We start from the raw sequence: 55,608 nt of genomic DNA on the forward strand, positions 1-55,608 counted from the left end.
GCGGGATTATCGCGCAGGTACGTTGGCGAGCTAACCTTTTTACGTTTTTTGCCCGATACTTGGAAAAGTGATGGTGCCCCGATACTCTAGAGAAACACCTGTTTGATCGGGGTGTTCCTGTCGGAGGGCTTTTATGGGGCGCTTTATTATCTTTGTGATCCTGGTGGTGCTTGTGGGGTTTTCGTTGAACTCCTGCGATCATGCCCTGGACGTTAAAAAGTCGTTATGGGATCAGGAAGAGCGCTAACGGGCAGAGGGGAAAGGAATGCTCGATATTAACCAGTATCTTAAGCTGATGGTCGAAAAGCAGGCGTCGGATCTGTTTTTCAGCACGGATGCGCCGGTGCAGATAAAGATCGACGGGCTGATGCGCCCGGTGGGAGAGAAAACTCTGCCGCCCGGCTTGACCCATGAGCTGGCTTATTCGCTGATGAATGAGCACCAGACTCAAGTGTTTGAGTCGGACATGGAGATGAATTTCTCCCACAACGTGAAGGAGCTGGGGCGATTTCGAATCAATGTCTACCGTCAGCGCGGTGACGTGGCTCTGGTTATTCGATTCATTCGCAACCGTATCCCCAGCATTCAGGATCTGAACCTGCCTGATTACCTGCAGGAGCTGGTGATGTTGCGCAGTGGCCTGGTGTTGATCGTGGGCTCCACTGGATCCGGTAAGTCTACCAGCCTCGCCTCGATGATCGAGTATCGAAACCAGCGGGCCACGGGGCACATTCTGACGGTGGAAGATCCCATCGAGTATATCCACACCAACAAACGCTCTCTGGTTAACCAGCGTGAGGTTGGGATCGATACGCTCTCCTACGAAAATGCCCTGATGAACGGTCTGCGAGAAGCGCCTGATGTAATTCTGATTGGTGAAATTCGTGATCGACACACCATGGAGCAGGCGATTCGCTACTCCGAAACCGGCCATCTCTGCCTGTCGACGCTGCACTCCAATAATACAACGCAGGCGGTGGAGCATATCGCCAACTTTTTCCTGGATACCGAGATAAAAAAGATCAGCCAGGATCTTTCCATGAACCTGCGGGCGATCGTATCACAGCGTCTGGTCCGCGATATTAATGGCAAATATCTGCCCGCCACAGAAGTTCTGGTTAACACGCCCTACGTAGCAGAGCTGATAGCGCGAGGCGACTTCAAGCGTATCCGGGAAACCATGGAACAAAGCAGCGACCCGGGGACGCATACCTTCGATGCCAATTTGCTGGAGCTCTACAGTGCTGGACGCATATCGGAAGAAACCGTGTTGCAGAATGCGGATTCACGCAATAACGTCACGCTGAAGATGAAGCTGCTGGGAGCGGGGCGCTAGCGGTAGCGTTCGCGCTGCTCTCGTTCCCGCTCAGCCTGGTCGCGTGCTTTCTGCTCCGCTTCCTGCTGCTGGCGGATCTCCTCGGCGATCTTCTCACACTGCTCGATCTTGCGGGTCAGTGCAAAGATCTGAGCGTCAATCTGATACGCATTGTTGAATCCCTGAAGTCGGGTCAGTGCGCTTTTGTAGGAGTGCAACGCCACCTGAGGGCCGGCGACCTCCTCGGTTTGCTGGGCATCCATCAATTCCAGCTCGATGGTTAAGCGGGTGTAGCTCTGCTTCAAATGCCGGATCATCTCCTGGGCGGTATTTTTGTTGACCTGATTCTGTTTCTGCAGATCGGTAATAAACTGCGCAAGCTCCCGTATCAGGGCGCGATTTCTCCGCGCGTTGTCCCGAGTGTCGGAGTGCGTCAGTGAGCCCTGCGGGTACTGTCCCGGGTCAAAGGGCTGAGCCGCGATGCCGTTGAGCCGTTCCAGTTCGCGCCCATGGACCGGGTTGGCGTCAAGCTCCATAACCAGCCGCCAGCGTTTTTCCATATAGCGAATCAGCAGGTTGCGCATATCCGGAGTGACATAGAATGAGGGCAGGCTGGCAAGCAGATGGTCCGCGCGGCGGATCTGGTCCTTTAACGCAAGGAGTCTCATGCGTCGCGCCCGGCGCTGGCTTTCAATCGATTGCACGATATAAGCGGTAATCGCCAGTACGGCAACGCCGCCTAAGATCAGCATGCCGGTTTCTGTTGGTGTCATGAACGTTCCTCTGAACAGCGCTGCTCTGATTACCCCTGGAGCGGATGGGATCGTTTAGGCTTCTGATTCTATAGCAAATTCATGAAAAAAAATGCTTGACCCGTTATCAGGCTGTCATTAATATTTTCGCCGCTCCCAAACGTGAAGGGGGCGGCGAAATGTGTCCCATTCGTCTAGTGGCCTAGGACACCGCCCTTTCACGGCGGTAACAGGGGTTCGAACCCCCTATGGGACGCCATTCTCTTCTAGAGATGTTGCGGGAATAGCTCAGTTGGTAGAGCACAACCTTGCCAAGGTTGGGGTCGCGAGTTCGAGTCTCGTTTCCCGCTCCAAATCTTTTTTCGATTAGTTTTAGCTCTCTTCGTTCGTAGCCAGGTTAACCCCGCTTTTTATTGGTTGGGGTCACGACCGGAACGCCGGCCGGTTCTGGTCTCGTTTCCCGCTCCAAATCTCACTCCTTTGTAATCCAGGTTTTAGTACTTCGTAGAAAAGCGACCCTGCTTTTCACTCGTTGTGGCGCCCCCCAGTCAAGTTCTATTCTCACTTGGATAGTCGTGCCAGGCACTCAAAAAGTTGTCCAATCCCTGTTTTCCTCGCCGTAGAGCGGGCGCGATGGGATGGATCTGTGTATTTTTTAAACGCTTCCATATCAACGGCTTATCGAGCGGGATCGGAAAGCAAAAAAAATGGGTCAGGGTGTTGACGAGGGAGGGGTCGCTACGTATTATTTGCGCCTCCTCGATGAGGAACGCGAAAGCGTATCGGCTACGTCCCATTCGTCTAGTGGCCTAGGACACCGCCCTTTCACGGCGGTAACAGGGGTTCGAACCCCCTATGGGACGCCATTCTCTTCTAGAGATGTTGCGGGAATAGCTCAGTTGGTAGAGCACAACCTTGCCAAGGTTGGGGTCGCGAGTTCGAGTCTCGTTTCCCGCTCCAAATCTATTTTCTCCTTTGCATGAATTTTTGTTCGTTCGTAGCTAGGGCGACCCCGCTTTTTATTGGTTGGGGTCACGACCGGTTCGCCGGCCGGTTCGAGTCTCGTTTCCCGCTCCAAATCTCGTTTCTTTGTAACCTAAACTTCAGCTACTTCGTATAAAAGCGACCCTGCTTTTCATCCGTTGGGGTCACGACCGGGTGCCGGCCAGTGAGTCTCGTTTCCCGCTCCAAATCTCACTTCTTGATCTACTCAGAGTTTTATTCATTCGCTGGTGATGCGCGTTAGATGTGCGGTGCGGTTTGTTGCCCGACGTCATCGCCGGGCATGGGTTATCACGTGTTGAAAAGCCGGGTGCGTTCGGCGAGGTAATCAAACGGGCGGTTTTCCCGTTCGGCTTCTGCACGTGCCTCGTCAAGCTGGGCAAACAGTTCAAGCTCTTCATCGGCCATATGATGCAGGCAATCGCCGCCAAACAGCCAGAACAGGTCGCGCGCGACCAGGTGGACCAGCTGAGGGTAGGCGCGAACCAGTCGGGTCATCACCGCCTGGCCCTCTTCGAACGCCCATCCCTGATGTTGCTCAAACCCTTCCGCCAGTTCCGCAAACTGCTCCATGAACTCCCGGTCGATCGGATTGGGTGCCGGGTTACTGAATGGTTCCTGCTTGATCAGGTTGTTATAGGCAAGTTTCAACAGGTTGACGTGGTAGGTGTGGAAATCGGTCACGGTATCCTCAAACAGCATGTTCAAAACAGGAATTGTGGGGATGGCCGGCGGCAATCACAAGTCCGAGGTTGAAATGAAACCGTTGAGTCCCCATAACGTACTATCCTGTCGCTCCGTCTGGAGCCTTCTCGAACTTACCGCTTCCGGTGGCCTGTGGCTGTAAAGTTAGGTGCAGCGGTACTTTGTTCCAACAGACAATAGGATTTTTATGACTGCGGCGCTGAGTATAAAGGATCTGCGCAAGACGTACGGCAATGGTTTTGAGGCCCTGAAAGGGATCTCACTGGAGGTGCAGGAGGGCGATTTCTTTGCTCTGCTGGGTCCGAATGGGGCGGGTAAGTCCACCACGCTTGGGATCGTTTCTTCGCTGGTCAACAAAAGTGGTGGGGCTGTTTCTGTATTCGGCCATGACATCGACCGCGATCTGACACGGGCCAAGCTATGTCTCGGCGTTGTGCCCCAGGAGTTTAACTTCAACCCGTTCGAGCGTGTGATCGATATCGTCATTACCCAGGCCGGCTACTACGGCATCGGCGCAAAACACGCGCGGGAACGTGCCGAGTTCTACCTGCGTAAGCTGGGGTTGTGGGATAAGCGTGACGAGCGGGCTCGTATGCTTTCGGGCGGGATGAAACGCCGCCTGATGATTGCGCGGGCTCTGGTTCACGACCCGAAAATGCTGATTCTCGATGAACCAACAGCGGGTGTTGATATTGAGCTGCGCCGCTCCATGTGGGATTTTCTTAGCGAAATCAATGCCGCTGGCACCACCATTATCCTGACCACCCACTACCTGGAAGAGGCTGAGAGCTTGTGTCGCAATATTGCGATCATCGATCACGGTCAGATTATCCAGAACAGCAGCATGAAGTCCCTGCTGGCCAAACTTAACGTAGAAACCTTTGTACTGGATTTGGATCGTGATATCTCGGCCGCGCCGGAGCTGGAGGGTTATCAGGTGCGTCTGCGCGATGCCCACACGCTGGAGGTGGAGGTGGAGAAGTCACGGGGGCTGAATCCACTGTTTTCCCAGCTGTCATCCCTGGACTGTTCGGTGGTCAGTATGCGGAACAAGGCGAACCGTCTGGAAGAGCTGTTTGTTTCGCTCGTGGATAAAAACCTATAAGGAGTCGCTTCATGCATAGCCAGTTGCTGTGGACAGCTTTCTGGACCATCGTCGTTAAGGAAGTACGCCGTTTCACCCGAATCTGGGCGCAGACGTTGTTGCCCCCGGCAATCACGATGACGCTTTATTTTATTATCTTCGGTAACCTGATCGGCTCGCGCATCGGTGAAATGGGTGGCTTCAGCTACATGGAGTATATCGTGCCCGGGTTGATCATGATGTCTGTGATTACAAACTCCTACGGTAACGTGGTCTCCTCGTTTTTTGGTACCAAGTTTCAGCATAATATTGAGGAGCTGCTGGTGGCACCGGTGCCAAACTGGGTGATCCTGGCCGGCTACGTGATCGGTGGTATGGCGCGGGGCCTGATGGTGGGCTTTATCGTCACGTTGCTATCACTGTTTTTCACGGACCTGCAGATTCATCATTTTGTCGTGACGGTGACGATCGTATTACTGACCTCAGTCGTGTTTGCTCTCGGCGGATTTATTAATGCGGTTTATGCCACCACGTTTGACGATATTGCCATTGTGCCCACATTTATTCTGACGCCGTTAACCTATCTGGGCGGTGTATTTTATAGTATCGAGCTGTTGCCCGGGTTCTGGCAGGGCGTTTCTCAGCTCAATCCAATTCTGTATATGGTAAACACCTTCCGATATGGCATTCTTGGGGTCAGTGATATCAACGTGGGTTTCGCATTTGCGATGATTATCGGTTTTATCGCTGTGCTGGCCACGTTCTCGCTTCACCTACTTAAGATTGGTAAGGGCATCCGCAGCTGATGAGCGAACATGAATCGATCAAGCAGTCTCCTTTGGGTCAGGGGACGCGATACGTTAATCGGTACGACCCGACTTTGCTCTACCCCATAGCCCGGGATGTTAACTGGCAGGCGCGTGGAGTGGATCGTACGACGCTACCCTTTCGCGGTGTGGATATCTGGAACGCCTATGAGCTTTCCTGGCTCGACAGCCGGGGTAAGCCGGTGGTTCGTCTGGCGGAGTTCAGGATTCCGGCATCATCCAGCCATATCATCGAGTCGAAGTCGTTTAAGCTCTACCTGAACTCCTACAACCTGACCCGTTTTGGTTCTGAGTCGGAGGTGCAGTCGCACCTGCGTCAGGATCTGAGCCAGGCCGCCGGTGCCGATGTCAGCGTGAAGCTTTTCAGGCCGGATCTGCCTGTTCAGGGCGGGCAACTGGAGGGACGCTGTATCGATGATCTGGAGATCGATGTCGAGCACTATACGCCAGAGCCTAACCTGCTTATTGCTGGCAACGAGGTAGTTGGCGAAACCCTGGTCAGTCATCTGCTTAAGTCAAACTGCCCGGTGACCGGTCAGCCGGACTGGGGCAGCCTGCAGATCCGGTACAAAGGGGGCAAAATCGACCGCAAGGGGCTACTGGCTTATATCGTATCCTACCGTGAGCATGGTGATTTTCACGAGCAGTGCGTGGAGAACATCTTTATGGATATCTGGCAGCGCTGCCGGCCGCAAAAACTGAGTGTTTATGCGCGCTACGTGCGCCGCGGCGGCCTGGATATCAATCCTTATCGAACGAGTATCAGCGACGAACCCGGAAATCCGCGCCTGGCGCGTCAATAAGGAGAGTGAAATGGAAGCCTTGGATCTGCTGCTTAATCGTACTTCCAGCCCGTTGCTGAAGGCGCCGGCTCCGTCGGCTGAGCAGCTTGAAACTCTGATGCGGGCGGCCGCTCGCGCACCGGATCATGGCTCTCTGCAGCCCTATCGCTTCCTGCGTATTGAGGGAAAGGGTCTCGAAGCGCTGGGTGAACTGTTCGTGGAAGCCAGCCGAGCCGAGCAGGGCGAGCTGGATGAGGCTCAACTCAAAAAGCTGCGCAGTATGCCGGGGCGTGCGCCGTTGATATTGGCTGCGATCGCGGTTACCCAGGAGCATCCCAAAGTGCCGGTCAGTGAGCAGGTGATTACAGCCGGGTGCGCCGCTCACGCTGTGGTTCAAGCAGCCAGTGCTCTGGGACTGGGTGCCATGTGGCGCTCCGGTGCTCTGGCGTTTAATCCGCTGGTTGCCAAGGGCTTGGGATTGCGCACCCATGAGCAACTGATTGGCTTTATCTACCTGGGGAACGTCATCAAGGAGAAACCGACGCCTGATGCTGATCCTCATGCACTGATCAGCGATTGGCCGAGCCATGACTGACCTGACGACTGATCCGGTTCAGTTTTTAAGCTGGCTGCATAAAAATATCCCGCTAACGAAAGCGATGCAGCTTGAGCGTCTGGACTATGACGGTGAATCACTCACGTTGACTGTGCCGCTGGGTCCCAACGTCAATGACAAGGGAACCGGTTTTGGCGGTTCTATCGCCGCGTTGGCGACGCTGGCGGGCTGGTGTCTGACAACGCTGCAGCTGCGTGAACAAGGGCTCGATTGCGATGTGGTTATCGCCCGCAGCGAGCAGCTTTTTGAGGCGCCGGTAACCGGTGCTTTTACGGCCCGTGTAGCGCGTCCGGATTCGGCCAGTTGTCAGGCTTTTATCGAGCGTGTGGCTACACGGGGGCGCGGGCGTCTGGAATTATCGGTGGATGTTGAGTGTGCCGGAGAGCGGGCGTTCACGATGACCGGCCAGTACGCGGCGATCCGGCGCCAGCCGGACACAACCCAGTAGGACGCGGCTTCGAATCATTGCCCTTGCGTCGGCTCTACACGTGTGGCTTTCTCGATCACCACCGGAACCACCGGGACGTCGCGAAAGGGTGGCCGTGTCGTTGTTTCGACCTGAGCGATCCGGTCTACCACATCCATCCCTTCAGTCACTCTGGCGAATACCGCATATCCGGGTTGCCCCGGCTTACTGTCCAGGCGGTCGTTATGTTGCAGGTTGATAAAGAACTGACTGGTCGCGCTGTCAGGCTCCCGGGTGCGGGCCATCGATAGCGTTCCCCGCTCGTTACTGAGGCCGTTGTCGGATTCGTTGATGATCGGTGCGTTGGTTGCCCGGGTTTTGAAGTCGCCGGTCATACCGCCTGCCTGAATGACAAATCCCGGAATAACCCGGTGAAAAACCAAACCGTCGTAAAAACCTTCGCTCACATAACGTAAGAAGTTATCCACGGTTTTGGGTGCCTGCTCGGGGTACAGCTCAATCTCAATATCACCAAGCGAGGTTTCCAGTCTCACCAGTTCGTTCGCATACACGGGGGATAGTGCTAAAAAAGTAAATAAAACAGCTGTTTTGGTTATTTTTTCTAACATAAAACTTTCCTTTTAGGCGAATATGCAGTGGTTTTTGGCAGGTGTGGCGGTTTTTTTAGCCTCTGCTAATGTATAATAGCCCTTTCTAAAAAACGTATTTATTATACCGCAGCATATGAGTCTGCTGGGGCAAAGGATGCCCGTTCCTTGATTTTCACCCCGGCCTGCCGGGGTATATCCGGAGGGGGGCCGGAACCTATGGGAAAGCTTAAACTTAAAGGCAAACTGACACTCTTCTCTATCCTGCCGATGCTGCTGGTCACTGCAGTGGTCATGGTCGTGGTTTACTTCCAGATGTCACGTGTGGGTAATGAGGAAGTGATTGCCATGCGCGAATCGATGATGGAGAGCAAGCGCCAGGAGCTGCGTAACTACATCGAGCTCTCTCTTTCGGCAATCGAACCTCTTCGTGAGCAAGGACGCAAAGAAGATGCGCGTGATGCGCTCAGGTCGATGAATTACGGCGATGATGGATATGTTTTTGTCTATGAGTTCGACGGAACTGTGGTTGCCAACAGGCCTGATCCCAGCGCAGAGGGCACTAACCGCTGGAAGCTTGCGGACCCCAACGGAGTCGTTATCGTTCAGGAGCTGATCGCAGCGGCCAAGAACAACGGAGACTTTGTCCGGTACGACTGGAACAAGCCCAGTGTCAACGCAGTTAAGCCCAAGCTCAGCTACGCCGATCAGATCTCCGAATGGGGGTGGATGATCGGTACCGGATTTTATATTGATGACATCGATGAGGCGGTCGCTGCGCGTCGCGCCGAGGTGAGCGCCAGTATAGAGGCCACAATGATCACCATTGCCGGCATCGCGTTTGGCCTGCTGGTGGTGGTTGCCGGACTCTCTTCTGTGGTCGCGGGAATGATGATCAAACCGCTGCGCAACACAGCGCAGGCCTTGAACGATATCAGTAAAGGTGAAGGCGATCTGACGCAGCGTCTGGCGGTTGATACGCAGGATGAAGTTGGCGATGTAGCGACGGGCTTCAACGGCTTCACCGGCAATATCCAGAATGTGGTGCGTGAAGTGAAGAGCGCCGTAGGGTCGCTGACACAATCTACCCGGCAGATGGATGCGGTGGTGGGGCGCACCCATGACGATGCCAATATCCAGAAGCAGGAAACCGACCAGGTCGCAGCTGCGATTCACGAGATGGCAGCTGCGGTGCAGCAGGTGGCCGGCAGTGCAGCCCAAGCGGCGGAAGCCGCCCATGAAGCGGATCAGGAAGCAGGTGACGGGCAGCGGATCGTGCAGGACACTATCAGCTCCATCAATCGTTTGGCTGATGATGTCAATCGAGCCGCGGAAGTGATCACTCGCCTGGGCGAGGATACGCAGGCTATCGGTTCCGTTGTTAACGTGATTCAGGGTGTGGCCGAGCAGACCAACCTGCTGGCCTTGAATGCGGCGATCGAGGCGGCCCGCGCAGGTGAGCAGGGGCGCGGCTTTGCGGTGGTTGCGGATGAAGTTCGCACGCTGGCAACCCGGACTCAGCAGAGCACCGAAGAGATCCATCGCATGATAGAACGGCTTCAGTCCGGAGCGCGTCAGGCTGTGGAGGTGATGGAAGCGAGTCAGGCCCAGAGCCATTCGACCATGGAAACCGCGGGCCATGCCAACGAGTCACTGGGCCGGATCACGCGCTCTGTAGGTTTGATTACGGAAATGAACACCCAGATTGCCAGTGCTGCCGAAGAGCAAACGGCGGTCGCAGACGAAATCAGCCAGAGTGTGCAGCAGATTGCCGATATTGCTGAGCGCTCCTCCAAAAACGCGGGCGAAATGTCCAGCATGTCGGGAACCATGGCCGAGATCGAGAAGCGTTTGAGTGAACTGGTTAACCGCTTCAAGGTTTAACTGAACCGCACCGCGCCGGTCAGCGTATGCGTCCCTAAAAGGGGGTGAATATGTTGACTGGCTCGTCCCAGCTAATCTGGATTACCGGTGCCGGCAGTGGTATCGGTCGCGCTACGGCACTCGAACTGGCCCGCCTTGGCCACTCTGTTGTTGTCAGCGGTCGCCGTTTGGAGCCGTTGCAGGATCTTGTGAAGGATGCCCAGCACTTCCCCGGACAGATTTCGCCGTTGACACTCGATGTGACCGAGCCACAGAGCGTGCACGATGCTTTCAGTACGCTCTGTGCCCGATGGGGTGTACCCGATGCCGCAATACTTTGTGCCGGTAATCATCAGCCCATGCCTGTTGATCAGTTTTCTCTGGAACGCTGTCAGGCGCTGATTGACGTGAACTACCTGGGCATGATGCGGCTGGTCGAACGGTTGCTGCCCGCCTTTCGCAGCCGCGGCTGTGGCACGATGGTGTTGGTCGCGTCGGTGGCCGGATATCGCGGTTTGCCCACGGCCGCAGCTTACGGAGGCAGCAAGGCGGCCGTGATCAACGCGGCCGAGGCTTTGCGTTGCGAGCTGGAGGGCAGTGATATCGATATAAAACTGGTCAATCCCGGTTTTGTACGGACCCCGCTGACCGATCGAAATGAGTTCAAAATGCCATTTTTGATTGAGCCGGAAGAGGCGGCCCGGTCAATCGTAAAAGGGATGCAACGGCCCGGGTTTGAGATTGCCTTTCCATGGCGGTTTGCATTAATTATGAAAATGCTCCGCTTGCTTCCTTATGGCTTATACTTCCGGCTTATCAAACGGAAAACCGGCTTATGACACGTCAGCAGATATTTGACCGTTATTGCACTTTGTTTGAAAACCTGTCTCCGGAAACCGTTCTTGATTTGCGTAAACTGGTCAGTGCCGACATCCACTTTCGCGATCCATTCAATGATACCCGGGGCTGGGAAGGGATGAGCCGGGTACTGCACGATATGTTTGAGCGCTGTACTAACCCTCGCTTTCATGTTTTGGACAAGCACCTTACGGATGGCTGCGGCTTTATCCGATGGCGTTTTGAAACCCGCGTTCCGGTGATGGGCTGGTTCAGTATCGAGGGGATGAGTCGCTTACAGTTCGACGAGCAGGATCGCATTATTGAACACCTGGACTTCTGGGACAGCAGCCCCTTCTATTTGCGGCTCCCTGTGATTGGGCGTCTGTTGCGTCGTGCCAAGGCGAAAATGTCAGCGGGCTGAGCGGGCTCGCTATTGATGTTCGATGCAGTACAATCCCACATCGATGGTGCCTTCACGAAAACCGCCCTCGCAGTAACCCAGATAGTAGCTCCACATGCGGCGGAATCGCTCATCAAAACCCAATGATTGAATCTCCGGCCAGTGAGCGGTGAAGCTACGATGCCAGATAGCCAAAGTGCGCGCGTAATCTTCACCGAACAGAAGCGAATCGGTCAGTCGCAAGTCGCCTTGGTTGATCGCCTGTGCAAGTACCCTTGGGGAGGGCAGCATCCCGCCCGGGAAAATATAGCGTTGGATGAAGTCGGCACCCCGGCGGTAGTTTTCGAAGCGCTCATCGGCAATGCTGATGATCTGTAAGACCGCTTTTCCGTCCGGGCGCAGGCAGCGCTTCAGCGTCTCAAAGTACTCTGGCCAATGTGACTCACCCACGGCTTCAAACATCTCGATCGAAACGATGTGATCATACTGCCGGTCAAGGTCGCGATAATCGGTCAGGCTGAACTGGCAAAGCGCATCAAGGCCGCGCTCATGGGCGCGTCGGCGGGCGAATGCCAGCTGTTCGCTGGAGAGCGTGACGCCATCGACGCAGGCGCCAAATTCTGCCGCTGCCACTTCAGCGAAGCCGCCCCAGCCGCAGCCGATCTCCAGAACATGCTGGCCAGGTTGCAGATTCAGCATTTTGCAGATTCGGCGGTATTTATTGAGTTGGGCCGCTTCCAGTGAGCTTTCAGTATCAAACAGGGCGGCTGAATAGGTCATCGTGCGGTCGAGCCAGAGTCGGTAGAAGGCGTTGCCCAGGTCGTAGTGATACTCAATATTGCGTCGACTGCCGCTGCGGCTGTTGTTCCGGCGCAGGTGCAAAAGACGGTTGAACAGCTGCAGGAGCGGGTGACCTTTCATGAAATCGCGCATGGCGGTTTCATTTTCCAGCGCCCAACGTACAAGCCCACAAAGATCGGGTGAATCCCATTCGCCGTCCATGTAACTTTCAGCCCAACCGATCAACCCCCCACGTAGCAGCCGTCGAACGGAACGGTAGCGGTGCAGGCGCACTTCCGCGTGAGGCTGGTCTTCATGAAACTCACCGAACCGGAGATGGCGACCGTCCGGTAGATAGAGGTCGAGCACGCCACAATCAAAATGCGGTAAACGCTTTAGAATCGCCTGCAGGCAGCGCCGGTTGAGCCAGCTGCTGTCCACTGGTGCGGCCGGGGAGCGGCCCGGGGCATATTCAGTCGGTTTCATAACTCACCTCCCTCTGGGGACGGATCAACGTAACAGTCGTTTGCGGTGGGCTGGGGCGCGGTTGAATCGGAACGCGCTTACGCCAGAGCTTGAACGCTTCCCAGTGGATACCGACGATCACTTTTAATGTCATCAACGGATAACTGAAAAATGTCTTGATCAGCTGAGCATCGGTCAACGTGAGCCGTTTACCCGTGAACGTGGCGTGCAGAAGGCTGCCCTGGTCGTCACATTGGCGAATGCAGACCGCGATCTGTTTTCCCGGTGGCCGCAGTCGAAATTGATAATCGGCCACCATCGGCATAAACGGGGAAACGTAGAACTGTTTTTTGCTGCTCTGCCGAATCAGGTCGCCGGTCTCTGTGTCTGATGTTTCGATCAGGTAGCTGTGGCGCTGGTTAAAGGTATTGCTTACCTCGTAAAGCACCGCGCGCAATACGCCCTGTTCGTCATGGCAGTAGTAAACGCTCAGGGGGTTAAACACATAACCCAGAATGCGCGGATAGCAGAGCAGCTGAATGTTGCCCTGGCCAATCTCGATGTTGTTTTCGCGCAGTAATTGGCGAACCCGTCCAGACAGGCTTTGGCCACCGGTGTCACCGTGGTCCTGCTCATGAAACGAAAACAGGTTGAACCGGTTGAGTGAAAACCAGCGCAGTTTTCGATCGAGCTGCTCCAGTTCATCCAGGTCGATAAGCCAGGAAACCACGCGATAGATAAAACGGTGGCGGTGCGGGCGAAACCGGTGGTGCATGACATGCCCGGCATAAAGTACAGAGTTCACGCCACGGCCTCTGGTGTCTGGGCACCACTGGGGCGTGCCCGGTCATGCACATGGATGCGGCTGTTGGGGTCAGCGAGTTGCCAGGGCCGTTTTACGCCACCCAGCGCTTCAGCCACTGCCAGCCCCGACTGCAGCCCGTCTTCGTGAAAGCCATAGCCAAACCAGGCACCACAGAACCAGGTATTTTGCTGGCCCTGCAGTGTCCACAGTTGTTGTTGGGCGCTAATAGACTCCAGTGAAAACTGGGGGTGATCGTAAAGAAAACTGCGATGAATACGCTCGGTTCGAGGCTCTTCGATCGGGTTAAGCGTGACAAAGAGGTCTCGTCGGCTGTTGATCGGCTGCAGGCGGTTCATCCAGTACGTTACCGAAAGCCGGTCGCCGGAGCCGCGTCCTGCACTCAGGTAGTTCCAGCTTGCCCAGGCACTGCGGCGCTTGGGCATCAGCCTGGGGTCGCTGTGCAAAATGGCACGGTTTCTTTGATAGGGAAAACAGCTGAGTAAGCGCTGCTCCTGTGCGGTCGGCTTAGCCAGCAATTCCAGTGCCTGATCGGCATGGCAGGCGAGAACGACATGATCAAAGTGTTCCTTCTGGCCATGCAGATGCTCGAGAATAACGCCGTTGTGCGTGCGATGAATGCGCCGGATGTGACTGTTCATGCGAAGCTGACCTTCCAGCGGTGCCAGCAGGCGTTTTACGTACTCCCGACTGCCGCCCACGACCGTGCGCCACTGGGGCCGGTCTTTGAGCTGCACGAGACCGTGGTTCTGACAAAAACGCAGAAAGGTCAGGGCGGGGTAATCCAGCATTTGATCGGCAGGCGTTGACCAGATCGCGGCGCCCATGGGGATAAGATGGTGGTTGATAAACGCCTCGGAATAGCCGCGCCGTGTCAGCATTTCGCCCAGCGTTTCCTGCTTAATCGCCGCCTCGTCTGTCAGCTCCGGCGCTTCGCGATAGAAGCGCAGGATCTCGCGCAGTAGCTGCCAGTGACGGGGACGCAGCAGATTGGCACGCTGAGCGAAGAATCCATTAAGTCCACAGCCGCTATACTCCAGGCGTGTACTGTCGCTGGAGACCGCAAACGACATATCGGTGTCCGCCGTGGGAACGTCCAGCTGGTCAAACAGTTTGATCAGGTTGGGGTAGTTGACCGGGTTATAAACGATGAATCCGGTGTCGACACACACTGTTTCGTCTTCAAACGTCAGCTCCGAAGTATTGGAGTGGCCCCCGGGACGGTCGTCTTTCTCGAACAACGTGACCCGGTGGTGCTGGTTCAGCAGCCAGGCGCAGGCCATGCCGGAGATTCCGGAGCCGATGACAGCAATATTTAAAGGGCGCATGATACTGACAGACATAATTGATTCCCTGTGAGGGTCCGACATTTGTTGGTCCATACGTTTAAGCGTTGGGCGCCGGATCACCGGTTTTTTTCTACGGCTCGTTGATCCGGCCTGGGCACCCACGCGTATTGGAGGTGAAATGCTGGAAGACGAGCCTGAGGGAAAGAAAGTGACAGCAGCAGCCGATCTGACCCAGAGTAAACAAAAAGCTGAGCGGGAAAACTGGACGCGAACGTTGGCTAGCCTGGCCGAGAGCCGGGATAAGCAGCTGTTTGCACAACTTTTTACCCATTTTGGGCCCCGCGTCAAAGCATACATTATTCGTCTGGGGATGCCTCCGGCTACGGCCGAGGAAGTGACTCAGGAGGCGATGTTATCGGTCTGGCGCAAAGCGCACTTGTTCAATGCGGCCAAAGCCAGTGCCAGTACCTGGATTTTTACGCTGGCTCGGAACCTTTGCATCGACCGTATGCGCAAAGAGAAAACACAAGAGTATGAACTGCCGGATGACGAAGTGGATCCTGATACACGGGATTACGGTGAGCAGGCGGTTCTGGAAGCACAGATGAAAACCGTGATCGATACCTTGCCTGAGGCACAGGCCCAGGTGCTCTTTCTCTCGTATTACGAGGGGAAAAGTCACTCCGAGATTGCCGAGCAGCTGGGAATCCCGCTGGGTAGTGTTAAATCCAGGCTCAGACTGGCGTTCAGCAAACTTAAGACGCACTGGGAGGGTCGGGCATGAAGATTAGCCACCATTTCGATGACGCGACCTTAATCGCTTATGCCAGCGGCAGTCTGCCCCAGGGGATGGCTGTTCTGGTGGGAAGCCACCTGCACTGGTGTAAAGCATGCCGTGACCGTGCCCGCGAGGCTGACGCGGTGGGTGGATCCCTGCTTGAAGAGATCGAACCGGTTGAGATGTCGGGCGATGCGCTGGCACAGATGCTGGATTGTCTGGATCTGCCGGAGGCACAAAGACTCCCTTCGACCGAGCCGGAGGTTCGTTCACAGAAGGCGATGGAAACAGGCCTGCCGGCTCCGCTGGCGGAGTTGCTCGGGCGTCCGCTTGACCAGCTGCAGTGGCGCCGCATTGGCTACGGTGTCCACCAGTATGATCTGGGGCTGGAGGGTCCTGGCGCAACCCGTTTGCTGCGTATTGCGCCGGGTGTGTCTGTACCTCACCACAGTCATCGCGGCAATGAGTTGACGCTGATTCTGCGCGGCTCTTACAGTGATGAGCTGGGCCGCTTCTGTGCCGGCGATGTGGCTGACGTGGATACCGATGTGGCCCATCAACCGATCGTAGATACCGGCGAAGAGTGCATCTGCCTGATCGCCACTGACGCACCATTGAAGTTCAGTGGACTGATGGGGCGTCTGGCCCAGCCGTTTATCGGTCTGTAAGGGAGAGAGTATGGCCAACAGTGCAAAGATCGAGATGGAAAGGAAGATTCCGGTCGGGATCAGCAGTTGCCTTCTGGGCGAGCAGGTGCGTTACAACGGGGGGCATAAGCGCTCGCGTTACTGTCTTGATGTGTTAGCGGAGTGCTTCGATTTCGAGCCGTTCTGCCCGGAGATGGCGATTGGCCTGGGTGTGCCCCGTGAGCCCATTCGTCTGGTGGGGGAAGCGGACCAGACTCCCCGGGCACTGGGGACCGTGGACTCCAGTATCGATGTGACCGAGCCCCTGTTGGCGGCCGGGGAGCGTATCGCCCGGGAACGTAATCACCTGCGTGGTTATATTCTGATGAAAGGGTCCCCCAGCTGCGGTATGGAGCGGGTTAAGGTTTATCATCCCAACGGCATGCCCAACACCTCCGATTCGGGGGTGTTTGTGCGGGCGTTGCGAGCTGCAAATCCGGTTTTGCCGGTCGAGGAGGAGGCGCGCCTCAATGATGCGGTGTTGCGTGATAATTTTATTGCGCGGGTGTTTGCCTACGATGACTGGAAGACCAGCGTGGAGGTTGAGCCCAGTTATCACAACCTGATCCAGTTCCACAGTCGGCAGAAATACCTGTTGATGGCGCATCACTACCAAGGCTATCGCAGCCTGGGGCGCTTTCTGGCTCAAGCCCATGAGATGCCCCTGGAACAGGCGATGGCTGAGTATATCCAGGCGTTTATGGGTCACATGACGCACCGGGCCACGCGTAAGACCCATACGAACGTGTTGATGCATATGCTGGGCTACCTGAAGAAAGCGATCGACACCGATTGCAAGCAGGAGATGCTTGAAAGTATCGACCAGTATCGTCTCGGTCAGGTACCCCTGGTTGTGCCGCTGGCGCTGCTCAAACACTACCTGAAACGGTATGGCAGCGAGTACATTTGCGAACAGACCTACCTTAACCCTTACCCGCATGAGCTTGGGCTGCGTAACTATATCTGATACGGATTTGAGATGACCCAAACCCGACTGGTCTGGCTGCGTAACGACCTGCGCATCACCGATAACCCGGCATTGCAGCACGCCTGTCGCGACAGGGCCCCGGTGGTGGCTGTCGTGACACTGGTTCCACAAAGCTGGCAGGAGCATGGTGAAGCGCCGGCCAGAATGGCCCTGTGGCGGGATCAGCTGCGAGCGGTTGCAGATACGCTTGAGCAGCGGAACATCCCCCTCAAAGTGGTCAATGCCGGGCACTTTAAGCACTGTGCCGCACGGTTGCTCGAGTTGGCTCAAGCGCTGAATGCCGATGAGATCAGTTTTAACTATGAGTACCCGCTCAACGAGCGCCTGCGCGACCAAGCCGTCTGTGAGGCTTTCGAAGGCGTGGGTCTGAGCGCCCGCGCCTTCCATGGCGAACTGGTGATTCCACCCGGTCAGGTGTTGACCGGTCAGGGCGGGCCTTACAAAGTCTATACGCCTTTCAGCCGTGCCTGGCTTAAACGGTTGTCCGATTTCGACGAACCGGTATTGCCACCGCCGGCAAAAATGGAGCCGCAGGCGCAGGCCAGTGACCCTTTACCTGATGATCTGGATTACCGTCCGTTGAGTTATCGCGATGACCTTTGGCCTGTGGGTGAGGTCGCGGTCAGTGAGCGACTGCAACGGTTTGTGTGTGAGTCGGAGCCCGACTACCACCGTCTGCGAGATTTCCCTGCCCGATCAGCCACGTCTGCTCTGTCTCCCTACCTGACCATCGGGGCGCTATCGCCGCGTCAGTGTATGGCCGCACTCAGAGCCGAAACAGGGCAGCGTGACTGGCGCGAGTCGGCCTGGCTGAACGAGTTAATCTGGCGCGAGTTTTACCGGCATCTGCTGGTGGCTTTTCCGGGCCTGTCGAAACATGAGTCGTTCCGGCCCGAGATCGAAGCCCGTATTCAGTGGCACCCTAACGACGCAGCGTTTGCAGCCTGGTGCCGGGGCGAAACCGGTTTTCCCATCGTTGATGCAGCCATGAAACAGCTGCTCGAAACCGGCTGGATGCACAATCGGCTGCGTATGGTGGTGGCGTCGTTTTTAACCAAACTGCTTAGGGTGGACTGGCGGCGCGGTGCCGATTTTTTCATGCAGCATTTGATCGATGGGGATTTTGCGTCCAACGCCGGTGGCTGGCAGTGGAGTGCATCGGTGGGCGCGGATGCCGCACCCTACTTCCGCATTTTCAACCCCCAGGCTCAGGGCGAGAAGTTTGATCCGGAGGGTGAGTTCGTCAGTCGCTGGTTGCCCGAGCTGTCACAGGTCCCGGCTGGCAAGAAACGTCAGTTGCCTGGCGCTGGAGGCCGGGCTCCGATTATCGACTACCGGCAGTCGCGCCAGGCGGCGCTGGACGACTACAACCGGTGAATTCATCGACATTTCCGGTTACCATCTAAGCCGTTTTGCAGAGATGGGAGCGGACTTTGTCAGAGTTGTACCGGGTACCCCTCGAGGTGTTCGAGCGCGAAATCGAGGTGAAGAAAAGCCGCTTTATCGCCACCGCCATGCCGGTCGCCAGTGAAAGTGAAATGCGTCGTTTTATAGAATCCCAGCGGCTGCGTTTTCCGGGTGCTAACCATCACTGCTCCGCTTACATCATCGGCAGTCCCTTTCATCCCAGAGCCGCAGGCAGTGACGATGATGGTGAGCCGTCAGGCACGGCAGGAAAGCCCATGCTGAATGTGCTCATGGGCCAGCAGATCGGTGATGTCTGCGTTGTCGTCACCCGCTTTTTCGGCGGAATCAAGCTGGGAGCAGGAGGCTTGGTGCGGGCCTATGGCGCTGCCGTAAAGGCGTTGGTGCCTGAATGGCCTCTGGCGGAGCGGGAGCCGATGGCGTCTTTGACGTTACGCTACCCTTACGACCAGCAGGGCTGGATCGACTCTCTGCTCAAGCGTTTCGAAGCGGATGTGAGCGGGAGTGATTACACGGAAGCCGTCACACAGCAGCTGACCCTGCCGCAGCGTAATCAGGAACTCTTTTGCCACGAGGTCGCCGAGCGAGCGCACCTGGGGGTCAGCTGTGAGGTTATGGACTGATGAAACAACAGATCATGCAGTGGGATCAACTGCTGACGACCAAGCGTTATGGCCATGAACAGGGCGCTGAGGAGGTGGGACGCAGTCACTTCCACAAGGACCATGATCGCATCATCTTCTCCAGCGCCTTTCGCCGTTTGGGGCGTAAGACCCAGGTACATCCCATGGCGCTCAATGATCATATCCATACCCGCCTGACCCACTCGATGGAGGTAGGGAGCCTTGGCCGCAGCCTGGGAATCCGGGTTGGGGAGTTGATTGCGGACCAGTTACCCCCCTGGGTCACCGCACATGATATCGGGATGATTGTGCAGTCCGCCTGTCTGGCCCACGATATCGGCAACCCGCCCTTTGGTCACGCGGGCGAATACGCGATTCGGGACTGGTTTCGTCGCCGCCGTGACGATGCGCGGTTTCAGTCCTTGAGTGGCGCCCAGCGCCGCGATCTGGAAACCTTTGAGGGCAATGCGCAGGGCTTTCGGGTTGTGACGCGAATCGAAAATAACCTGTTTGACGGTGGTTTACGCCTGACCTACCCGACATTGGGAACGCTGCTTAAATATCCCTGGACCGCGGAGCGTGGCGGTAAGAAAGGCAAGTTCAGCTGTTTCCTCACGGAAGTGGAAATTCTGAATGCGCTGGGTCGAGATCTGGGTCTGATCCCGCAGGGAGAAAACAGCTGGTGCCGTCATCCGCTGGCGTTCCTGATGGAGGCTGCCGATGATATCTGCTACGCCATTCTGGATCTTGAAGACGCCATCGAGCTGCACCTGCTGAGTTTTGAGGAGGTCAAACCGATTCTTCTGCAGCTGTGTGGCGATCTGGAGTTCGATGATGCCATCTTTGCCACCCAGGCCTCTTCCCGGCGCAAAATCTCGGCGTTGCGTGGCAAGGCGATGGAAAACATGGTCAACTCGGTCGTTCAGGCGTTTATGAATAATCTGCCCTTGATTATGCAGGGAGAGTATAAAGGAGAGCTGCTCGCCGATGGTGATCCCATGGTCCGAGACGGCATAGCCCGGGCCAAACAGCTGGCTCGGGAGCGGGTGTTCCCGGACACCCGGAAGGCCGAACTGGAGGTGGGAGCTTACACCACCCTGGGTGTGTTGCTGAATGCCTTTATCGAGGCGGTCTGGGAGGTTAATACACTGCCCCCGGAGGATCTCGGTTATCGCAGCCAGAAAATCATGAATTTGATGGGAATTCATGCCCCGGAACCGGATCTATCCCTATATGATTGTTACATCCGTGCCCTGGATTTTATCGGGGGGATGACCGATCACTACGCGAACTACCTGGCGCGACAGATTGGTGGCGGAATCGCTGTCTGAAATTTGCAACAAAAGAGGTATAATCGATGGCGTCTTTGCAGGATCAGTTGGGCAAACTGGTGTACTCAACCGAGAAAGGGCGCCTCTGTCCTGAGTGCGGTGAGGAGTTGTCAGCCTGCATCTGTGACGAGCTGGCTGATCAGGCCCGTTTGAAACAGCTTGATGGCATTGTGCGGATTCGCCGCGAAACAGCGGGCCGCAAGGGTAAAGGGGTCACGACTATCAGTGGCGTGCCGTTGCCCGAGAAGGAGATGAAAGCCCTGCTCAAGCGTTTGAAACAGCGCTGTGGCACTGGCGGTGCGCTAAAAGCCGATACGCTGGAGATTCAGGGGGATCATCGAGATCAGATCAAGGCGTTGCTGGAATCCGAAGGGTTCAAGGTCAAGCTGGCCGGAGGCTGACGTCAAAAAATCTGTCACACCTGATGTGTGACAAGGAGTGAACGGGGTGCGTAGCCTCATAGCATTGCTTCTTACAGTGGTTATTTTTCCCGCCTCGGCGGAAATTTTTCACTATATCGATGACAAGGGCAGGAAAGTCTTTGTTAACCGGGAAAGTCAGATTCCACACAAGTACCGCAAGCAGGTTGAGGTACGTGAGGAGTCCCGTTCGCTCAACGGCCTCGAGCCCGGGCCGGAACTCGACCCCCGAATCAACCAGATTAAACGAGAGATCCATCGGTCACTTGAAGATATCGATGCGGCGCTCGCAGAACTGGAAACGCCGGTGGAACTCACTGACAATCGGATAGTATTGCCCGTGACTGCGGTGTACGGCAACCGCAGTGTGGAAACCCGGATGCTGCTGGATACCGGTGCTTCGGGCACTGTCTTTCACCGGGACGCGTTGAAAAATCTTAATGGTGCCACCTATCGGGCCGGAGAAGCCCGCGTGGCCAGCGGCGACAAAATTCCCGTGGATGCCATCAACCTGGACCGCATGGAGGTGGGCCCGTTCAAGGTGGAGTCGACCCGTGCCATGGTAATCGACCCGGTGGGACGATCGACTCACGATGGCCTGCTGGGCATGGATTTTCTGCGCCAGGTGGAATACCGCGTCGATTACGAACGCAGCGTCATGGTCTGGGAGCCGGATCGGTATGAAGAACTTCAGGCGGAGCGAGAGAAACTGCGGGCACAAGTGGAGCTTGAGGCTGAAGCGCTGATTGAGTCGCTATCCAAGCCATAAGGTCCGGCAAGAGTGGGGCGAGATCGCCCCGCTCGTCAGATCAGACGCGCAGCAGCGCCTTTGCCAGGCGCTCGGATAGCTGCTCTTCCGTAAACTGCGGCTCATTAGGCGGATAGAGTTCATCTTCCACGAAGTCAAAGCCGTTCTCACGCGCCAGCGCAAACAGCTCCTTCATCTTGACACAGGCTTTGAGCGACTCGCCCAGGCTCGTATCAGCTTTTGCCTTATCAGCGAATGCCTTGATATCGGCGACAGACATAGCGGTCTCCTTATTGTGGCTAAGTAATGAGTTGCGCTATGCATGAGCAAAACTTGGACCAGCCACCGTTTTGCGAGAAAAACAGTCTATTTTTCTATATCTGCGCCTATTTTCTGTCTAATTTCAGAAAAATATCGCTATTCTATTTTGCGCACTCATCTGTCCGGATTCCAACATTGGATTGAATGTCAGCTTTGGAACATCGTCTCTCGTCATCGAACCCGTGGCTTTAATCAAGCTGCTGTTCCGCAAGTTTCAAATCCAGTGTGGCTTTGAGTAACCGATAGAGCCGAATCGACGCGTCGATCTCCTCTTTGCGGTTGGTCAGACTCTCGATATTCAGCCCTAACGGCAAACCCAGAGGGACACAAGCTTCCAGAATCTGCTCGAGACTGTTCTGACAAACTCGGATCGATTCGGCCAGAGAATCTTCCGCATCCAGAATACGCCAGCGGGTGGCCGCCGGGATCGAGATACCCAGCCACTGCATGAACTCCAGCGTTTTCGCACTGCCGCAGGGGGTAAAGGTCAGGACGATCCGACGGGGTGTGATCCCCTGCTCACGGCATAAACGGGCGTAGCCGGCGAGTAGATCGATGGTCGCCTGGGGGTTGTAAACGGCCTGCGAGACAAAAAAATCAACGCCCTTGTGCTGCTTGTCCATCAGGCGTTCATGTTCATTGCCTTTAAGTGCATGGCGCTCGGCAATGGTGACGCCGCCGAGATGGAAATCGCGGTGACTTTCGCCAATGGCCTGGTAAGCCTCAGGCAGCGAGAGGCGGATATCGCCGTCGGAGGAGGGACTGCCCACGAGCACCAGATTACGCAGCTCGAACTGGTTCCAGGCCTCTTCCAACCATTGTTCGAAATCGGAGCGGTCGCGCTGGGCCACGCTCTTGTAGGTAATGGTCTCCTTACCGGAGATATCCCCAATCAGGCGGGAGTACTCACGCGGGTCCCGTGTCTTTCGGAACGGGAAGGGACGTGGTGTATCGATACGGGCGCTTTCGTCCTGAATGTCGTAGACGATGACACCGTCATATTCGAGGGTCGAGAGACGTGCCAGCAGCTTTTCAGCGATCTCGCGCATCTGCTCGTCGTCGGTGGACTCCCGGGGTGGTGTCGTGCCGATGAAGTAGACCCCACGGCTGGGGTCAGCAAATTTTTCACGCAAAATCTCTGACATGGTGTGCTTCCGTCCATCACTGTTTGATAGTGGAACTAGTATAAACAAGAAAATGATTCATATCTTTTGGTTATATGATGAAATTTAATGATCTGCAGGTGAAACCGGTTCATGTAGATGAGCGAGTTTCATGACAATAGGTCAAAAGCGCACAAATGTTACCCCTTGGGTACATTTGTTTTTATGCAGGCTGGCACTCCAGCGGCGATAGTGGTATACCCGAGTAATAAACTTGGGAATAGACCCAGGGGCGGAGAGCACTATGAAGCAGACGGACCAGACACTGCTTGAACAGCTGCGTATTACCGAGTTTGAGATCGAGAACCGTCAGCATCTGTTCGCCATCGATAAGGAAGACATTGCTCTGATTGTAGAGTGCCAACCACTGGTCGAAGCGTCATTGGATCAGATTGTCGGGCAGTTTTATGATCATCAAACCAGTGTGCCCGAGATTGCTCTGCTGATCGGCGATGCCGATACGCTGGAACGCCTTAAAAATGCACAACGTCGTTATATCACTGATCTGTTCAGCGGTGTTTATGATATCGATTATGTGAACAACCGGCTTCGAATCGGGCTGGTTCACAAGCGAATCGGGGTTGATACCAAACTCTACCTGTCCGCGGTTTACACCCTGAAAAGCCTCTTGAGCGAACTGCTGAGCCAGCGCATCACGGAACCGTCCAAGCGTGAAAAGACCTTGAAGGCGCTGGAGAAGGTCTTCATGTTTGATATCACGCTGGTGTTTGAAACCTATATTCGCAGCCTCCTGTCTGAAATAGAGACCTCGCGGGAAAAGTCAGAGGTGTACGCACGCTCGCTGGAGGAAAAAGTGCGTGAGCGAACCCGTCAGCTCGAAGAGATGGCGCGCACCGATCCCTTGACCGGGTTGCTCAGTGTTCGATTCCTCAATGAGACGCTGACCCGATACCTGCGCATAGCGGAGCGCCGTCTGGAAACGCTCTGCCTGGTTTATGTCGATATCAATGACTTCAAGAACTTTAACGATACCCAGGGTCATCAGCGTGGTGATGAAGTATTACGGACGCTGGGTAGTGCTTTAAGGCAGGTCTCACGGGATGAGGACGCCTGTTTTCGCTACGGGGGCGATGAATTTTGCATCATCCTTCCCGGCTGTCGGGAGAGGGAGGCGCGGGATATCTACGTCGATCGGTTGCATGCCGCTTTGGAGGACGCGGGCGAGTCATTGCGTCTCAGTGTCGGGGTCATCGAGACCGGTCAGGACGGCTACCTGACAGCGGACGCTCTGGTCGCCCAGGCCGATAAGGCGATGTACCGCCAGAAAGCCCGACACAAGGCAGGAATCTCCAATGTGTCGCCGCTTAAACCCCGCGATTGAACAGGGACGTTTATAGAAGAAAGAGAGAGCCCAGCCCCAGAAACGCGACAAAGCCCACTACGTCAGTGACGGTGGTGAGTATCACGGAGCCGGACAGGGCGGGATCAATTTTCAGCTTCTGCAGCAGCACCGGAATCAGTACGCCCGACAGGGCCGCCACTGAGATATTCACGACAATCGCCAACGATATAACGATGCCGATACCGGGGCTTGAGAACCACCAGGCCGCCACGAAACCGATCACGATCGCCCAGAGCACACCGTTCAGGCCGCCGACGCTCAGTTCTTTGCGCAACAGGGGCATCATGTTGGCCGCCGTAATCTGTCCCAGAGCCAACCCCCGGATAATCAGCGTTAAGGTCTGGCTGCCGGCAATCCCGCCCATGGAGGCAACCACCGGCATCAGCACCGCCAGAGCGACCACCTGCTGCAGAGTACCCTCGAACAGGCCGATCGCCCAGGAGGCGAGAAACGCGGTGAGCAGGTTGATTCCCAGCCAGGTGGCACGGCGGCGCGAGCTGCGCATGACCGGTGCGAACAGGTCCTCGTCTTCGTCCAGACCGGCGCTGGCCATCAGCTGTGCCTCGTAATGCTCATGCAGAAGCTCAAGGGCCAAGCCCTGGGTCATGCGCCCCAGCAACAGACCATTGTCGTCCAGCACCGGTCGGGCCAGGGATTCGCCATGCTCGAACGCTTCGGTCGCCTCCCGCAGTGAAAGCGAGGCCGTAATCGGCTCCATCTCTTCGTGCATCAGTTCTACCAGAGACAGGTGGTCCGGCTGGCCGAACAGAGCATTGGTTTCGACGGCGCCGCGATAACGTCCGGTGCGGTCCACCAGCCAGAGATGCTGCGTGTACTCCGGCACCTCCCGGCGTAGCAGGCGTTCGGCATCGCGCACGCGGCTATTCTGGGGCAGGATTAGCAGGTCGTGATCCACGTAACGGCCGATGGCATCCTCACCGTACTGAGCTGAACGTTCATAGTGCTGACGTTGCTGCTCGTCCATTCGGGCCAACGCGATATCGACCACGCTATCGGGCAGGGTTTCCGCCAGCTCGATGAGCGTTTCCGCATCCAGGTCGGAGATCAGTTGATCCAGCGATTTACTGTCGAACTCTTTAAGCAGAGTCGCCCGCGCTTCGGCGCGCATCTCGACCAGCACGTCCACGCGCTGCTCGACGGGCACCTGAGCCCAGCAGTCGGCGCGTGCTTCACGCGGCAAAGATTCAAGCAGCAGGGCGATCTGATCCGGCTCCAGGTCTTCGGAGACTTCCGCGTAGACCTCGGCGTCCAGCTCATCCTCGTTGCGGATCAGTTGTTCGATTCGTTGGCTTATCTCTTCACTCATGGCTCGCCTGGCTCGCGGGAGGAAAGGTCGGATTGAATTAGGCGTCTTATCTGACGGTCATGATAACCGTGCAGTGTGACCAGTGCGAGCAATGCCCCCAGCAAGGCCATCGCCATATCGGACTGGGTATCCCAGACATAGCCCTGGGTGCCTAAAAACGCTTCTGCGGACTCGCCGCTGAGCAGCGCGACCCACCATTCGATCAACTCATAGAAGGCGCTGAATGCCAGACAGATCGACAGCGTGAAGAGGTGAATCCAGAACCTGCCGTTGGCCAGCTGGCGTCGAATAATGATCTCGCGAGCGACGATTGCCGGGATGAACCCCTGGGCCAGATGACCCAGTTTATCGTAGTTGTTGCGACTCTGCCCCAGCCAGTGTGCAATCGAGTCGAACAGGGGGACCTCGGCGTAGGTGTAATGACCACCGACCATCAGAATGACCGCATGAACCAGTATCAGCCACAGGCACAGTGGTGTCAGCGGAAAGCGCTTAAAGGTCGCCAATAACAACCCCAGGGCGATCACCGCCGGTGCGACCTCCAGGCCCCAGGTCATATAGTCCTTCGGCTGCCAGCCGGACCAAAGTAGAACCAGGGTAAAAATCAGTATCCAGAGCCGGGGCATGGGGGTATCCTTTCGCGCAGTCACGGCCGGTAAGCGCCGTTATCTATTGTTATCCGCCTATTGCCCGGGATCAATATCCAAATGGCCCTTAAATCAACGATCTATAAGGCGACCCTGAATATCTCCGATCTGGATCGCCATCACTACGCCGAGTATCCACTGACGCTCGCGCTACATCCTTCGGAAACCGAAACCCGGATGATGATGCGATTGCTGGCGTTTGCGCTATACGCCGATGAAAACCTGTCGTTTACACGCGGCCTCTGCGTCGATGATGAACCGGATCTGTGGCAACACGCGCCCAGTGGCGAAATTGAGCGTTGGATTGAGGTTGGACTGCCCAGTGACAAAAGGCTGCGCAAGGCCTGTGCCCGGTCAGCCGAGGTGGTGTTGCTGGTGTATGGCTCCGATCAGCAGGTGGAGCCCTGGTGGCAGTCCAGTCGCAAGGTTCTGTCCCGGTTTGATAATCTTGTGATCAAGCGGATTGATGAAGCGGCAGGAGAGGCACTGGAGGCGTTAGCTGAGCGCCAGATGCGTATCCAGTGCACAATCCAGGATGAGCAGGTTTTTTTGACCAGCGAAAAGGGAAGTGCGGAAATCACACCCCGGCTGATGGAAGCGACACCTTACTGAAGGCTGGGTGCGGTCAGCTTTTTCTGCCAGAACAGGGCCTTGCCGGTCGCGGGGTCCAGTTCGTAGCCCTCAAACCCGCAGCGACGGTAGACAGTCTGGGCCCGTGTATTACCCTCCAGAACCTCCAGGGTCATCTTGCAGGCGGCGATACGATGCGCGATGCCTTCCGCTGCCTCCAGCAGATGATCCGCGAGCTTGTAGCCACGCAGCGACCGGGTTACGACAATATCATGGATATTCAGGATCGGGGCACAGGCGAAGGTGGAGAAGCCTTCAAAGGCGTTAAGCAGTCCGGCAGGCTGCCCCTCCACGTAGGCCAGCAGCGTATAGCTGCCGGGCCGCTGGCTCAGCACACGGGGCAGACGCTCCAGCGTCTCATCCGGAATGGGTTCCCCGCCACCCATGGGGTCCAGTGCATATTCGCTCAACAACAGCTTCATCGCGTCAGCATGCTCGGGAAGGGCGAGATCGGCTTCGATAATCTCGATATTGCGGGGACGTGACGGCATCGGCATCTCTTTTTTAAAAATTGACTCAAGAGTTAACTTAACGCTGAAACGCACTGGCGACAAGGGGTTGAGGTTCTCCATCGCATTAAACGGTTGTATTAAAGTTGTCCGGATGATGGCCGATAACCAATGCTAGAATATCAGTATCGAGAAACCCTAAATTCCTGGAGTCGGTCGTGATTAATATCCACTCGTCACCGTCTTACACCACGCTGCAAAGCGGCCAAAGCACCGGTGCTGCAGCGAAAGCATCGACCCCCAGCGCCGCCGAGCAGACCCGTGCCAGCGATGAAATGCTGGGCAAGCTGGCGCAAAACATTCCGGGCATGAGTGCCGATGGCCTCAAAGCGCTGGACCCCAATGACTACACGCCGGAAAAGGTGGCCGAGCGGATCAGCGGATTCGTGGCCTCGGGCCTTGAAGCCGCCCGTTCACGTGGTGCGTCTCAGGAGCGTCTGGACCAGATGTACCAGGCGGCCGTGAAGGGGGTAGAAAAAGGCTTTGCCGAAGCGCGTGACATCCTGGATAACCTGAACCTGTTGCAGGGCAATATCGCGGCGCAGGTTGATGCGACCGAAACGGCAACCTTCGATGCACTGGCGGCGATCGCTCCGGGTGCAACGCCCGCCGGGAGTAGTCAGGCGAGTATGCGGATGGGTGTGCTCGAACGGTTCAGCAACGCAGAAGACATGGAGTTGAGTGTGCGTACCCGGGATGGTGACCGGGTAACGATCAGCTTCTCCCGTCAGCAGAGCTCCGAGAGTATGCTTGCCGGAGCCAGCGATGGTCAGGGTAACAGCCTGGCTCAGTTTAGCCTGAGCCGCAGCGAAAGTAGTCAGTACCAGTTCAGTGTTAAAGGCGAATTGGATGAGGGCGAGATCGACGCGCTGCAGAATTTAATCAAGGATGTCTCTTCGCTGGCTGATGAATTCTTTGATGGTGACGTGCAGAAGGCGTTCGAGCAAAGCGCAGACCTGCGTTTTGATACCTCGGAGCTGTCGGCTATGAAGCTGGATATGAGCTATACCCGTCAGTACGTCAGTGCTTCCAGCTATGAACAGGTACAGGGTCTGGATCAGGCTGCCGATAAACCGGGCAAACGGCTGGGTCAAATGATGAAAGATATGGCCGAGACATTCGGGGCGCCGTCACTGGGCTTCCTGTCGGCGCCGGGACAGCTGGGGCGTGACCTGTTCTCGGGCCTTGTCAGTCAGGATACCCGCTTTAACAGTGCTGATGACGCTCAACAAACCCAGTACCGTGACAACATGGCACGCTTGCTCGATACCGTGGTTCCACCGCAGGTTGAAGAGCCGGGGGATGTAGAGTCAGAAGCATGACCGGCGACTGAAACCTGATAAGGGCTGCCCGAAAGGCAGCCCTTTTTGGTTTTTGGGGCGCAGAGGCGTCCGCTCGTTCAGGTTGATTCAGAACGAATAGGAGAGCGCTACCGAGCCAAACTTATGCGCGCTGTCCTGCTTTTCAAATTGTCGGGTTCGATAATAGCGCGCCAGGGACAGTTTCCATCGATCCCAGGTAGCTGCCACCCCCCAGGCCGCATCGGCCACCCAGGGCCGAGAGTCGACTGAGTGGCTGTCGCGAAAGCTGTTTCCGTCGAGGAAGATATCGTGCATGACCCAGCGTCCGTCCAGAGAGACGAAAGCGTGCACGCCCCACTGATCATAGAAGCGCGGATCGCCGTGGCCCGGTGTGCTGTTATCACCGCCTGGGCGAAGTGCAGAGGTGCCGAAGTCCTGGGGTAGCTGGTAGCCGATTCGGTACTCCATGCCGCCATTGACCCAGGTACCCACGTTACCCAGGCTGGCGCCCAGGTGGCCGATCAGGTCGTGCTGGACATTATCGATCAGCGCGCCGTAGACCAGGCGCTGTTTACGTTCGTACAGGAGCTGAATGCCGGGCTCGTTTTTCAGTTGGTTGTCCCAGCCCTGAAACCGATCAAAACCGCGCAGATCATGGATAAAGTTCTGACTCTCTTCGGCCAGAGACCAGGGCCCGACGACACCCAGATTGACCTCGAATGACTTGAGCTTGTGGCGGGTCTGGGTGTGATAACCGAACCCCATAAATAACCAGCCCGCATAAGGCCGGTCGTTCGGGTCCAGGGTGGTACGGGTGTGATCCTCCGGCGTAAACATCTGCTGTCCAACGGTGACGACCAGGCGTTGTGTAGGACCGTCTTCAAAAGGTTCGGGCTGTGGGTCGAGTACCGTCAGGCGCTTGTTGATTGAACGGATCCAGCGGGGTACGGCGGGGTCATCGATAAAGCTGTCGATGGCCGGCGAGACCCAGGATGCGCGGACACCGTTGGTGTATTGCTGGTCTGAGTCAGTAAAAAGATCGTTCTCAAAATACAGGTTTAACGTCCAGGCTTTATCCACCTCAGTGGCCGCCTGTGTCGTCAAAGGTGCCAGAGCCAAGCCGGCGAACAGATAATGCAGCTGTCTTGTTTTCACAGTTATTTTCGCACCCAGCGGCCATCAGGGGTACGAACAAACTCGCCATTGGGGGCGCGTTCAAGCAGCCGCTCGCCCATACGCAGTTCCATGATCTGGGGCTTTACGCCTGCCTGCTCTGCCTTCTCGATATACAGCGAGCGCCGCTGTTCGTTGATTGAATCGACCAGCGAACGGACTTCGGCGCTGGGGCTATCAACGACGACGCCCAGATAACCATTGCTCTGTTCGCCAATCAGCCCCTGCTGTTTGGCATCATCCAGCGAGAGAGCCCAGAGCGGCGTGCTGGTGGCCAGTAGCAGGGCGATCCCGAGTGCTTTTAGAGTGGATGTCATGGTGCTGTTCCTTAAAATAGCTCGCTGTTCTCTTCCAGCAGGGTGTCGATCTGTTTGTCGACCCGTACCAGGACCTCATGCTCAACCTTCACGTTGAGGTTGATCGTGATCGGCTCTGAGGGAGCCGCCAGTTGCACGGTTGGTGTACAGGCGCCCAGCCAGAGCGTGGCCATGGATAGGCCCAGTATTGGCAGTAGATGTTTGCGCATTGTCGGTATACCTCCTCGGAATACGTGCGGGCAGAATAACAATCCTCGCCTTAACCGGGTCTGACCGGCGGTTCAGCGATTAAAACGTTGTTGAAGGGATTCGCCAATCCTGTCCGAGAGCTGCAGGGACCTGAACAGTTGCACCAGATTCTCTTCGATATTGACCGTCAGGTCGATAGGCCGCCCCTGCTGCCAGTCTGGATTCTGACCCTGAAGCCGGCTTTTCAGTTCCAGCGAGCCATCCGGGGCGTAGTTCACATCCAGGTCCAGTTGTTTGATCTGTAGATTACTCAGGGCGGACACCGCAAGATTCAAGCCCGGGTTGGCGCGGGCGGAGGCTTGAATCGAGGAATCGGGCTCATAGCGCAACCAACCGGGTGAGATGCTGGTCACCTGTCCTTTGCGGATCCTGATTTGGGTGCCGTCCACCGCCAACGGCAGAGAGCCACGTAGCGGGGTATCGCCGGCCAGCCCCGGCTGTTGATAAAGCGCTAGAATCTCACTGAGCTCGATACGCTCGAAGTCGATACGGGTCTCAAATTTGGGCGCCAATGGGTCAAAGCGGAGAGAAGGCATTCGCATCTCACCCCCAAGCAGTCGCACCGCGAAGGGAGATAGTTGTAGTTCCATCTCACCGCGGTTGCTGTGACTGAGCTGGAAATCGAAAGCCAGATCATGAAGGTCTACTCCCGTGCGGATGAGTTCATCCTCCAGCTGGCCCTCCAGCGTCAGAGCGCCATCAGGATCCATGCGCGCTTCACCGCTGAGATTGAGCTGATCGGTTTCCAGGAAGCTGTCCCAGCTCAATGCGGCGTTGCGGATATCAAAGCGGGCTTCGGCACGGGTACGGTCAACGCTGGGGCCGGTCAGGATTCCCTGGAGGTGTGCCTGGCCGTGAGTTAATTGAAGCTCCAGGGGCCAGCCGGGCAGCCACTGCGCGAGCAATGGACGCAGCGAGGTGAGCTCGATGGGTTCGAAACGCCAGTCTGCACGAATAGACGCGGGCTCCAGGCGCCAGTCTGCGCTAAAGTCCAAGGCATATTGCTTCGCACGCAACGTGCCGTGACCGGTGTGTATGGTGGGGGTCCAGTGACCGGAAGCCGTGAACTCGGCGGTGGGGAGTGCTCGTCCCTGGAAAACAGCGCTGATACCGGTGGGGGCCAGTTGGTAGCTGAACCGGTCCAGCTCGGCGGAGGGGGTTAGGGTGAGCTGTAAAGGCGTTAGCTCAACCCTGTCCAGCGGGGGGGCAGAGAGCCGGCGCGAACTCAGAGTTACCTGCAGCGGGCTGATCTCAAGCAGCGGGCCGGTAACCAGGGCGCTTGCTGAGAACGCTTCCCGCAACCGGATAGTCGATTCCTCAGCTGTCAGTGGGTTGGCCTCTACTTTGTTTGCCCTGAACGTGCTGGAGGGCTGTAGTGTCAGCTCTGCACGCCCCCCTTCCAGACTGAAATCGGCCATCAGATCGAGGGATAAATCTCCAATCTTGAAATCCCGGTGAGTGAAGTCGGTCAGCCCGGCCTCAAGATGTGAGGCGCTGCGCAGGTTGAGCTGGGCGGCCAGGGGCAGAGGCTCCAGTGGCAGCAGGGCGGGCCAGTCAGCGGTTAATGCAACAGTGAGCTGACCGGTTCGCAAGGCAGGCGGAATATCTGACAAAACAGGTCGAAGCCAGCGCTGCAACGGTGCTAACGACAGTTGAAGCTCCAGGTTGCTGCCCCAGCGATCGGTGTTGGTGTTGAGCTGGCCGCTGGTTTTGAGCAGGGACCGGTTTTCGTGCAGCAGGGCGAGATCGAGCCACTGATCCCGGTTGAACTGGAGGTCAAGCCAGGCCGGTTCCGTAGGGTACAGGTTGTCATCGATATCGATCCGCATGCGGCTCAGCAGCAGCTCGGGTGTCAGGTCCAGGTTGCCCTGGACCCGAATCGGCGGCAGTTCCCGGTCACCGTAGTTCAGAGTTATCTGGCCCACCACAAGCCTCTGGGAGGGGGCATACTGGAAGATCAGTGCCGGTGGCAGCGCATTCAGGTCAACCTGATCCGACAGGTCCAATGGCGCGTCAACCGGTTCCAGTGAGGTCACATTCAGCGTAAGCCGGGGGATCCTGATCTCGCTGACACGACGCTTAAGCAGCAGCTCCAGAGGATCGTAATCGATCTGGATGGACCCGCTATCGAGTTCGATCCGGTAATCGTCGCTGCGCTGCTGCAAAGCGAGGCTGGGTACGCTCAGGCGTGTCCAGCCGGGATGATTGAACTGGATGTTTACCGACTGGAAGCCCTGCTCGCGCAGCCAGCTTTCTATCACCAGCTGGGCGACCATGGGGAGCGCCAGATAGCCGGCAAGCAATAGTACCGGGGCAGGCAGGAGTAACCAGTATCGTTTACGCATGCCGCCCCCTTACTGTGATCAGTCTTTAACGCGGACCACGTTGAGCCCATCTCTCAGGGTCAGGAATACGTTTTCTACCCCGGGGTCTTCCGCAATCCGGCGGTTGGTTTCCACCAGTACGTCATCGATTTCCGACTCTGGCTGAAGCACCTTGCCGGACCAGAGAACGTTATCCAGTACGATCAGTCCGCCCGGTCGGGTCATCTCCCGGACGCGCAGATAGTAGTTCAGGTAGTTACGTTTGTCGGCGTCGACGAAGGTGAAATCCAGCGGCCCCTCGAGCGTATCCAGTGTCTCCATGGCGCGACCGAAGATTACATCGATCTTGTGGCCATGTTCACTGCGCTCAAAAAAGGTCTTCGCAAAATCGATGGCGCGAGGATTGGTTTCACAGCAGGTCAACTTGCCGTCATCCGGCATACCTTCGGCAATGGAAAGCGCAGAGTAGCCAGTGAACATGCCGATCTCCAGCGCACGTTTGGGGCGCGTGAGAGCGGAAAGCATCTTCAGCGTCCGTCCGACCAGTCGGCCTGATAGCTTCTGGGGCCAGCCCATATTGACGTTGGTTTGATCGATCAGCTCCTGCAGCAGTGGCGGTTCCGCTGAGGTGTTAAGAAAGGCGTAATCTTCGACCGCCTCGTCGATTAGATATTCGGGCATGTATGTTCAGTGGGTTGTTGACGAATGAACTGCCATTTTATCAGTTTTGCCCGTTTGCTGCGTTGCTGGAGAATGCCATCCTGCCCCCGAGTGGTTACAATGGCGCCACTATCAGGAGGAGCGTTATGGTTGATCCACTTTACATCTTTCTTTTCGCCGGGATTGTGTCCATGTCAGCCGCACTCAGCGCGGGGGCATTGAATAAGCTGGCGCCCGAGGATAAACCGGCTTTTATGCAGTCCAGTAACGGTCAGATCATGGTGGTTATGGCCGGCAACCTGGGAGCTATTACTTTGCTCGGCGCGATGGCATTCGGTTTTCTCAAGTTGCAGTGGTGGATACCGCTCTCCAGCATGTTTATCACCTTTCCGGTGATTCATCTGGTGTTTTTCCAGCGAATTTTGGGAGATCTGCGTAACCTGGCGCTGATGTTCCCGCTGGTCCTGGTGGCCGCTGTTTCTCTCTATTATTACTGGTGATGTCCGGGGAGATTGAAATGATTTCCGTGGTGGGTTTCGGATCCCTGTTATCCGAACGTTCAGCGCGCGAAACGGTGCCAGGTCTGGTTAACCATCGTTTGGTGCGAGTCCCGGGATTTAAGCGTATTTTTAACAAGGTTGGCATCGTTTTTATTTCTGACCACGGCCAGTCGTCCGAGAGTCACGAAGTATCTTCCTGCTCAACTGAACCTTGCCATCAGACGGAAATCATCGCGGCGCAGTTTGAATGTCCGGTGGAGGAGTTTCAGCACCTCTACGAACGTGAACATCGCTACCGCTGGATCGAAGTGGAGCCTGTGGGACTCGATGGTACAGCACAGCCCAAAGCGCGCATGTGTACCAGCAGTACCGATCTGGATTATCGACTCAACAAGTGCGTGACCGAGGATGAGTACCACCATCGGGTTGGCCGTCACTACCGTGGCATGATCTGGCGTGATGATATCCTGCCGTTTCCACGCTACCTCAAGTTCTGTCTGGTCTCTGCGGCCGCTCATGGCGACGAGGTTTTGGATAATTTCCTCGATTCCAGCTATCTGGCCGATGGCACCACCCGTATTAGAACCTATCTACTGGAGCAGCGCCCGGACCTGATTCCGTCTTCGCTGAGGCAAAAACTGCTCGGATAAGCGTTCACTCAGCACTCACACAGTCTTGGATAGAGTGACAGGCTCAGCATCCATCCCTCCCAGTGAGTCGATCGCTTCATGCCAAGAGCTCTTTCTAAACGCGTTTCTCCTGCACCGATCTACCTGCCCTTAATCGTTGCTATCGGTGCACAGTTACTTATCAGTGCTTTAAATCTGGATCGCCTCTTAGCTGACACGTTGTTTTCGCTGGAGGGCAAGCAATGGTTGCTGCGTGATCACTGGCTGTTTTCCGAGGTTTTGCACACCGGTGGTCGCCGGATCAGTGAGGCATTTCTGGGATTGATATGTCTCGCCTGGTTGAGCAGCGCTTATATCAAAGGCCTGCGCCCGTGGAGAAGAGCTTTAGGCTATCTGGTTTTCGCGCCGTTAACGGCGACCTTGCTGGTTTCTTCGCTCAAGCAGTTAACGGGTGTCGAGTGTCCCTGGAATCTGTCGGTTTACGGTGGCGATCAACCTTATATTCCCCTCTTGCAGGCGCTGTTTCAGTACGGCGACGGTGCATGTTTTCCGGCCGGGCATGCCAGTGCCGGTTATGCCTGGGTGGCTCTGTATTTCGCCGCCCTCGAGCTGAAGCCCGTATGGAAGTGGCGCTGTCTGGGCGGTGCATTGTTACTTGGTGTTCTCTTTGGGGTAACGCAGCAATTGCGTGGCGCTCACTTTTTATCGCATGATCTCTGGAGTCTTATCATTTGCTGGTACGCTTCGGCGCTGTTAGCGCGGGTTATGTTGTGCCGGCGCATTGAAACCGGTGAGCAGCGCAGTGCCAATGGATTCCAGCTTGTCAAACAGACTGAAAGTACTGGTGGCCGATGACGACCCGCAAATCCTTGAAGGACTGGTCGATTATCTGGAATGGCGTGACATTATTGTAGATTGCGCGCGGACCGGAGAGCAGGCGCTTAATCTGTGCCGTGATAATCGGTACGACGTGTTGGTGCTTGATGTCATGATGCCACGGCTGGATGGACGAGCCCTGTGTGAACAACTGCGCCGTGACGGTACCGCGACACCGATACTTTTCCTGACAGCGCTGGATACGCTGGAAGATAAGGTTCTGGGGTTTGAGGCGGGAGCCGATGATTACCTGGTTAAACCCTTCGCCATGGCAGAGCTGTTTTATCGGATCCAGGCGCTCAGTAAGCGTGTGTCGCGTCAGCAGTTGCGTCGGTTGGCCGTCGGCGAACTTGAACTGGATCTCGATACCCAGCAGGCAGTGCGTGCGGGCCAACGGCTCAATCTGACCCCTCAGGCTTTTCAGCTCCTGCATTACCTGGCCGCCCAGTCTCCCCGGCTGATCTCCCGGGCGGAGCTGGAGGATGTGCTCTGGGGCGATGAGCCGCCGGAAAGTGATGCACTTCGCTCTCTGATTTATCAGTTACGGCAAAAACTGGACAAACCCTTCCCTCAGCCAATGTTGAATACGCGACGGGGGCAGGGTATCTGTCTGCATAATCCGGGAGATGACCGTTGAAGCGTAGCTTTACCAGCCGTCTGATCAGTACCGTGGGTATCTCCACGCTGGTGATAACCAGTCTTTATTGGTTGATCGGTTGGCACTATGTCGAGGAGCTCGAGAGCGGGCACCAGGAACGGGTGCTGGACTATATGGCTGAACGTTTCGACATGGTGGCGGCGGGGGAGCTGCCCGCGGAATCACTTCAGTTCATGGATATAGCCACGCTTTATAGCCGTGCGGATAAACTGCCCGAATCACTGCGCCGGTACGCCGATCCGGTTGTTTTGGGGGTCTATGAGCCTGAGCCAAAGCAGCTATTGATGATCCGTGCGTCGCCGCGAACCGGCGAGCCCTACTTCGTTCATATTGAGCACTTGGATCAGGTTTTGGTGTCGGAAGAGTCCGGCGCTTTCGAAGCGGCATTGGTTGTCGGCGGGATTCTGCTGTTTACGCTGGGCGCGATGGGATTAACGCTCACATTGGTGTGGTTTCAGACGCGCCCGGTCCGGGAGCTGACGCAGGCTGTTGCGGCGGTGGATCCCGCCAATCCGGGGATTGAGCCCCTGCCGCGTGATGACGATCTGGGCCGGATGTCGCGCCAAATCTCGGATCTACTGAGCCGTATCGCCGGGTTTATCGACCGGGAGCGCAATTTCACCCGCTTTGCCAGCCATGAGCTGCGATCACCGCTGATGGCGATGCGCAGCGCCGTTGACCTGTTACGCGAGTCGGGCGCTAATGATCCAAGACAGCAGCGTGCTTTGGGTCGCATCGATATGGCCGTAGAGCGCATGTCCAGACTGGTGGAGGCGTTTCTCTGGCTCAGCCGTGAGCCTGGAAATGACCCGAAAAGAGTTGTTGATAGTGCCACGCTTGATGAAGTGGTCCACCAGATCATCAGTTTGCATCCGGAGTTGGAGGCGCGGTTGGAGGTCAGGATCGGTACACCGATCCGCTGGCGTATCGACCCCTTTGTACTCTCGGTGATACTCGATAATTTGCTGCGTAATGCCCTGGACCACGGTGAGGGTGTGGTTGAACTGGATGCTGAAGTACAAGAGCTCCGGCTGGATAACCGGGTTGCGCAGAGATCGCTGAACACCAGTCACTTCGGGTATGGCTTGCAGATTGTTAAGCAGATGTGTGAGAGCGCCGGTTGTGAGTATCAAGCCGGGGAGGAGGCCGGGCACTATCGCACCCGGCTTGTTTTTCAGCCTGCGGGATCGGTAGCGGCAGACTGCAAAGCCAGCTGACTGTCGCCCTCCCGGCAGGGCGCGAAGAGATCAAGCTCGGGGCGGTAGACCTGAGTCGCTACGTTCATCAGTCCCAGAATCGAGTGGGGCAGGTTATCCTGGCTCAGCGGGGTATTGACCTGTTCGTTCAGACAGCTCTGCTCAATGCCACGGCTGCGCCTGAAATCCCGGGATGACCAGAAAATCATCGGGACGTGCTTTTGCGCCTCCGGTGCCAACAGCCAGGGCATGCCATGCAGGAAAACGTTGTTTTCGCCCAATGATTCACCGTGATCGGACAGATAGAGCATGGCGGTGTTGTAACTTTCGTCCTTCTGCTTCAGGTAGTTGATAACCTGCGCCAGAAAGGCATCCGTGTAGAGAATCGTATTGTCGTAGGCGTTAATGATCTCTTCGCTGGCGCAGTTCTGGAGTTCGCTGCTTGAGCAGACCGGTGTGAAATGCTTGAACGATTGAGGCACTCGCTTGTAGTACGCCGGTCCGTGGCTGCCTTTTTGATGCAGGACAATCAGTTTAGGGCCCTGGCTGCGGGCGAGGAACTGATCAAGACCATTAAGCATGCCCGCGTCGAAACATTCCTGACCCAGACAGTCCCCGGGCGTGGCAAACTGAGCCGTCTCCTCGGACGGGATTCTTGCGCAGATTCCCTTGCAACCCGAGTTGTTTTCCCGCCAGAGTAGGCTCACGTGAGCGGTTTTAAGGATATCCAGCACATTACTCTGATAACGGGCTGCCGAGTCATCAAACTGCGCGCGCCCCATCAATGAAAACATACAGGGCAGAGAAACAGCGGTGCTGGTTCCGCAGGATTCCACCTGGCGAAAACTGAGCACCTGCTCGTGTGCGAGCGCTGGATTGGTTTCCCGGGTATATCCGTTCAGGGAAAAATGATCGGCTCGCGCCGTTTCGCCAACCACCACAATCATCAGGTCCTGCTTCATCTGCTTGTCGGTGTGCAGCAGAGGAGACTCAATCCGGTGGGCATCGTCACCCAGCCTCTCAAACGGCCGATCTGAAGGCTCATAGGCGCCGGCCAGATAACGGGTTCCGTAGTAGAGATAGTTGGACGGTACGGCGAGATTGCGGATTTCGCGATGGTTACGGAACAGTGAGGAGTACTCCTTATACAGTAAGCCGGCATTCAGTCCGATGATGGCGAGGCATGCGAAGACATTGGCAATTTGCTGCAGGGCCAGCCGGCCTTTTGAGACCGTTTTGATTGGCAGTACTGCGAAAACCGCTGCAGGGAGAAGGCCGGTCAGCAGCAGCTGGAGAATCAGTCCGGAGCTGATCAGCTCACCCGCTTCCGCCATGTCGGTCTGAAATAGGTTTTGAACCATGCTCTTGTCGACGACGATGCCGTAACTCTGCATGAAGTAGCTGATAGCACTGGAGCCGATAATCAGACTCAGCGCCACTGGCTTGATCAGCGTACGCCAGCTAAGGCTCCCGAGAAAAAGCTGCAAAACGGCAAACAGAAAGCTGAAAAAGGCGATTGCAAACCCCCAGCGTTTGAAGTCGCTTGGGTAGGGTTGTTCAAGAATCAGTTGCCAGAGCGGGCCGTTGTAAACAAGCACAAGCAGTGCAGTCAGCAGAGCCGAGTAGGCAAGCGGCGAAACAGCGGGCAACGAACGAGTAGCTTTGATCACCGGAGATAACTCTTGGTTGTATTGAAAAGAGACACAGTCTACGGCGTGCTCTGTGAGGTGAACGTGAAAGGCGAAAAATGGGAAAGAAATCGAGCGTATAAAATCAAAATTGAATTTTGAAATATCCGGGAATCATCAAAATTAAAAAATGATAATTTGACTAATCATCAGAATTAAATATTGATTATTAGCTTTTTATTCAAAATTAAATTTTGATATTTTGTTTAGAAAATGACATGAAAGTTTTTTGACTGCTTAATTAGAGAGCGGCAAAAGTTTTCACCTTCGGGGAATCTAGTTTTTTGAAATACAACGTTTTTACCCTTTAGAACGGCAAATAGCTGCCGATAACATCCCTTATGTGGCTGTTGATTTTTTAATCAGTGCTGCGCAATACTTGCTCCTAACGACCTGTCGAGAACTGTTTTATCTGGCTGGCCCATAAATTGCTAGATATTCAGAAGAACTTAATTCTCAGGGTCATTTCTGATTCCCGGACACGGATGACAATGACGATCGCAAACAACATGATAGTCGCACTTGATATCGGTACATCGAAAGTGGTGTGTCTGGTCGGTGAGATCACGCCGGGTGGCGATATCGAAATCGTTGGTTTCAGCTCTCAGCCTTCGCAGGGGCTCAAGCGCGGTGTAGTCGTTAATATCGAGTCCACTGTGGCGGCTATACAGCGGGCGGTGGAAGAGGCCGAGTTGATGGCCGGCTGCAAGATCCATTCGGTGACCGTTGGCATCGCCGGCAGTCATATCGGTAGCATGAACTCCCATGGCATCGTGGCTGTGCGTGATCGCGAAGTAAACGACTACGACCTTGAGCGGGTGATTGATGCGGCCCGTGCCGTGGCGATTCCGGCCGATCAGAAGATTCTCCATATCCTGCCCCAGGAGTACCTGATTGATAATCAGGAAGGTATTCGCGAACCGCTTGGCATGTCCGGGGTCCGCCTGGAGGCCAAGGTCCACCTGGTTACCGGATCGATCAACTCGATTCAGAATATCGAGAAATGCATTCGCCGCTGCGGACTGGAAGTGGACGCGGTGGTACTTGAACAGCTTGCCTCCAGCGAAGCGGTGCTGACCGATGACGAGAAGGACTTGGGGGTGTGCATGGTGGATATCGGTGGTGGAACCACTGATATTGCTATTTATACCCACGGTGCGATTCGACACACCGCCGTGATTCCTATTGCCGGTGATCAGGTTACCAACGATATCGCCATGGCGTTGCGCACCCCCAGCGTTAATGCCGAGCAGCTCAAGATCAAGTACGCCTGCGCGCTGGCTCAGCTGACCCAGGCTGATGAGGTGATCAAGGTGCCCAGTGTCGGCGACCGCCCGGCGCGGGATCTGTCCCGTCAGGCATTGGCTGAAGTGGTTGAGCCGCGTTACGAGGAGTTGTTCAACCTGGTGCAGGCTGAGCTGCGCCGCTCCGGCTTCGAGGATCTGGTGGCGGGCGGCATTGTACTGACAGGCGGCACTTCCAAAATGGAGGGCGCCGTGGAGCTCGCCGAGGAAATATTCCATATGCCGGTCAGGCTCTCGCGGCCCCGCGGTGTGCGCGGCATGGAAGAGCTGCTGAGTAACCCGATCTATGCCACCGCAATTGGTCTGCTGCACTACGCCCGTGAGGCTGAAGGTGCCGTGGAGAGTGACCCGCTGGCGGCCCGCACGCCCGAGGAGCTGGATGCCGGGCGTGGCATGGAGTTTCCGGCACTGTTCGGCCGGATGAAGGCCTGGTTACAGGGCAACTTTTAAAAGAATGATTTTTAACGCCCGTTTTGGGCGTGACCCAAGAAAAATGCAGAAAGACCCGGCATAGATCGGGCAGTGAAAAACCTGGAAGGAGAAGAGCAATGTTTGAGCTGGTTGATAGCGTACCGCAGAGTGCAGTTATCAAGGTTGTTGGTGTTGGCGGTGGCGGCGGCAATGCCGTGGACCACATGGTGAGCTCGGAAGTGGAAGGGGTGGAGTTCATCTGCGCCAACACCGACGCTCAGGCACTGAGCAAACTTGCTGCCCGTACGGTACTTCATATTGGTGGTGAACTGACCAAGGGTCTGGGAGCCGGGGCTAATCCGGAAGTGGGGCGCTCGGCGGCGCTGGAAGATCGTGATCGCATCGCCGAGGCACTTTCCGGTGCCGATATGGTGTTTATCACCGCGGGTATGGGCGGTGGTACCGGTACCGGAGCCGCGCCTATCGTGGCCGAAGTGGCCCGTGAAATGGGCATCCTGACCGTTGCTGTGGTGACGCGCCCGTTCCCGTTTGAAGGTCGCAAGCGCATGAAAGTGGCCGATCAGGGAATTCGTGAGCTGCAGGAAAGCGTTGACTCACTGATCATCATTCCCAATGAAAAACTGCTGCCGGTACTGGGTAAGAACTGCAGCCTGCTGCAGGCATTCGGTACCGCCAATGACGTGCTCAAGGGCGCGGTGCAGGGCATTGCTGATCTGATTATCCGTCCGGGGATGATCAACGTGGACTTTGCCGACGTGCGCACGGTCATGTCCGAGATGGGTATGGCGATGATGGGTACAGGTTCTGCGCGGGGCGAGGAGCGTGCACGCGAGGCCACCGAAGCGGCGATTAACAGCCCGCTGTTGGAAGATGTGGATCTCAAGGGAGCCAGTGGCATCCTGGTCAACATCACGGCCGGTATGGATCTGGGGCTGGGCGAGTTCTCCGAGATCGGTGATCTGGTTGAAGAGTACGCGTCTGAAAACGCCACCATCGTTGTCGGTACCGTTATCGACCCGGATATGAGCGAAGAGCTGAAAGTGACTGTTGTGGCGACCGGTCTGGCCAAGGCGCGTACCGAAGAGGTGCGTGTGGCCAATGGCGGCACGACTACCAAGGCGCGTGCAACTCAGGGCTCAACTACCGATTTTTCGCAGATGGAGCTGCCCACTGTGATGCGTAACCGCCAGAGCGATGAGCGTACGGCGAAACCCGAAGTGGAACCTGCGGAGGTGAAGCGCACCGGTACCGATGATATGGATTTTCTGGATATCCCCGCGTTCCTGCGTCGTCAGGCGGACTGAAAAGACACTCTACCTAACTGAAACGGTTTGAAAAACCGTCCAGGTTTCCCGCCTGATTTCTGCATTTTTCAGGCGGGTTTTTTCTTCCTGTTGGACAGCAGCAGTGTCGCCTGCAGGCGGCTGCGTCCAAATCGAGCCATTGCTCTATACTCTTCGTGGGTTAGCGGGACATCAATGTAATCGGTCTCGCTATGCCAGGGCTCGCGTTCGAAGTCCGGGTCGCTGATGTAGATATAGCGCTCGTCGGCACCGGTAATCATAACCCAGTGCGGTGCTCGGTTGCGGTTCAGCCGCCAGGTACTGATCAGCGTAATGCCCACCGCGCCATCGGCCAACGCCGCCAGCAATTCGACGGGGGGCAGTTCGCGCTCATTGAGCGCCACGTCGGTTTCCTCCAGCTCAGCCAGATAATCCGCGTGTACCAGCTCAATGACTGTTTTTTTCTCCGGGTCACGCACGCTGTCGATAAAGGGTGTGCCTGAAGGTGTAACAAATAGACTTACGTCCACACCCCGTCGCCAGGCGCTCAGTGCCAGCCCATGAGGTGAGCAGCCCCCGTGTCCTGACGTCATATATACCGTGGTAGCTTCACGCCAGATTCTTAACTCCTCTGTGCGACTCATTTCTCGCTCGGGATCGAGACGGCCCAGCGCCATCAGCAGGCAGGCGGGCCCGCAGGTAAATGGCGTGGTCTGCTCATAGTAACGGGTCTTTGGCGTGGGCCCCGTGGCCTGGCGGCGGATTGTCTTCTCCATGCGCCAGGCATCGCTACCATCTTCGTAATATGCACTGATTCGACCAAAACGATGAAATCCGGAACGCTCATAGAGCCTGACCGCAGCAGTGTTATTAACACTGACTTCAAGACGCATAAATGCGCATTCACGGGCTCGTGCGCTGCGTTCCGCTGAGTCCAGCAGCGCACCGGACACTCCCTTTCCACGCCACTGGGGACGGATGGCGATGGAGTAGAGCCTGGCCAGGTTGGTGCCCGATCGATAAAGCACCAGCGCATAGCCGGCGAGTTCAGCCCCGCTATCGGCTACCAGCAGCTCGGCATGCTCCGAACGTAACATATGGCTGAGGCTGCGCCGCGACAGTCGGTCGCCGGAAAAACAGCTTTGTTCCAGGTCGCAGAGTGCGTTCAGGTCTTCCCGTTGTGCGGCGCGTATCAAGAGTGTGTTCATGGCATCTTCGGCGGTGGCTTCTCTGCGGATGCTACACCGGTGTCGCTGGAAAAAGCTATGCTGATTTACAGCGGTAAACAGAGAAAAAATATGTTGTAGAAGGGATAGGAGCGCTGGCGTATCAGGCGCATACTGGCGCCGAAAATTGCAGCGGCCGGTACTGTTCAGGAGAGACGACGCATGGCTGGTTTTTACGTGGTGGTAGATGATCTGGAAGACTGGGCGCCCTATTTTCCCAGTCGGGATGTAATCTCGTTCGAGCAGTATATGGCGCTGCCCGAGGATGCGGGAAAAGGCCGTACCCGGGTCATTAACTGCTGCCGTAACTCCCGGGCGCTGGGGCGGGGATATTACTGTTCGCTGTTGGCCGAGGCCCGGGGTCATAACGTGATTCCCTCGGTGCAGGTGATGAATGATCTGCGACGCAAATCGCTCTGGTCGCTGGAGCTGGAGGGGGTCGAAGCGGCGCTGGATAAGCTCGCCCTCGCCGAAGGGGATGTGCGGGAACAGATAGACGTAAAGATTTTCTTCGGTGAAAGTGATGTGCCTCAACTTGGGGCGCTGGCCCGACAGCTGTTTGATCGCTTCCCGATTCCGCTGCTGGAGGTACGCCTGAAGCGGGAGCGAGGCTGGCATATCCAACGGATTCGCCAGGGTGCTTTGCGGGACTTGAAGGGGGAGGAGCAGGATATCTTCGCCCAGGCTTTGGATCGCTTCAGCAACCGTATATGGCGAAAACCCCGGGCCCGTAAACAGTACCGTTACGATATGGCGATGCTGGTCAATCCCAAAGAAAAGCTGCCGCCCAGTGATCGTACCGCCATTGCCCGTTTTGTCCGGGCCGGTAAACGGCTGGGGATCAATGTGCAGTTGATCGGTAAACAGGATTACCAGCGCCTGGCCGAATACGACGCCCTGTTTATTCGCGAGACCACGTCGATCGATCACCACACCTATCGCTTTGCGCGCAAGGCGGAGGCAGAGGGGCTGGTGGTGATGGATGATCCGACCTCGATTCTGCGCTGTACCAACAAGGTGTATCTGGCGGATCTTTTGCGTACCCATCGTGTACCCACACCCAAAACACAGATCCTGAGTGACAGCAGTGCTCAAACTCTGGAGAGCGTGATTGCTGAACTGGGATTGCCGGTGGTGCTGAAAATACCCGATGGTTCCTTCTCGCGTGGCGTGATCAAGGTTGAAACGGCAGAGGCGTTGCCCCAGGCACTCAAACAGTTGCGTCAGAACTCGTCACTGGTGTTGGCGCAGGAGTTTATGTACACCGACTACGATTGGCGTATCGGGGTCCTCAACAACAAGCCGCTTTATGCATGCCGCTATTTTATGGTGCAGGACCACTGGCAGATCTACCGTCATGAGGGCGGTAACGAGCCTGACTCCGGTGGCTTCGATACGCCGGCGACCTGGGAGGTGCCGCGCAAGGTACTGGATGTGGCACTGAAGGCAGCCCGATTGATCGGGGATGGTTTTTACGGGGTGGACATCAAGCAGTCCGGCGATCGGGTTGTAGTGATTGAGGTTAACGACAACCCAAGCATCGACTCGGATGTGGAGGATCTGCAACTTGGTGGAGCGCTCTACCACGAGATCATGGCGGAGTTTCTGCGCCGGATGGAGCTGAAGCGGCAGATGCCGGCCTGATCAGGCCGGCTGTCTGTAGGCGCAGTGCTCGACGAGAAACGTATCGGAGAGTTCAAACTTCACCGGGCGGCGCTGGAGCGGGCATTCGAAAGCCAGCTGGGTGGCATAAAGCTGTAAACCTTCCCGGTTCTTGTTGCCTTCACCATAGCGTGGGTCGCCGATAACCGGGTGCCCCACACCGGCCAGGTGACGTCGAATCTGGTGTGTGCGTCCGGTATCGATCTCAATATCGGCCAAACTCTGGTTCAGATCAGCATTATAAGCCAGACGTTGATAGCGAGTATGGGCGGCCTTTCCGTCCAGACGGGCATCAATCTGCCCCCGGTCGGGAAGTTCGCCCAGTATCCAGGCACGGTAGTGTTTCTCGATCTTGTGTTCGCGGAACAGGGCCGATAGCTGTGACGCCAGGTTGGCTTTATGGGCAACGATCATCAGCCCGGCTGTTTCCCGGTCCAGTCGATGAACCGGAAACGCCGCGCGGCGCGGTTCCAGCATCTGTTCGGCCAGACGCAGCAGCGACAGGTGATCGCCGAAATCGTTACCCTGGGAGAGTAGTCCGGCCGGTTTGAACCAGATCGAGTAGCCTTTGGCATCATGCAGACACAAGGGCGTGGGGGCTGTGCGGCTTAGCAGGTCGTCATCATAGTGCAGCTCTATCCGATCACCCCGTTTCAACACTTCGGTGGCTTTACGCAGTCGCTTGCGACCACGGCTCCGTTTGAGCCAGACCGCGCCCTTGGCCATGGCATCTTTGATGCGCTGGCGTGACAGTTCGGATGACTTGGCGAGAAAGTCCGTGGCCTTGGTACCTGCCTGCTCCGATTCGATGGTGGTGATGATCTCGATCTTCATTGTGACGCCCCGCTATCACGCTTGCGCGCGACCAAAACGAATTCCCTGTTTCCATCTCCGCCCAGTACAGGACTCTCGCGGAAATCAATCGGCTCGAACCCCAGGTCACTGAGCTGATGCTCAATCCGCTGCCGGACTTTTGGATAAAGCGAGCTGTCGCGCACGATGCCGCCTTTTCCCACGTGACTGGGGCCGACTTCAAATTGCGGCTTAACCAGGGTAATCAGCAGACCGTTGGTGCGCAGCAGTGGGGCCAGTGAGTCCAGAATCAGAGTCTGGGAGATAAAGGACACATCCATAACGGCCAGGTCAAAGCCGGTACCGCCGGTGTAATCGAGTAGTTCGGGTTTGAGCTCGCGGGCGTTGTAGCCTTCCAGGCAGATAACACGCGAATCTTCCCTTAATCGGGGAGCCAACTGTTCATGACCCACTTCGATACCAACAACTTGCTGAATACCGTGTTGAAGCAGGCAGTCGGTAAAACCACCGGTGGATTGACCCACATCGATGGCAATCTTGCTCTCCAGCGGCAGAGCGAACGCTTCCAGGGCGGGAATTAACTTGAGCGCACCGCGGGACACATAACGATCCTCATCGCGGGATTCCACCTGAATCTGAGCGTCAGCAGGTAGTTTTAGACCGGGTTTGGTGGTGACCTGACCGTCTTCCAGCTGCACCCGGCCCTCCTTGATCAGGCGTTGGGCGCGAGCTCGGCTGTCGGTGAGGCCTCGTTCGACGAGTAATAGGTCCAGGCGCTGCATGGCAAACCCCATTGATGAAAAGGGCGCTAGTATAGCCTGAGTGTCGGGAAGAGAAGAGAGGGAGGTCGCGTGTGGCGACCTCCCCGGGGCAGGGTTACTGTTGCTTTTCGAAGTATTCGCGGGTGAGCTTGAATACCACGGGGCTCAAAAGTGCCAGGGCGACCAGGTTGGGAATCGCCATCATCGCATTCAGGGTGTCGGCCACTAGCCAGACAAAATCCAGGCTCAGTGTTGCGCCGGCCGGAATCGCCAGGATCCAGAGAATGCGATAGGGAACAATCGCCTTCACACCGAACAGAAACTCTACGCAACGCTCGCCGTAGAAAGACCAGCCGATGATGGTGGTAAACGCGAAGATCGCCAGGGCGATGGCAACCAGGTAGTTACCAAACGCGGGCAGCGCGTCGGCGAACGCGGCACTGGTCAGAGAAGCACCCTCTGCACCGCTGGTCCAGGTGCCGGAGGTAACGATAACCAGACCGGTGATGGAGCAGACGATAAGCGTATCGATAAAGGTGCCGAGCATGGCTACCAGGCCTTGGCGCACTGGATTGTGGGTTTGCGCCGCCGCGTGTGCGATCGGTGCAGAGCCCAGGCCGGCCTCGTTGGAGAATACGCCGCGAGCCACACCAAAGCGGATAGCGGCCCAGACTGCAGCGCCGGCGAAGCCACCCTCTGCCGCAGCCGGTGAGAAAGCATGGGTCAGGATCAGATCGATGGCGTGGGGAATTTCCGCGGCATTGATCGCCAGAACCACCAGCCCGGCCAGGATGTAGGAGATCGCCATGAATGGGACCAGTGCGCCGGCCACGCTGCCGATACGCTTGATGCCGCCCAGCAGGACCGCACCGACCAGTACCATAATGATCAGCCCGCTAACCCAGTCAGGGATGCCGAAGTTGGTATTCAGTACATCGGCTACCGAGTTGGACTGAACGGTGTTGCCGATACCGAAACCGGCACAGGCGCCAAAAATAGCGAAAGCGACGCCCATCCAGGCCCACTTTTTACCCAGGCCGTTACGGATGTAATACATCGGTCCACCCACGTGGTTGCCGCGCTCATCCGTTTCACGGTATTTGACGGCCAGTACGGCTTCCGAGTATTTCGTGGCCATACCGATCAACGCCGTGATCCACATCCAGAACAGCGCGCCCGGGCCACCGAGGAAAATCGCAGTGGCGACACCGGCGATGTTACCCGTCCCGACCGTGGCGGACAGTGCCGTCATCAGCGCCTGGAACGGGGGGATCTCCCCCTGGCTTTCATCGTCGGCTGACGCTTTGCGTCCGCTCCAGAGCAGTTTGAAGCCCGTGCCGATTTTCAGAATCGGCATAAGCTTGAGCCCCAGCGACAGGAAGAAGCCCACGCCGAGAATGAGGATCAGCATCAGTGGGCCCCACACAACCCCATTGATGCTGGATATTAAAGACTCTAATGCAGCCATTGTTCGGTCTCCGCAGTTACTGAAGTGATCATGTCGAACACTTCTTTTGATCATGGTTATTATTGTTGCTGGCTGAAAATTAGCCAGTGTTTGCTGTTGAACGATCGCAATGCTAAAGAATTTAAAACTATATTGTCTAGGTTTTAGTAGGGATGTTTGCTGAAATAAATTGATAATGCGGGGCCAGGGAGTGGATTTGGGTAAGCGTTAGGATATTTTTCTGTTTTAAAGGGTAATGGGCATAAAAAACCGGGCGTAGAGCCCGGTCCGGTCTGCCGCGCTTTTACTGCGCGGAAAAAAGAATGTTCAGGCGAACATCAGCACGCCGCTGGCGGCGATCGCGGCACCTGCGCTGCGAATCAGCATGGGCAGCTTGGCCAGCGCTCGCGTTACCAACGCCCCACTCAGGTGCAGAGCCGCGCTGGTTGCGATAAATCCGACCCCGAAGCTAAGCAGAGAACCGCTGGCCTCGGCTCCGTGGGCGAAGCCATGAAAGACGGCGAAGATAGCACCGAAACCCAGAACGGCTGCGGCAGGCAAACGGGAGCCGGCAAAGATGACGGTACCTAACACGACCACCGAGAGTGCGATGCCGGTTTCGACCATGGGCAACGCTAAGCCTGCCACTGCGGCGCCAAAGCCCGCGAGCAGGGCAAACACGAAGACGGTGGGCAGGGCGAGCTGCATCTTGCCCTGCTGCATAGCTGCCCAGATGCCGATGGCGAACATGGCCAGCAGGTGATCCAGCCCGGTCAGCGGGTGCAGAAAACCGGCTGCCAGGCCTGTTTCTCCACCGGTGTGCGCCAGCGCGACGCCCGGGGCCAGGGCCAAAAGGGTGGTCAAAGCGATCGTGTATGCTTTCATTGGTCTGTCCTACTCTGGTTAATCCGTTAAACATCTCGGCTTTTTAGTTTAAAGGCAAAGCAAAGTAGGTGCCATTTTGCCGTTTTTCTCTGGTTCCCTGTAAAGCACCCGCGGTGCAGTGGGCATGATCTTCGCCTACTGACAGGGGGAGATCCCCTGGGCCGGGTTACCCGATCACAGGGTTTTCGATTTGGCTGTTAGCTGGAAAGTTGTTACTGACTTGGCGAAGGCTGACGGGGAGGTTAGGCTTCCGTTACATATTACCGGGACTGCAGCCGATGGCAGCACAGAATCTACATACCGACAGTCGGGAACACAGCGCCACTGACGAGGCCTGGGTCAGTGTCATCCGTAAGATGGATGAGGCCTATGCGGACCTGGTGCGTTATCAGGTCCAAGTCGAAGAGCAGAACGATGCTCTGGCCGAAGCGCACAGCTTTTTCGACAGTGTTCAGGCGGCGATGAGCGATGTGTTGATCGCCTGCGATCATGAAGGGCGGATTCAGCAGGTTAATCGCGCTTTTGAGGAGCTCACCGGGCGCGCGCTGTCATCGCTGGTCGGACAGCCCATGGAAAGTTTGTGCAGTGGCGAAAGTCGGGAGCGCCTGGTTGACTGTTTACAAAGGATACGAACCGAGGATGTCAGGGATGAGCAGATCGACATTGAAGGCGCCGATGGTCCGGTACCGCTGGCACTGAACTGCTCGCCCCGGTTTAACCATCGTGGCCGTTTGGTTGGCATTGTAGTCGCGGGTCGTCCCCTGGGAGAGCTGCAGCGTGCCTTTAATGAGCTCAACCAGGCGCACGCGGAGTTGAAGCTCGCCCAGGAGCGGCTGATTCAGGCTGAAAAGATGGCATCGCTGGGCCGTTTGGTGGCTGGCGTGGCCCACGAGCTGAACAATCCGATCAGCTTTGTGTACGGCAATATGCATGCACTGCAGCGCTATACGCGCAGGTTGGTTGAGTATTTCGATCTGGTCCAGTCCGGTGCCAGTCGGGAGGAGTTGCGTCGTTTACGTGAATCGCTGCGGCTGGACCGGGTTATTTCCGATCTGGATTCGCTGGTGGAAGGTACGATGGAGGGGGCCGACCGGGTTCGGGAGATCGTCAATGACCTGCGCCAGTTCTCGTCCACGCAGAGCAGTGAAAAGGTGCCGTTCGATCTGATCCATGTTGTCCGCTCTGCCCTTCACTGGATTATCAAGGAGAGCCGGGTCGTGATCGACGTACAGGAAGTGCTGCCGGAGCGGCTGGAAGCAGAGGGACACTCCGGTCAGATCCATCAGGTGGTGGTTAACCTCATTCAGAATGCGGCGGATGCAGTGATGGATCAACCTCAACCGAGGCTGGCGTTGAGTGCCGGTGAAACAGCGGAGATGGTGTGGCTGGAGGTGGTGGATAACGGTCCGGGCGTCGCCGCGGAAAACCTGCCCCATCTGTTTGATCCATTTTTCACCACCAAACCAACCGGCCAGGGCACCGGGTTGGGGCTTTCGATCAGCTACGGTATCGTCAATGAGCACGGGGGCACCTTGACGATCGATAATCATCCGGATGGCGGTGCCCGCGCACGTCTTACGCTACCAGTGAACAGGGAGTCCAAGATCGATGGCTAATATGCTCTGGCTACAATCCGGTGGCTGCGGGGGCTGCTCCATGTCGTTGTTGGGGGCGGAAAGCCCCGAACTGATGACAACATTGGAAAGCGCCGGCATTGATCTGCTCTGGCACCCTTCGCTCAGCGAGCAGACCGGTACCGAGGTCCGTGAGTTGCTGCAGCGGATCGTTGATGGTGAGCTGAGCCTGGATCTGCTCTGTATCGAGGGATCTCTGATGCGCGGCCCCAATGGAACCGGCCGTTTTCACCTGTTTGGTGGTACGGGGATTCCGATGATCCACTGGGTGGAACAACTGGCCGCCCGGGCTCGCTATACGCTGGCAATCGGTTCCTGTGCGGCGTTTGGCGGTATTACCACGGCGGGTGATAATCACACGGATGCGACGGGACTGCAGTTTGAGGGTGAGCTCAGCGGGGGGCTCCTTGGCAGCGACTACCGCTCCAAGGGCAAATTGCCGGTCGTGAACGTGGCGGGTTGTCCGGTACACCCCAACTGGGTTACGGAGACTCTGATCGAGCTTGCATTGGGTGAGGGGGATGAGGAGCATCTGGATGCGCTGGCTCGGCCCCGTCTCTATGCCGATCAGCTGGTACACCATGGCTGCACCCGCAACGAATACTACGAATACAAGGCGAGTGCCGAGCGCCCGGGCCAGCAGGGGTGCATGATGGAGCATCTGGGTTGTCTCGGCACGCAGGCCCACGGGGACTGTAATACCCGACCCTGGAATGGCGAGGGCTCCTGCACCCGCGGTGGTTATGCCTGCATCAACTGTACGGCGCCGGAGTTCGAGGAGCCGAGCCACGCCTTTATGGAGACGCCGAAGATTGCCGGCATTCCTGTTGGATTACCCACCGATATGCCCAAGGCCTGGTTTGTGGCGCTGGCCTCGCTCTCCAAGGCCGCTACACCGGAGCGCCTGCGCGAGAACGCGCATTCAGAGCAGCTGATCTATCCGCCCAGAGTCCACAAGAGAACGAGTTAATGAGTCGAATACTGGTGGGGCCCTTCAATCGCGTTGAGGGTGACCTGGATATTGCCCTGGATGTGGCGGCCGGCTCGGTTACGGCTGCACGGGTTAACTCGACCCTGTATCGCGGATTTGAGCAGATTCTGGTCGGTAAGCCGGCGTTGGATGCGCTGGTCTATACCCCACGGATCTGTGGAATCTGTTCGGTGAGCCAGTCGGTGGCCTGTGCACAGGCTCTGGCTGACGTGATGGGCATCACGCCAACCCGCAATGGAGAGCTGTGCCGAAACCTGATTTTGGCCAATGAATCGCTGACGGACCTGCTGACCCACTTTTATCTTTTCTTTATGCCGGACTTTGCCCGTGAGACCTACGCCCGAGAGCCGTGGTTTGATGAGGTGGAGGCACGATTCAAGGCGGTGAAAGGTGACGCGGCGAGGGAGGTGCTTCCGGCCCGGGCCGAGTTTCTGCATTTGATGGGGTTGTTGGCCGGTAAATGGCCGCATAGCCTGAGTATCCAGCCCGGTGGCAGTACCCGACCGGTACAGCGTCAGGAGCGACTGCGTCTGTTGGCGATCCTGAGCAGCTTTCGCCGTTTTCTGGAACGGCGTGTGTTTGGCGATGACCTTGAGCGTGTGGCCGCGCTTCGCACACCGGAGCAATTGGCACAGTGGCAGGCTGAGAAACCCTGGCAGCATGATGATCTGCGTACGTTTCTGCATCTTTCGCAATCTCTGGGCCTGGATCAGCTTGGTCGCGCAACCGACCGATTTATGAGCGTCGGAAACTTTTCACTGGAGGGGGAGCTTGCTGTTCCCCGGGGTATCTGGACAGCGCAGGGCGGGGTTTCGACTCTGGATACCGGCTTGATCAGCGAAGATGTCAGTCACGCCTGGATGCGTGATGCGCAGGCGCTGCATCCACGCCGGGGCGAAACTGAGCCGGTGGCGGAAAAGGCGGATGCCTATAGTTGGTGTAAAGCCCCTCGGCTGGATGGGCAGGTGGTCGAAACCGGGGCCCTGGCGCGCGCCTTGGTGTCGGGTGATGGGCTGTTAACGGCGCTGGTATCTGAGCAGGGCGGGACAGTGCATACCCGTATGCTGGCCCGCCTGATGGAGCTCGCTCGTACCCTGCCCAGGCTGCAGCAGTGGGCACAGCAGATCGAACCGGGTGAGCCGTTCTGCAACCACGGTGAGGCCCCGTCAGACGGCGAGGGCGTTGGAATGATCGAGGCGGCGCGGGGCAGCCTCGGACACTGGATCGAGGTTAAAAAAGGCCGTATGAGCCGCTACCAGATTATCGCGCCGACCACGTGGAATTTCTCCCCGCGTGATGCGGAAGGTCAGCCTGGCGCGCTGGAGCTGGCGCTGGAGGGTGCGCCGATCCGGGACGGAGAAACCGACCCGGTGGCGGTGCAGCATATTGTGCGCAGTTTCGACCCCTGCATGGTCTGTACGGTGCACTGATCGTAAGTCGTTGATTTTACAGGGTGTAAAATCGTTCCCCAAAATTCCCCCAAAATTCCCCCAAAACCCCCTCCGGGTAAACGGGTCAGTTTGAGGCGGTCAGCGGCACCACAATCCAGTCATGACCGCGCACGTCTGCGTAGGTCTCTGTCATGCTCTGATGTTTGTGACCGAGGAGCTTTTGGGTGTCGACACCGAGCGTTTTATACTCACGCTCAGCGAGGGAGCGCAGTTCGTGGAATGGGGGCGGGTCGTAGTCTCCCCAGGTGTGTGCTGGGCGTACCGCTCTGATGGCTTCGGCAAACCCGTTGCTGAGAGTTTTGACGCGGATCTTTGAGCCAGGCTTGGCCATGCCAGCAGAGCGGCAGTGGTGGAACAGGTAGGGACTGACAACGCCGTCACGGCACATTGAGATAACGTCGCGCACTGTCAGGCCGATAGATGGCAACCCGAGATCCAGCGGCACCAGAACCTTGGTCCCGGTCTTTGTCTGCACGAACCCCAGGTATTCAACGCCGTCGATTTTCTGCACGTCTTTGAACCGAGCCTTGCCCACATCATCCAACCGCTGACCGGTTAGCAGGGCGAGCAGATAGGATCGCCAGAGGTAGGGCTGTTGGTGCTCTTTCGCCCACGCCAGCGCCTCCAGAAATACCGGCATCATCAACCGGGCCCGCTTGACCTTGTTGCGCGGGGCTTTGGCTACGTCTGCCGGATTGGGCTTGTCGGCTGGGAAATGCCCGGCACCGATAGCCTCCGCAAACAGATCAATCAGAACTGTGCGGATGCTGTTCGCCGTCCGGGTCTTGTTCTGTTTAACGTACTCTTTCATCAACGCGCTGATTGAGCGTGTATCCAGGTCGACCAGCTTGCGCTTGCCGAAGCGCTTTTTGACCGGGGTTAGCATGTACCGGCGATGATCTGCGGTCGACTGCTTGATCTGACCCCCAGCTACGTACTCCGCCTGTAGTGCGTGATAGCTATCGATCCATGCGCCGACGCTGATATCGATCGAATCCTCCCGGGCTAGAATCTTGCGCGTTTCTGCCTCGATGATGGCTTGGCCGATCACTGCGTTTAACTGCCGGGCCCTGGCCTCAGCCTTAACCAAGTCACCCCCGATGCCGTGAAACCTGCCGGTGCGGATATCCTTATACTGACACGACAGTTTCCCGGTTCGCTTGTCCCGTTTCACGTACAGATTCGGAACGCTCGTGAATCGCTGTTTACGCGGCGCTGCGGCCATCGCTCAATATCTCCAATACTCGCGGATCCAGATCGCTGGTATCTGCGTCATGATCAATCATAGCTTCAGCACGGCGCAGCAGGTTAGCTGTCGTGTTGTCAGGCGGACAATACGTGGCATCTTCCCTGACAAGCCACTCGCGCCCCACCTTGCGGGCCGCTGGCTGGAACAGACCCTTGCTGGCCCACTTGCGCAATGTCACGGGCGAGTGCGGCTTGGCGTAACGCCGCTCATCCCACTCTTGTAGAGTTAGCCACTGCATAGCAGTTCCTCCTCATCTTCACTTACCGCCCGGGAAATACTCGGGCAATTCATCGATACTGGCCGCGACAAACCGGTCGCGCTCCGGGTTATAAACAACGAAACCGCCCCATGACTGTGCTCGAGCAATAAACTGCTCAGGCGTTACATCAGCCAATCCGCCCATGCAGCTACAGGTGCCGCCGTCTACAGGAGCCAGGTGCGGCGAACCGCAGTTTTTACATGTTGTTGGTCGTAATTCAGTCATGCCGTTTCTCCCGTAAGTGCTGCATTTTTCGCATCGGCCAGTTTACCGTGAGAGCTATAGTCTCCACCCTCTCGCGGTTCGCCAGGTGCGTACAGCAGGTATTCAATTACCCCTTGTGCCATTCTGTATTTAATGACGGTATGGCCATGATCAGACCGCCATACGGTATTTCGGATACGTTCCCATTTCATTGTGCGGCCTCTATCTGGTGCCCCTTAATTGGGGTGTTAAAGGGCTTTCTGGCACCGCTGGCACCGGTCGAAATTTCCCGCCCCAAGAGGTGGGCGTTTATCGTCCACGTATCCTTGATGGCCACATAGCGCTGTCAATTCACGGATACGACCACCATCGCCGATTATTGCGGCAGTCCCGGTAGTGTCTCGGTAGTAGTGCGCCTTTCCAGACTTGAAAGGAATCAAAGCCCAGCCTTTAGTGAAGTTTTTAATTGGGCCATCGGAGAGTATGTTTACTTTCATGGTTTCGCCCTTTAACAATCATTTCAATCGAGAGCTAAAAAGCTCCGCTTTCTCGCCCCGTTAAACGGGGGTTAGGCGTATAGCGGTTTCAGCTTCGGGTGCGCTTCCAAAAATGCAGCAGTTTCTCCCCGCTTCCAACTCATCCCGAGAATTTCCTGAATTTCATTAAACGCCTTGTTTTCAGCTACCCCGCCATGCTCTCTATTGTCGAGTGCGAGATAGTATTTCGTCACGGCCTTTTCGATGGCATATATCTTTCTGTTCAGCTCATCACCATTTGGCGCAACAGATTGCCAATGGCCACTTCTATCAACGGCATCGCCAGAACAAGCCGGGCATTTTTCAACAATTGTCGTCATCTCTGAATCCTCTAAATTCGCATAACAACTCGCTGGTGTTCGCTCCCGCTAATGCGGGGTGTTTG

The 55,608-nt window shown here is 56.6% G+C and carries 58 protein-coding genes and 4 tRNA genes (1 of these 62 cut by a window edge); 36 read left to right on the top strand and 26 right to left on the bottom strand.

All coding sequences use genetic code 11. The features are described 5' to 3' along the window. Positions 1-34, top strand: partial view of a pirin family protein gene (locus G403_RS0112035; protein WP_027854218.1) — the 3' end only. 812 nt of this gene lie to the left of the window's left edge; the window shows 34 of its 846 coding nt (coding positions 813-846); the start codon falls outside the window, past its left edge; its stop codon occupies positions 32-34. Between the two features lie 231 nt (positions 35-265). After that, a complete protein-coding gene (locus tag G403_RS0112045; RefSeq protein WP_027854219.1) occupies positions 266-1,336 on the top strand; it encodes a PilT/PilU family type 4a pilus ATPase in 1,071 nt (356 codons plus the stop codon). Here the strand turns inward: G403_RS0112045 and G403_RS0112050 are convergent. Continuing rightward, positions 1,333-2,088, bottom strand: a complete 756-nt coding sequence (locus G403_RS0112050) for a hypothetical protein (protein ID WP_027854220.1) — start codon at positions 2,086-2,088, stop codon at positions 1,333-1,335. The genes G403_RS0112045 and G403_RS0112050 overlap by 4 nt on opposite strands. 162 nt (positions 2,089-2,250) lie before the next feature. On the opposite strand from G403_RS0112050, the gene G403_RS0112055 reads away from it, so the two are divergent. From G403_RS0112055 to G403_RS0112070, 4 genes are all read left to right on the top strand, one after another. Beyond that, positions 2,251-2,326: transfer RNA gene (locus tag G403_RS0112055), tRNA-Glu, on the top strand. A gap of 18 nt (positions 2,327-2,344) precedes the next feature. Then, positions 2,345-2,420 (top strand) — tRNA-Gly (locus G403_RS0112060). A 437-nt stretch (positions 2,421-2,857) separates the two neighbouring features. Then, positions 2,858-2,933, top strand: a tRNA-Glu gene (locus G403_RS0112065). Between the two features lie 18 nt (positions 2,934-2,951). After that, positions 2,952-3,027 (top strand) — tRNA-Gly (locus G403_RS0112070). Between the two features lie 333 nt (positions 3,028-3,360). Here G403_RS0112070 and G403_RS0112075 read toward each other — a convergent pair. Continuing rightward, the gene (locus tag G403_RS0112075; RefSeq protein ID WP_051298938.1) at positions 3,361-3,771 is read right to left on the bottom strand and encodes a PA2817 family protein; all 411 of its coding nucleotides are present in this window, start codon (positions 3,769-3,771) and stop codon (positions 3,361-3,363) included. A 190-nt stretch (positions 3,772-3,961) separates the two neighbouring features. Between G403_RS0112075 and G403_RS0112085 the strand changes: the two genes are divergently transcribed. Genes G403_RS0112085 through G403_RS0112105 form a run of 5 tightly spaced genes read left to right on the top strand, consistent with a single transcriptional unit; the run spans position 3,962 to position 7,531 of the window. Next, positions 3,962-4,879: an ABC transporter ATP-binding protein gene (locus tag G403_RS0112085; protein WP_027854222.1), complete on the top strand. Its 918-nt coding sequence runs from the start codon at positions 3,962-3,964 to the stop codon at positions 4,877-4,879. A gap of 11 nt (positions 4,880-4,890) precedes the next feature. Next, a complete protein-coding gene (locus G403_RS0112090) occupies positions 4,891-5,664 on the top strand; it encodes an ABC transporter permease (RefSeq protein WP_027854223.1) in 774 nt (257 codons plus the stop codon). Next, a complete protein-coding gene (gene queF / locus G403_RS0112095) occupies positions 5,664-6,488 on the top strand; it encodes an NADPH-dependent 7-cyano-7-deazaguanine reductase QueF (protein ID WP_027854224.1) in 825 nt (274 codons plus the stop codon). The genes G403_RS0112090 and queF overlap by 1 nt, the downstream gene beginning before the upstream one ends. A 10-nt stretch (positions 6,489-6,498) precedes the next feature. Beyond that, positions 6,499-7,062, top strand: coding sequence for a nitroreductase family protein (locus G403_RS0112100; protein WP_027854225.1), 564 nt, complete (start codon positions 6,499-6,501; stop codon positions 7,060-7,062). Next, positions 7,055-7,531 carry a YiiD C-terminal domain-containing protein gene (locus tag G403_RS0112105; protein WP_027854226.1) on the top strand — a complete coding sequence of 159 codons (477 nt, stop codon included), beginning with the start codon at positions 7,055-7,057 and terminating at the stop codon, positions 7,529-7,531. The genes G403_RS0112100 and G403_RS0112105 overlap by 8 nt, the downstream gene beginning before the upstream one ends. 14 nt (positions 7,532-7,545) lie before the next feature. Here the strand turns inward: G403_RS0112105 and G403_RS0112110 are convergent, their stop codons facing one another. After that, entirely contained in the window at positions 7,546-8,043 is a 498-nt protein-coding gene (locus tag G403_RS0112110) for a peptidylprolyl isomerase (RefSeq protein WP_245578309.1), read from the bottom strand. A gap of 273 nt (positions 8,044-8,316) precedes the next feature. Here G403_RS0112110 and G403_RS0112115 point away from each other — a divergent pair, with 273 nt between their 5' ends. From G403_RS0112115 to G403_RS0112125, 3 genes are read left to right on the top strand one after another with little or no spacing between them, the layout of a single operon-like run. Beyond that, on the top strand, positions 8,317-9,981 hold the full coding sequence (locus G403_RS0112115; protein ID WP_027854228.1) for a methyl-accepting chemotaxis protein: 1,665 nt from the start codon (positions 8,317-8,319) through the stop codon (positions 9,979-9,981). Between the two features lie 50 nt (positions 9,982-10,031). Next, positions 10,032-10,799, top strand: coding sequence for an SDR family NAD(P)-dependent oxidoreductase (locus G403_RS0112120; protein ID WP_027854229.1), 768 nt, complete (start codon positions 10,032-10,034; stop codon positions 10,797-10,799). Next, the gene (locus G403_RS0112125) at positions 10,796-11,221 is read left to right on the top strand and encodes a nuclear transport factor 2 family protein (RefSeq protein ID WP_051298940.1); all 426 of its coding nucleotides are present in this window, start codon (positions 10,796-10,798) and stop codon (positions 11,219-11,221) included. The genes G403_RS0112120 and G403_RS0112125 overlap by 4 nt, the downstream gene beginning before the upstream one ends. Positions 11,222-11,230: 9 nt before the next feature. Here G403_RS0112125 and G403_RS0112130 read toward each other — a convergent pair whose 3' ends face one another. Genes G403_RS0112130 through G403_RS0112140 form a run of 3 tightly spaced genes read right to left on the bottom strand, consistent with a single transcriptional unit; the run spans position 11,231 to position 14,611 of the window. Further along, positions 11,231-12,466 (bottom strand): SAM-dependent methyltransferase, encoded by a 1,236-nt coding sequence (locus G403_RS0112130; RefSeq protein ID WP_027854231.1) that lies wholly within the window; start codon positions 12,464-12,466, stop codon positions 11,231-11,233. After that, entirely contained in the window at positions 12,453-13,250 is a 798-nt protein-coding gene (locus G403_RS0112135; protein WP_027854232.1) for a DUF1365 domain-containing protein, read from the bottom strand. Before G403_RS0112135 ends, G403_RS0112130 begins: the two co-directional genes overlap by 14 nt. Further along, complete coding sequence (locus G403_RS0112140) at positions 13,247-14,611, bottom strand: NAD(P)/FAD-dependent oxidoreductase (RefSeq protein WP_027854233.1); 1,365 nt, start codon at positions 14,609-14,611, stop codon at positions 13,247-13,249. The genes G403_RS0112135 and G403_RS0112140 overlap by 4 nt, the downstream gene beginning before the upstream one ends. A gap of 124 nt (positions 14,612-14,735) precedes the next feature. On the opposite strand from G403_RS0112140, the gene G403_RS0112145 reads away from it, so the two are divergent. Genes G403_RS0112145 through G403_RS0112180 form a run of 8 tightly spaced genes read left to right on the top strand, consistent with a single transcriptional unit; the run spans position 14,736 to position 21,576 of the window. Continuing rightward, positions 14,736-15,341 carry a sigma-70 family RNA polymerase sigma factor gene (locus G403_RS0112145; RefSeq protein WP_027854234.1) on the top strand — a complete coding sequence of 202 codons (606 nt, stop codon included), beginning with the start codon at positions 14,736-14,738 and terminating at the stop codon, positions 15,339-15,341. Beyond that, positions 15,338-16,003: a ChrR family anti-sigma-E factor gene (locus G403_RS0112150; RefSeq protein ID WP_027854235.1), complete on the top strand. Its 666-nt coding sequence runs from the start codon at positions 15,338-15,340 to the stop codon at positions 16,001-16,003. The genes G403_RS0112145 and G403_RS0112150 overlap by 4 nt, the downstream gene beginning before the upstream one ends. Positions 16,004-16,013: 10 nt before the next feature. After that, positions 16,014-16,988 (top strand): DUF523 and DUF1722 domain-containing protein, encoded by a 975-nt coding sequence (locus G403_RS0112155; RefSeq protein WP_156899690.1) that lies wholly within the window; start codon positions 16,014-16,016, stop codon positions 16,986-16,988. A gap of 12 nt (positions 16,989-17,000) precedes the next feature. Continuing rightward, the gene (gene phrB / locus G403_RS0112160; RefSeq protein WP_027854237.1) at positions 17,001-18,386 is read left to right on the top strand and encodes a deoxyribodipyrimidine photo-lyase; all 1,386 of its coding nucleotides are present in this window, start codon (positions 17,001-17,003) and stop codon (positions 18,384-18,386) included. 56 nt (positions 18,387-18,442) lie between these two features. Then, positions 18,443-19,057, top strand: a complete 615-nt coding sequence (locus G403_RS23175) for a YigZ family protein (RefSeq protein WP_051298942.1) — start codon at positions 18,443-18,445, stop codon at positions 19,055-19,057. Beyond that, positions 19,057-20,388: a deoxyguanosinetriphosphate triphosphohydrolase gene (locus tag G403_RS0112170; RefSeq protein ID WP_027854238.1), complete on the top strand. Its 1,332-nt coding sequence runs from the start codon at positions 19,057-19,059 to the stop codon at positions 20,386-20,388. Before G403_RS23175 ends, G403_RS0112170 begins: the two co-directional genes overlap by 1 nt. A gap of 26 nt (positions 20,389-20,414) precedes the next feature. Beyond that, on the top strand, positions 20,415-20,789 hold the full coding sequence (locus G403_RS0112175) for a translation initiation factor Sui1 (RefSeq protein ID WP_027854239.1): 375 nt from the start codon (positions 20,415-20,417) through the stop codon (positions 20,787-20,789). Positions 20,790-20,835: 46 nt separating this feature from the next. Further along, the gene (locus G403_RS0112180; RefSeq protein ID WP_027854240.1) at positions 20,836-21,576 is read left to right on the top strand and encodes a retropepsin-like aspartic protease; all 741 of its coding nucleotides are present in this window, start codon (positions 20,836-20,838) and stop codon (positions 21,574-21,576) included. 40 nt (positions 21,577-21,616) lie between these two features. Here G403_RS0112180 and G403_RS0112185 read toward each other — a convergent pair whose 3' ends face one another. Both G403_RS0112185 and G403_RS0112190 read right to left on the bottom strand, forming a co-directional pair. Beyond that, entirely contained in the window at positions 21,617-21,835 is a 219-nt protein-coding gene (locus G403_RS0112185; protein ID WP_027854241.1) for a Nif11-like leader peptide family natural product precursor, read from the bottom strand. A 229-nt stretch (positions 21,836-22,064) separates the two neighbouring features. Next, a complete protein-coding gene (locus G403_RS0112190) occupies positions 22,065-23,021 on the bottom strand; it encodes a methylenetetrahydrofolate reductase (RefSeq protein ID WP_027854242.1) in 957 nt (318 codons plus the stop codon). Between the two features lie 262 nt (positions 23,022-23,283). Here G403_RS0112190 and G403_RS0112195 point away from each other — a divergent pair, with 262 nt between their 5' ends. Continuing rightward, complete coding sequence (locus G403_RS0112195; protein WP_027854243.1) at positions 23,284-24,381, top strand: GGDEF domain-containing protein; 1,098 nt, start codon at positions 23,284-23,286, stop codon at positions 24,379-24,381. A 10-nt stretch (positions 24,382-24,391) separates the two neighbouring features. Here G403_RS0112195 and G403_RS0112200 read toward each other — a convergent pair whose 3' ends face one another. Both G403_RS0112200 and G403_RS0112205 read right to left on the bottom strand, forming a co-directional pair. After that, entirely contained in the window at positions 24,392-25,729 is a 1,338-nt protein-coding gene (locus G403_RS0112200) for a magnesium transporter (protein ID WP_027854244.1), read from the bottom strand. Next, a complete protein-coding gene (locus tag G403_RS0112205; protein ID WP_027854245.1) occupies positions 25,726-26,355 on the bottom strand; it encodes a DUF2238 domain-containing protein in 630 nt (209 codons plus the stop codon). The genes G403_RS0112200 and G403_RS0112205 overlap by 4 nt, the downstream gene beginning before the upstream one ends. 81 nt (positions 26,356-26,436) lie before the next feature. Between G403_RS0112205 and G403_RS0112210 the strand changes: the two genes are divergently transcribed. Continuing rightward, positions 26,437-26,988: a YaeQ family protein gene (locus G403_RS0112210; RefSeq protein WP_027854246.1), complete on the top strand. Its 552-nt coding sequence runs from the start codon at positions 26,437-26,439 to the stop codon at positions 26,986-26,988. On the opposite strand, the gene G403_RS0112215 is transcribed toward G403_RS0112210, so the two are convergent. Continuing rightward, positions 26,982-27,497 carry a GNAT family N-acetyltransferase gene (locus G403_RS0112215; RefSeq protein ID WP_027854247.1) on the bottom strand — a complete coding sequence of 172 codons (516 nt, stop codon included), beginning with the start codon at positions 27,495-27,497 and terminating at the stop codon, positions 26,982-26,984. The genes G403_RS0112210 and G403_RS0112215 overlap by 7 nt on opposite strands. 176 nt (positions 27,498-27,673) lie before the next feature. Here G403_RS0112215 and G403_RS0112220 point away from each other — a divergent pair, with 176 nt between their 5' ends. Beyond that, entirely contained in the window at positions 27,674-28,837 is a 1,164-nt protein-coding gene (locus tag G403_RS0112220) for a DUF5610 domain-containing protein (RefSeq protein ID WP_027854248.1), read from the top strand. A gap of 87 nt (positions 28,838-28,924) precedes the next feature. On the opposite strand, the gene G403_RS0112225 is transcribed toward G403_RS0112220, so the two are convergent. From G403_RS0112225 to G403_RS0112260, 5 genes are all read right to left on the bottom strand, one after another. Beyond that, a complete protein-coding gene (locus G403_RS0112225; RefSeq protein ID WP_027854249.1) occupies positions 28,925-29,971 on the bottom strand; it encodes a lipid A deacylase LpxR family protein in 1,047 nt (348 codons plus the stop codon). Positions 29,972-29,973: 2 nt separating this feature from the next. Then, positions 29,974-30,306, bottom strand: coding sequence for a YdbL family probable chaperone protein (locus G403_RS0112230; RefSeq protein WP_027854250.1), 333 nt, complete (start codon positions 30,304-30,306; stop codon positions 29,974-29,976). A gap of 11 nt (positions 30,307-30,317) precedes the next feature. Continuing rightward, positions 30,318-30,515: a YnbE family lipoprotein gene (locus G403_RS0112235; protein ID WP_036233642.1), complete on the bottom strand. Its 198-nt coding sequence runs from the start codon at positions 30,513-30,515 to the stop codon at positions 30,318-30,320. Positions 30,516-30,587: 72 nt separating this feature from the next. Beyond that, complete coding sequence (locus tag G403_RS24535) at positions 30,588-32,900, bottom strand: intermembrane phospholipid transport YdbH family protein (protein WP_051298944.1); 2,313 nt, start codon at positions 32,898-32,900, stop codon at positions 30,588-30,590. Positions 32,901-32,918: 18 nt separating this feature from the next. Then, the gene (locus tag G403_RS0112260) at positions 32,919-33,560 is read right to left on the bottom strand and encodes an O-methyltransferase (RefSeq protein ID WP_027854254.1); all 642 of its coding nucleotides are present in this window, start codon (positions 33,558-33,560) and stop codon (positions 32,919-32,921) included. A gap of 125 nt (positions 33,561-33,685) precedes the next feature. Between G403_RS0112260 and G403_RS0112265 the strand changes: the two genes are divergently transcribed. The 5 genes from G403_RS0112265 (at position 33,686) to G403_RS0112285 (ending at position 37,419) form a co-directional block, all read left to right on the top strand. After that, positions 33,686-34,039 (top strand): hypothetical protein, encoded by a 354-nt coding sequence (locus tag G403_RS0112265; protein WP_027854255.1) that lies wholly within the window; start codon positions 33,686-33,688, stop codon positions 34,037-34,039. A 17-nt stretch (positions 34,040-34,056) separates the two neighbouring features. Next, the gene (locus tag G403_RS23185; protein ID WP_084404023.1) at positions 34,057-34,689 is read left to right on the top strand and encodes a gamma-glutamylcyclotransferase; all 633 of its coding nucleotides are present in this window, start codon (positions 34,057-34,059) and stop codon (positions 34,687-34,689) included. 78 nt (positions 34,690-34,767) lie between these two features. After that, positions 34,768-35,523 carry a phosphatase PAP2 family protein gene (locus G403_RS23190; RefSeq protein WP_051298948.1) on the top strand — a complete coding sequence of 252 codons (756 nt, stop codon included), beginning with the start codon at positions 34,768-34,770 and terminating at the stop codon, positions 35,521-35,523. Continuing rightward, the gene (locus G403_RS0112280) at positions 35,489-36,181 is read left to right on the top strand and encodes a response regulator transcription factor (RefSeq protein ID WP_245578310.1); all 693 of its coding nucleotides are present in this window, start codon (positions 35,489-35,491) and stop codon (positions 36,179-36,181) included. The genes G403_RS23190 and G403_RS0112280 overlap by 35 nt, the downstream gene beginning before the upstream one ends. Further along, positions 36,178-37,419: a sensor histidine kinase gene (locus G403_RS0112285; protein ID WP_027854257.1), complete on the top strand. Its 1,242-nt coding sequence runs from the start codon at positions 36,178-36,180 to the stop codon at positions 37,417-37,419. Before G403_RS0112280 ends, G403_RS0112285 begins: the two co-directional genes overlap by 4 nt. Here G403_RS0112285 and G403_RS0112290 read toward each other — a convergent pair. Further along, on the bottom strand, positions 37,377-39,068 hold the full coding sequence (locus tag G403_RS0112290; protein WP_051298949.1) for a phosphoethanolamine transferase: 1,692 nt from the start codon (positions 39,066-39,068) through the stop codon (positions 37,377-37,379). The genes G403_RS0112285 and G403_RS0112290 overlap by 43 nt on opposite strands. A 509-nt stretch (positions 39,069-39,577) precedes the next feature. Here G403_RS0112290 and ftsA point away from each other — a divergent pair. Then, the gene (ftsA, locus tag G403_RS23195; protein WP_036233648.1) at positions 39,578-40,840 is read left to right on the top strand and encodes a cell division protein FtsA; all 1,263 of its coding nucleotides are present in this window, start codon (positions 39,578-39,580) and stop codon (positions 40,838-40,840) included. A 98-nt stretch (positions 40,841-40,938) separates the two neighbouring features. After that, complete coding sequence (ftsZ, locus tag G403_RS0112300) at positions 40,939-42,126, top strand: cell division protein FtsZ (RefSeq protein ID WP_027854259.1); 1,188 nt, start codon at positions 40,939-40,941, stop codon at positions 42,124-42,126. A 68-nt stretch (positions 42,127-42,194) separates the two neighbouring features. On the opposite strand, the gene G403_RS0112305 is transcribed toward ftsZ, so the two are convergent. After that, positions 42,195-43,313 carry a peptidase C39 family protein gene (locus G403_RS0112305; protein WP_027854260.1) on the bottom strand — a complete coding sequence of 373 codons (1,119 nt, stop codon included), beginning with the start codon at positions 43,311-43,313 and terminating at the stop codon, positions 42,195-42,197. 180 nt (positions 43,314-43,493) lie between these two features. Between G403_RS0112305 and G403_RS0112310 the strand changes: the two genes are divergently transcribed. Further along, complete coding sequence (locus G403_RS0112310; RefSeq protein WP_027854261.1) at positions 43,494-44,975, top strand: RimK family protein; 1,482 nt, start codon at positions 43,494-43,496, stop codon at positions 44,973-44,975. Here G403_RS0112310 and G403_RS0112315 read toward each other — a convergent pair whose 3' ends face one another. From G403_RS0112315 to G403_RS0112330, 4 genes are all read right to left on the bottom strand, one after another. Further along, positions 44,976-45,827, bottom strand: coding sequence for an RluA family pseudouridine synthase (locus tag G403_RS0112315; protein WP_027854262.1), 852 nt, complete (start codon positions 45,825-45,827; stop codon positions 44,976-44,978). Continuing rightward, positions 45,824-46,588, bottom strand: coding sequence for a TlyA family RNA methyltransferase (locus G403_RS0112320; protein ID WP_027854263.1), 765 nt, complete (start codon positions 46,586-46,588; stop codon positions 45,824-45,826). The genes G403_RS0112315 and G403_RS0112320 overlap by 4 nt, the downstream gene beginning before the upstream one ends. A gap of 94 nt (positions 46,589-46,682) precedes the next feature. Continuing rightward, positions 46,683-48,035 carry an alanine/glycine:cation symporter family protein gene (locus G403_RS0112325; RefSeq protein WP_027854264.1) on the bottom strand — a complete coding sequence of 451 codons (1,353 nt, stop codon included), beginning with the start codon at positions 48,033-48,035 and terminating at the stop codon, positions 46,683-46,685. Between the two features lie 306 nt (positions 48,036-48,341). Next, positions 48,342-48,899 carry a HupE/UreJ family protein gene (locus G403_RS0112330; RefSeq protein WP_027854265.1) on the bottom strand — a complete coding sequence of 186 codons (558 nt, stop codon included), beginning with the start codon at positions 48,897-48,899 and terminating at the stop codon, positions 48,342-48,344. Positions 48,900-49,177: 278 nt separating this feature from the next. Between G403_RS0112330 and G403_RS0112335 the strand changes: the two genes are divergently transcribed. Genes G403_RS0112335 through G403_RS0112345 form a run of 3 tightly spaced genes read left to right on the top strand, consistent with a single transcriptional unit; the run spans position 49,178 to position 52,954 of the window. After that, positions 49,178-50,515, top strand: coding sequence for a PAS domain-containing sensor histidine kinase (locus G403_RS0112335; RefSeq protein WP_027854266.1), 1,338 nt, complete (start codon positions 49,178-49,180; stop codon positions 50,513-50,515). Further along, entirely contained in the window at positions 50,508-51,503 is a 996-nt protein-coding gene (locus G403_RS0112340; protein ID WP_027854267.1) for an NADH-quinone oxidoreductase subunit B family protein, read from the top strand. The genes G403_RS0112335 and G403_RS0112340 overlap by 8 nt, the downstream gene beginning before the upstream one ends. Next, on the top strand, positions 51,503-52,954 hold the full coding sequence (locus G403_RS0112345; RefSeq protein ID WP_027854268.1) for a nickel-dependent hydrogenase large subunit: 1,452 nt from the start codon (positions 51,503-51,505) through the stop codon (positions 52,952-52,954). The genes G403_RS0112340 and G403_RS0112345 overlap by 1 nt, the downstream gene beginning before the upstream one ends. 85 nt (positions 52,955-53,039) lie before the next feature. On the opposite strand, the gene G403_RS0112350 is transcribed toward G403_RS0112345, so the two are convergent. The 4 genes from G403_RS0112350 to G403_RS0112370 all read right to left on the bottom strand — a co-directional run bounded on the left by G403_RS0112350 (position 53,040) and on the right by G403_RS0112370 (position 55,543). Then, the gene (locus tag G403_RS0112350; protein ID WP_027854269.1) at positions 53,040-54,200 is read right to left on the bottom strand and encodes a phage integrase Arm DNA-binding domain-containing protein; all 1,161 of its coding nucleotides are present in this window, start codon (positions 54,198-54,200) and stop codon (positions 53,040-53,042) included. Continuing rightward, on the bottom strand, positions 54,181-54,462 hold the full coding sequence (locus tag G403_RS23200) for an excisionase (RefSeq protein WP_036233651.1): 282 nt from the start codon (positions 54,460-54,462) through the stop codon (positions 54,181-54,183). Before G403_RS23200 ends, G403_RS0112350 begins: the two co-directional genes overlap by 20 nt. Before the next feature lie 18 nt (positions 54,463-54,480). Beyond that, entirely contained in the window at positions 54,481-54,708 is a 228-nt protein-coding gene (locus G403_RS25290; protein ID WP_156899692.1) for a hypothetical protein, read from the bottom strand. A 547-nt stretch (positions 54,709-55,255) separates the two neighbouring features. After that, a complete protein-coding gene (locus G403_RS0112370) occupies positions 55,256-55,543 on the bottom strand; it encodes a hypothetical protein (protein ID WP_027854271.1) in 288 nt (95 codons plus the stop codon). Between the last annotated feature and the right edge of the window lie 65 nt (positions 55,544-55,608).

The organism is Marinobacterium litorale DSM 23545, assembly GCF_000428985.1.
In the GTDB taxonomy this organism is placed as follows: Bacteria; Pseudomonadota; Gammaproteobacteria; order Pseudomonadales; family Balneatricaceae; genus Marinobacterium_D; species Marinobacterium_D litorale.

Coding starts and splice junctions, on each gene's coding strand:
- G403_RS0112045 (WP_027854219.1), top strand. CDS start 266: ATGCTCGATATTAACCAGTATCTTAAGCTGATGGTCGAAAAGCAGGCG.
- G403_RS0112195 (WP_027854243.1), top strand. CDS start 23,284: ATGAAGCAGACGGACCAGACACTGCTTGAACAGCTGCGTATTACCGAG.
- G403_RS0112130 (WP_027854231.1), bottom strand. CDS start 12,466: ATGAAACCGACTGAATATGCCCCGGGCCGCTCCCCGGCCGCACCAGTG.
- G403_RS0112330 (WP_027854265.1), bottom strand. CDS start 48,899: ATGAAAGCATACACGATCGCTTTGACCACCCTTTTGGCCCTGGCCCCG.
- G403_RS0112260 (WP_027854254.1), bottom strand. CDS start 33,560: ATGCCCGAATATCTAATCGACGAGGCGGTCGAAGATTACGCCTTTCTT.
- G403_RS0112230 (WP_027854250.1), bottom strand. CDS start 30,306: ATGACATCCACTCTAAAAGCACTCGGGATCGCCCTGCTACTGGCCACC.
- G403_RS0112105 (WP_027854226.1), top strand. CDS start 7,055: ATGACTGACCTGACGACTGATCCGGTTCAGTTTTTAAGCTGGCTGCAT.
- G403_RS23200 (WP_036233651.1), bottom strand. CDS start 54,462: ATGCAGTGGCTAACTCTACAAGAGTGGGATGAGCGGCGTTACGCCAAG.
- G403_RS0112315 (WP_027854262.1), bottom strand. CDS start 45,827: ATGAAGATCGAGATCATCACCACCATCGAATCGGAGCAGGCAGGTACC.
- G403_RS0112210 (WP_027854246.1), top strand. CDS start 26,437: ATGGCCCTTAAATCAACGATCTATAAGGCGACCCTGAATATCTCCGAT.
- G403_RS0112140 (WP_027854233.1), bottom strand. CDS start 14,611: ATGTCTGTCAGTATCATGCGCCCTTTAAATATTGCTGTCATCGGCTCC.
- G403_RS0112085 (WP_027854222.1), top strand. CDS start 3,962: ATGACTGCGGCGCTGAGTATAAAGGATCTGCGCAAGACGTACGGCAAT.
- G403_RS0112120 (WP_027854229.1), top strand. CDS start 10,032: ATGTTGACTGGCTCGTCCCAGCTAATCTGGATTACCGGTGCCGGCAGT.
- G403_RS0112335 (WP_027854266.1), top strand. CDS start 49,178: ATGGCAGCACAGAATCTACATACCGACAGTCGGGAACACAGCGCCACT.
- G403_RS24535 (WP_051298944.1), bottom strand. CDS start 32,900: ATGCGTAAACGATACTGGTTACTCCTGCCTGCCCCGGTACTATTGCTT.
- G403_RS0112155 (WP_156899690.1), top strand. CDS start 16,014: ATGGCCAACAGTGCAAAGATCGAGATGGAAAGGAAGATTCCGGTCGGG.
- phrB (WP_027854237.1), top strand. CDS start 17,001: ATGACCCAAACCCGACTGGTCTGGCTGCGTAACGACCTGCGCATCACC.
- G403_RS23185 (WP_084404023.1), top strand. CDS start 34,057: ATGATTTCCGTGGTGGGTTTCGGATCCCTGTTATCCGAACGTTCAGCG.
- G403_RS0112215 (WP_027854247.1), bottom strand. CDS start 27,497: ATGCCGTCACGTCCCCGCAATATCGAGATTATCGAAGCCGATCTCGCC.
- queF (WP_027854224.1), top strand. CDS start 5,664: ATGAGCGAACATGAATCGATCAAGCAGTCTCCTTTGGGTCAGGGGACG.
- G403_RS0112350 (WP_027854269.1), bottom strand. CDS start 54,200: ATGGCCGCAGCGCCGCGTAAACAGCGATTCACGAGCGTTCCGAATCTG.
- G403_RS0112075 (WP_051298938.1), bottom strand. CDS start 3,771: ATGCTGTTTGAGGATACCGTGACCGATTTCCACACCTACCACGTCAAC.
- G403_RS0112200 (WP_027854244.1), bottom strand. CDS start 25,729: ATGAGTGAAGAGATAAGCCAACGAATCGAACAACTGATCCGCAACGAG.
- G403_RS0112265 (WP_027854255.1), top strand. CDS start 33,686: ATGGTTGATCCACTTTACATCTTTCTTTTCGCCGGGATTGTGTCCATG.
- G403_RS0112185 (WP_027854241.1), bottom strand. CDS start 21,835: ATGTCTGTCGCCGATATCAAGGCATTCGCTGATAAGGCAAAAGCTGAT.
- G403_RS0112145 (WP_027854234.1), top strand. CDS start 14,736: ATGCTGGAAGACGAGCCTGAGGGAAAGAAAGTGACAGCAGCAGCCGAT.
- ftsZ (WP_027854259.1), top strand. CDS start 40,939: ATGTTTGAGCTGGTTGATAGCGTACCGCAGAGTGCAGTTATCAAGGTT.
- G403_RS0112090 (WP_027854223.1), top strand. CDS start 4,891: ATGCATAGCCAGTTGCTGTGGACAGCTTTCTGGACCATCGTCGTTAAG.
- G403_RS0112170 (WP_027854238.1), top strand. CDS start 19,057: ATGAAACAACAGATCATGCAGTGGGATCAACTGCTGACGACCAAGCGT.
- G403_RS23190 (WP_051298948.1), top strand. CDS start 34,768: ATGCCAAGAGCTCTTTCTAAACGCGTTTCTCCTGCACCGATCTACCTG.
- G403_RS0112150 (WP_027854235.1), top strand. CDS start 15,338: ATGAAGATTAGCCACCATTTCGATGACGCGACCTTAATCGCTTATGCC.
- G403_RS0112310 (WP_027854261.1), top strand. CDS start 43,494: ATGGCTGGTTTTTACGTGGTGGTAGATGATCTGGAAGACTGGGCGCCC.
- G403_RS0112305 (WP_027854260.1), bottom strand. CDS start 43,313: ATGAACACACTCTTGATACGCGCCGCACAACGGGAAGACCTGAACGCA.
- G403_RS25290 (WP_156899692.1), bottom strand. CDS start 54,708: ATGACTGAATTACGACCAACAACATGTAAAAACTGCGGTTCGCCGCAC.
- G403_RS0112325 (WP_027854264.1), bottom strand. CDS start 48,035: ATGGCTGCATTAGAGTCTTTAATATCCAGCATCAATGGGGTTGTGTGG.
- G403_RS0112125 (WP_051298940.1), top strand. CDS start 10,796: ATGACACGTCAGCAGATATTTGACCGTTATTGCACTTTGTTTGAAAAC.
- G403_RS0112345 (WP_027854268.1), top strand. CDS start 51,503: ATGAGTCGAATACTGGTGGGGCCCTTCAATCGCGTTGAGGGTGACCTG.
- ftsA (WP_036233648.1), top strand. CDS start 39,578: ATGACGATCGCAAACAACATGATAGTCGCACTTGATATCGGTACATCG.
- G403_RS0112050 (WP_027854220.1), bottom strand. CDS start 2,088: ATGACACCAACAGAAACCGGCATGCTGATCTTAGGCGGCGTTGCCGTA.
- G403_RS0112340 (WP_027854267.1), top strand. CDS start 50,508: ATGGCTAATATGCTCTGGCTACAATCCGGTGGCTGCGGGGGCTGCTCC.
- G403_RS0112370 (WP_027854271.1), bottom strand. CDS start 55,543: ATGACGACAATTGTTGAAAAATGCCCGGCTTGTTCTGGCGATGCCGTT.
- G403_RS0112175 (WP_027854239.1), top strand. CDS start 20,415: ATGGCGTCTTTGCAGGATCAGTTGGGCAAACTGGTGTACTCAACCGAG.
- G403_RS0112205 (WP_027854245.1), bottom strand. CDS start 26,355: ATGCCCCGGCTCTGGATACTGATTTTTACCCTGGTTCTACTTTGGTCC.
- G403_RS0112235 (WP_036233642.1), bottom strand. CDS start 30,515: ATGCGCAAACATCTACTGCCAATACTGGGCCTATCCATGGCCACGCTC.
- G403_RS0112190 (WP_027854242.1), bottom strand. CDS start 23,021: ATGTCAGAGATTTTGCGTGAAAAATTTGCTGACCCCAGCCGTGGGGTC.
- G403_RS0112320 (WP_027854263.1), bottom strand. CDS start 46,588: ATGCAGCGCCTGGACCTATTACTCGTCGAACGAGGCCTCACCGACAGC.
- G403_RS0112115 (WP_027854228.1), top strand. CDS start 8,317: ATGGGAAAGCTTAAACTTAAAGGCAAACTGACACTCTTCTCTATCCTG.
- G403_RS0112100 (WP_027854225.1), top strand. CDS start 6,499: ATGGAAGCCTTGGATCTGCTGCTTAATCGTACTTCCAGCCCGTTGCTG.